The 57,671-nt window shown below is 49.8% G+C and carries 50 protein-coding genes (1 of these 50 running past the window's edge); 25 read left to right on the top strand and 25 right to left on the bottom strand.

The annotated features are described in order from the left end of the window. Positions 1–1,385, top strand: the 3' portion of a protein-coding gene (gene cpxA, locus PUN32_RS07955; protein ID WP_274722567.1) for an envelope stress sensor histidine kinase CpxA. It extends 13 nt beyond the left edge of the window; only the last 1,385 of its 1,398 coding nucleotides appear in the window; its start codon lies off the left edge, out of view; it ends in the stop codon at positions 1,383–1,385. A gap of 112 nt (positions 1,386–1,497) precedes the next feature. Continuing rightward, entirely contained in the window at positions 1,498–1,974 is a 477-nt protein-coding gene (gene trmL, locus PUN32_RS07950) for a tRNA (uridine(34)/cytosine(34)/5-carboxymethylaminomethyluridine(34)-2'-O)-methyltransferase TrmL (protein ID WP_274722566.1), read from the top strand. 21 nt (positions 1,975–1,995) lie between these two features. Here trmL and PUN32_RS07945 read toward each other — a convergent pair whose 3' ends face one another. Beyond that, complete coding sequence (locus PUN32_RS07945) at positions 1,996–2,475, bottom strand: FxsA family protein (RefSeq protein WP_274722565.1); 480 nt, start codon at positions 2,473–2,475, stop codon at positions 1,996–1,998. Between the two features lie 317 nt (positions 2,476–2,792). Between PUN32_RS07945 and aspA the strand changes: the two genes are divergently transcribed. The 3 genes from aspA (at position 2,793) to PUN32_RS07930 (ending at position 7,716) form a co-directional block, all read left to right on the top strand. Further along, positions 2,793–4,244, top strand: a complete 1,452-nt coding sequence (gene aspA, locus PUN32_RS07940; RefSeq protein WP_274722564.1) for an aspartate ammonia-lyase — start codon at positions 2,793–2,795, stop codon at positions 4,242–4,244. Between the two features lie 217 nt (positions 4,245–4,461). Beyond that, positions 4,462–5,769, top strand: a complete 1,308-nt coding sequence (locus PUN32_RS07935; protein WP_274722563.1) for an anaerobic C4-dicarboxylate transporter — start codon at positions 4,462–4,464, stop codon at positions 5,767–5,769. 132 nt (positions 5,770–5,901) lie between these two features. Beyond that, positions 5,902–7,716: a protein-disulfide reductase DsbD gene (locus tag PUN32_RS07930; RefSeq protein WP_274722562.1), complete on the top strand. Its 1,815-nt coding sequence runs from the start codon at positions 5,902–5,904 to the stop codon at positions 7,714–7,716. A 55-nt stretch (positions 7,717–7,771) separates the two neighbouring features. On the opposite strand, the gene PUN32_RS07925 is transcribed toward PUN32_RS07930, so the two are convergent. Together PUN32_RS07925 and PUN32_RS07920 are read right to left on the bottom strand one after the other, a co-directional pair. Continuing rightward, positions 7,772–9,520, bottom strand: coding sequence for a potassium/proton antiporter (locus tag PUN32_RS07925; RefSeq protein ID WP_274722561.1), 1,749 nt, complete (start codon positions 9,518–9,520; stop codon positions 7,772–7,774). A 323-nt stretch (positions 9,521–9,843) separates the two neighbouring features. Continuing rightward, positions 9,844–10,518, bottom strand: a complete 675-nt coding sequence (locus tag PUN32_RS07920) for a 7-cyano-7-deazaguanine/7-aminomethyl-7-deazaguanine transporter (RefSeq protein ID WP_166014129.1) — start codon at positions 10,516–10,518, stop codon at positions 9,844–9,846. 369 nt (positions 10,519–10,887) lie between these two features. Between PUN32_RS07920 and gmk the strand changes: the two genes are divergently transcribed. From gmk to PUN32_RS07895, 5 genes are all read left to right on the top strand, one after another. Further along, complete coding sequence (gene gmk / locus PUN32_RS07915) at positions 10,888–11,511, top strand: guanylate kinase (RefSeq protein WP_274722560.1); 624 nt, start codon at positions 10,888–10,890, stop codon at positions 11,509–11,511. Between the two features lie 107 nt (positions 11,512–11,618). After that, positions 11,619–11,891: a DNA-directed RNA polymerase subunit omega gene (rpoZ, locus tag PUN32_RS07910; protein WP_166014127.1), complete on the top strand. Its 273-nt coding sequence runs from the start codon at positions 11,619–11,621 to the stop codon at positions 11,889–11,891. Between the two features lie 31 nt (positions 11,892–11,922). Continuing rightward, entirely contained in the window at positions 11,923–14,040 is a 2,118-nt protein-coding gene (gene spoT, locus PUN32_RS07905; RefSeq protein ID WP_274722559.1) for a bifunctional GTP diphosphokinase/guanosine-3',5'-bis pyrophosphate 3'-pyrophosphohydrolase, read from the top strand. A gap of 151 nt (positions 14,041–14,191) precedes the next feature. Continuing rightward, the gene (gene recG, locus PUN32_RS07900; protein ID WP_274722558.1) at positions 14,192–16,270 is read left to right on the top strand and encodes an ATP-dependent DNA helicase RecG; all 2,079 of its coding nucleotides are present in this window, start codon (positions 14,192–14,194) and stop codon (positions 16,268–16,270) included. 274 nt (positions 16,271–16,544) lie between these two features. Beyond that, on the top strand, positions 16,545–17,939 hold the full coding sequence (locus tag PUN32_RS07895) for a uracil-xanthine permease family protein (protein WP_166014124.1): 1,395 nt from the start codon (positions 16,545–16,547) through the stop codon (positions 17,937–17,939). Between the two features lie 94 nt (positions 17,940–18,033). Here the strand turns inward: PUN32_RS07895 and envZ are convergent, their stop codons facing one another. Next, positions 18,034–19,338: a two-component system sensor histidine kinase EnvZ gene (gene envZ / locus PUN32_RS07890; RefSeq protein ID WP_274722557.1), complete on the bottom strand. Its 1,305-nt coding sequence runs from the start codon at positions 19,336–19,338 to the stop codon at positions 18,034–18,036. A 106-nt stretch (positions 19,339–19,444) separates the two neighbouring features. After that, positions 19,445–20,167, bottom strand: coding sequence for an osmolarity response regulator transcription factor OmpR (gene ompR, locus PUN32_RS07885; protein WP_274722556.1), 723 nt, complete (start codon positions 20,165–20,167; stop codon positions 19,445–19,447). Between the two features lie 338 nt (positions 20,168–20,505). On the opposite strand from ompR, the gene PUN32_RS07880 reads away from it, so the two are divergent. Further along, positions 20,506–21,321, top strand: coding sequence for a delta-class carbonic anhydrase (locus PUN32_RS07880; protein ID WP_274722555.1), 816 nt, complete (start codon positions 20,506–20,508; stop codon positions 21,319–21,321). A 16-nt stretch (positions 21,322–21,337) separates the two neighbouring features. On the opposite strand, the gene greB is transcribed toward PUN32_RS07880, so the two are convergent. Next, positions 21,338–21,820 carry a transcription elongation factor GreB gene (gene greB, locus PUN32_RS07875; protein ID WP_274722554.1) on the bottom strand — a complete coding sequence of 161 codons (483 nt, stop codon included), beginning with the start codon at positions 21,818–21,820 and terminating at the stop codon, positions 21,338–21,340. Between the two features lie 259 nt (positions 21,821–22,079). On the opposite strand from greB, the gene PUN32_RS07870 reads away from it, so the two are divergent. Then, positions 22,080–24,413 (top strand): Tex family protein, encoded by a 2,334-nt coding sequence (locus PUN32_RS07870; protein ID WP_274722553.1) that lies wholly within the window; start codon positions 22,080–22,082, stop codon positions 24,411–24,413. Between the two features lie 89 nt (positions 24,414–24,502). On the opposite strand, the gene PUN32_RS07865 is transcribed toward PUN32_RS07870, so the two are convergent. Beyond that, positions 24,503–24,973 (bottom strand): ATP-dependent Lon protease, encoded by a 471-nt coding sequence (locus PUN32_RS07865; RefSeq protein WP_274722552.1) that lies wholly within the window; start codon positions 24,971–24,973, stop codon positions 24,503–24,505. Positions 24,974–25,056: 83 nt separating this feature from the next. After that, the gene (bioH, locus tag PUN32_RS07860; RefSeq protein ID WP_274722754.1) at positions 25,057–25,827 is read right to left on the bottom strand and encodes a pimeloyl-ACP methyl ester esterase BioH; all 771 of its coding nucleotides are present in this window, start codon (positions 25,825–25,827) and stop codon (positions 25,057–25,059) included. On the opposite strand from bioH, the gene PUN32_RS07855 reads away from it, so the two are divergent. The 4 genes from PUN32_RS07855 to cysQ all read left to right on the top strand — a co-directional run bounded on the left by PUN32_RS07855 (position 25,763) and on the right by cysQ (position 28,959). Next, positions 25,763–26,623 (top strand): ComF family protein, encoded by an 861-nt coding sequence (locus PUN32_RS07855; RefSeq protein WP_274722753.1) that lies wholly within the window; start codon positions 25,763–25,765, stop codon positions 26,621–26,623. The two genes, bioH and PUN32_RS07855, sit on opposite strands and share 65 nt — an antisense overlap. A gap of 86 nt (positions 26,624–26,709) precedes the next feature. Continuing rightward, positions 26,710–27,297: a Fe-S biogenesis protein NfuA gene (gene nfuA, locus PUN32_RS07850; RefSeq protein ID WP_274722551.1), complete on the top strand. Its 588-nt coding sequence runs from the start codon at positions 26,710–26,712 to the stop codon at positions 27,295–27,297. Between the two features lie 125 nt (positions 27,298–27,422). After that, positions 27,423–27,986, top strand: coding sequence for an ADP compounds hydrolase NudE (nudE, locus tag PUN32_RS07845; protein ID WP_274722550.1), 564 nt, complete (start codon positions 27,423–27,425; stop codon positions 27,984–27,986). 133 nt (positions 27,987–28,119) lie between these two features. Beyond that, complete coding sequence (gene cysQ, locus PUN32_RS07840) at positions 28,120–28,959, top strand: 3'(2'),5'-bisphosphate nucleotidase CysQ (RefSeq protein ID WP_274722549.1); 840 nt, start codon at positions 28,120–28,122, stop codon at positions 28,957–28,959. A 74-nt stretch (positions 28,960–29,033) separates the two neighbouring features. Here cysQ and PUN32_RS07835 read toward each other — a convergent pair whose 3' ends face one another. Genes PUN32_RS07835 through gspC form a run of 12 tightly spaced genes read right to left on the bottom strand, consistent with a single transcriptional unit; the run spans position 29,034 to position 40,359 of the window. Then, the gene (locus PUN32_RS07835; protein WP_274722548.1) at positions 29,034–29,792 is read right to left on the bottom strand and encodes a type II secretion system protein N; all 759 of its coding nucleotides are present in this window, start codon (positions 29,790–29,792) and stop codon (positions 29,034–29,036) included. 1 nt (position 29,793) lies between these two features. Then, positions 29,794–30,303: a type II secretion system protein M gene (locus PUN32_RS07830; RefSeq protein WP_274722547.1), complete on the bottom strand. Its 510-nt coding sequence runs from the start codon at positions 30,301–30,303 to the stop codon at positions 29,794–29,796. 9 nt (positions 30,304–30,312) lie between these two features. Then, positions 30,313–31,524, bottom strand: coding sequence for a type II secretion system protein GspL (gene gspL, locus PUN32_RS07825; RefSeq protein ID WP_274722546.1), 1,212 nt, complete (start codon positions 31,522–31,524; stop codon positions 30,313–30,315). After that, positions 31,493–32,506, bottom strand: a complete 1,014-nt coding sequence (gene gspK, locus PUN32_RS07820) for a type II secretion system minor pseudopilin GspK (RefSeq protein WP_274722545.1) — start codon at positions 32,504–32,506, stop codon at positions 31,493–31,495. The genes gspL and gspK overlap by 32 nt, the downstream gene beginning before the upstream one ends. A gap of 5 nt (positions 32,507–32,511) precedes the next feature. Then, positions 32,512–33,204 carry a type II secretion system minor pseudopilin GspJ gene (gene gspJ, locus PUN32_RS07815; protein WP_274722544.1) on the bottom strand — a complete coding sequence of 231 codons (693 nt, stop codon included), beginning with the start codon at positions 33,202–33,204 and terminating at the stop codon, positions 32,512–32,514. Continuing rightward, the gene (gspI, locus tag PUN32_RS07810) at positions 33,191–33,544 is read right to left on the bottom strand and encodes a type II secretion system minor pseudopilin GspI (RefSeq protein ID WP_274722543.1); all 354 of its coding nucleotides are present in this window, start codon (positions 33,542–33,544) and stop codon (positions 33,191–33,193) included. The genes gspJ and gspI overlap by 14 nt, the downstream gene beginning before the upstream one ends. Then, on the bottom strand, positions 33,534–34,115 hold the full coding sequence (gspH, locus tag PUN32_RS07805; protein ID WP_274722542.1) for a type II secretion system minor pseudopilin GspH: 582 nt from the start codon (positions 34,113–34,115) through the stop codon (positions 33,534–33,536). Before gspH ends, gspI begins: the two co-directional genes overlap by 11 nt. Before the next feature lie 29 nt (positions 34,116–34,144). Beyond that, positions 34,145–34,600: a type II secretion system major pseudopilin GspG gene (gene gspG / locus PUN32_RS07800; protein WP_274722752.1), complete on the bottom strand. Its 456-nt coding sequence runs from the start codon at positions 34,598–34,600 to the stop codon at positions 34,145–34,147. A gap of 49 nt (positions 34,601–34,649) precedes the next feature. Continuing rightward, positions 34,650–35,870 carry a type II secretion system inner membrane protein GspF gene (gene gspF / locus PUN32_RS07795; protein WP_274722541.1) on the bottom strand — a complete coding sequence of 407 codons (1,221 nt, stop codon included), beginning with the start codon at positions 35,868–35,870 and terminating at the stop codon, positions 34,650–34,652. Then, on the bottom strand, positions 35,870–37,381 hold the full coding sequence (gene gspE, locus PUN32_RS07790) for a type II secretion system ATPase GspE (protein WP_274722540.1): 1,512 nt from the start codon (positions 37,379–37,381) through the stop codon (positions 35,870–35,872). The genes gspF and gspE overlap by 1 nt, the downstream gene beginning before the upstream one ends. Continuing rightward, positions 37,381–39,405 carry a type II secretion system secretin GspD gene (gspD, locus tag PUN32_RS07785; protein WP_274722539.1) on the bottom strand — a complete coding sequence of 675 codons (2,025 nt, stop codon included), beginning with the start codon at positions 39,403–39,405 and terminating at the stop codon, positions 37,381–37,383. The genes gspE and gspD overlap by 1 nt, the downstream gene beginning before the upstream one ends. Positions 39,406–39,447: 42 nt before the next feature. Next, positions 39,448–40,359 carry a type II secretion system protein GspC gene (gene gspC, locus PUN32_RS07780; protein WP_274722538.1) on the bottom strand — a complete coding sequence of 304 codons (912 nt, stop codon included), beginning with the start codon at positions 40,357–40,359 and terminating at the stop codon, positions 39,448–39,450. Between the two features lie 229 nt (positions 40,360–40,588). On the opposite strand from gspC, the gene hslR reads away from it, so the two are divergent. The 4 genes from hslR (at position 40,589) to PUN32_RS07760 (ending at position 46,216) form a co-directional block, all read left to right on the top strand. Next, complete coding sequence (gene hslR, locus PUN32_RS07775) at positions 40,589–40,966, top strand: ribosome-associated heat shock protein Hsp15 (protein ID WP_274722537.1); 378 nt, start codon at positions 40,589–40,591, stop codon at positions 40,964–40,966. A 37-nt stretch (positions 40,967–41,003) separates the two neighbouring features. Further along, positions 41,004–41,879 (top strand): Hsp33 family molecular chaperone HslO, encoded by an 876-nt coding sequence (gene hslO, locus PUN32_RS07770; protein WP_274722751.1) that lies wholly within the window; start codon positions 41,004–41,006, stop codon positions 41,877–41,879. Between the two features lie 358 nt (positions 41,880–42,237). Further along, on the top strand, positions 42,238–43,866 hold the full coding sequence (gene pckA / locus PUN32_RS07765; protein WP_274722536.1) for a phosphoenolpyruvate carboxykinase (ATP): 1,629 nt from the start codon (positions 42,238–42,240) through the stop codon (positions 43,864–43,866). Between the two features lie 463 nt (positions 43,867–44,329). Continuing rightward, positions 44,330–46,216 carry an AsmA family protein gene (locus PUN32_RS07760; protein ID WP_274722535.1) on the top strand — a complete coding sequence of 629 codons (1,887 nt, stop codon included), beginning with the start codon at positions 44,330–44,332 and terminating at the stop codon, positions 46,214–46,216. Positions 46,217–46,245: 29 nt separating this feature from the next. Here PUN32_RS07760 and PUN32_RS07755 read toward each other — a convergent pair whose 3' ends face one another. The 5 genes from PUN32_RS07755 to typA all read right to left on the bottom strand — a co-directional run bounded on the left by PUN32_RS07755 (position 46,246) and on the right by typA (position 51,049). Next, positions 46,246–47,172 (bottom strand): bifunctional GNAT family N-acetyltransferase/hotdog fold thioesterase, encoded by a 927-nt coding sequence (locus PUN32_RS07755; RefSeq protein WP_274722534.1) that lies wholly within the window; start codon positions 47,170–47,172, stop codon positions 46,246–46,248. A 49-nt stretch (positions 47,173–47,221) separates the two neighbouring features. Beyond that, positions 47,222–47,656 (bottom strand): D-aminoacyl-tRNA deacylase, encoded by a 435-nt coding sequence (gene dtd / locus PUN32_RS07750; protein ID WP_274722533.1) that lies wholly within the window; start codon positions 47,654–47,656, stop codon positions 47,222–47,224. Further along, positions 47,628–48,557: a virulence factor BrkB family protein gene (locus PUN32_RS07745; protein WP_274722532.1), complete on the bottom strand. Its 930-nt coding sequence runs from the start codon at positions 48,555–48,557 to the stop codon at positions 47,628–47,630. Before PUN32_RS07745 ends, dtd begins: the two co-directional genes overlap by 29 nt. Positions 48,558–48,581: 24 nt before the next feature. After that, a complete protein-coding gene (locus PUN32_RS07740; protein WP_274722531.1) occupies positions 48,582–49,127 on the bottom strand; it encodes an AAA family ATPase in 546 nt (181 codons plus the stop codon). Positions 49,128–49,219: 92 nt separating this feature from the next. Beyond that, on the bottom strand, positions 49,220–51,049 hold the full coding sequence (gene typA / locus PUN32_RS07735) for a translational GTPase TypA (RefSeq protein WP_274722749.1): 1,830 nt from the start codon (positions 51,047–51,049) through the stop codon (positions 49,220–49,222). 484 nt (positions 51,050–51,533) lie between these two features. Between typA and glnA the strand changes: the two genes are divergently transcribed. From glnA to add, 5 genes are all read left to right on the top strand, one after another. Further along, positions 51,534–52,943 (top strand): glutamate--ammonia ligase, encoded by a 1,410-nt coding sequence (gene glnA, locus PUN32_RS07730; RefSeq protein ID WP_166014096.1) that lies wholly within the window; start codon positions 51,534–51,536, stop codon positions 52,941–52,943. A 178-nt stretch (positions 52,944–53,121) separates the two neighbouring features. Then, positions 53,122–53,697 (top strand): DUF4124 domain-containing protein, encoded by a 576-nt coding sequence (locus PUN32_RS07725; RefSeq protein ID WP_274722530.1) that lies wholly within the window; start codon positions 53,122–53,124, stop codon positions 53,695–53,697. 129 nt (positions 53,698–53,826) lie between these two features. Further along, on the top strand, positions 53,827–54,873 hold the full coding sequence (gene glnL / locus PUN32_RS07720; protein WP_166015006.1) for a nitrogen regulation protein NR(II): 1,047 nt from the start codon (positions 53,827–53,829) through the stop codon (positions 54,871–54,873). A 35-nt stretch (positions 54,874–54,908) separates the two neighbouring features. Beyond that, positions 54,909–56,309 (top strand): nitrogen regulation protein NR(I), encoded by a 1,401-nt coding sequence (gene glnG, locus PUN32_RS07715; protein WP_274722529.1) that lies wholly within the window; start codon positions 54,909–54,911, stop codon positions 56,307–56,309. 114 nt (positions 56,310–56,423) lie between these two features. After that, on the top strand, positions 56,424–57,428 hold the full coding sequence (gene add, locus PUN32_RS07710; RefSeq protein ID WP_274722528.1) for an adenosine deaminase: 1,005 nt from the start codon (positions 56,424–56,426) through the stop codon (positions 57,426–57,428). Positions 57,429–57,671: the final 243 nt, after the last annotated feature.

The raw sequence follows: 57,671 nt of genomic DNA, 5'->3' as shown, positions 1-57,671 counted from the left end.
TACCACTGCCCAAGCTCAACAATTTGTATGGGCGGATCTTCGCCATTTTTTGGTTCACTATGTTGCTGGTGCTATTTGCGGTATTGACGTTGCCGCATCTTGATCCGCGTAAACCTCGCGATCTGTCGCCGGTGGTTTTACAACGCTTAATCGAAAGTAAAACCCGCTTTGAGTTGGAGTACCACAACAGTAGCGATCTCAGTAAGATTCTGTTTCAGCTCGAAGGGCGAGGCAGCTTGCAACGTGAGCACGATGGCCGGCCGCGTTTCTTCGTTACCGATTTAGAGGGCAATGTCCTCACCACCGCCAAACATGCCGATTTTCGGCTTAAAGCACTGCAAAATTTCTCGTACAGCATTGAATCGATCAACAAACCTCAGCAGCAACTGTACGGCCGCTATATGTTGGCCGGTCCAGTACCCATCCGGCTCGCCAAGCAAGATCTACTGCTTTACGCGGGAATGCGCTCAGATGAACCGCCACCATTCTTACTGCGCCTATTTGATAAACCGATCCAACTGCTGTTAGTGGTGATGTTAGTCAGCACACCGCTGCTCCTATGGCTCGCTTGGGCGCTGAGTAAACCGGCACAAAATTTGGCTCAAGCGGCACAACGGGTCGCACGTGGCGAATTTGTACATGATCCGAAACTCGAACGTGGTACCGCTGAATTTCAGCAGGCAGGACGCAGCTTTAACCAAATGGTTGATGCGGTCAATCAGATGGTGTCTGGCCAGCAGCGGCTATTGTCTGATATTTCCCATGAATTGCGCTCGCCACTCACCCGGCTGCGAATGGCCAATGCCCTCGCGATGCGTAAACTTGGCACCAGCAATGAGTTAGAGCGGATTGATACCGAGGCGCAACGTTTAGAGCAGATGATTGGCGACTTGCTCGCTTTGTCGCGCATGCAAACCAACGGTCATTTACTACGTGAAGTGCAGCCGCTGAGCAGTTTGTGGGAAGAGCTACTCAAAGATGCGCAATTTGAAGCGGAACAAATGCACAAAAACCTCACCTTTGATGCGATCCCGCAACGCACGATTAATGGCACGCCTAAGCTACTGATGAGTGCACTGGAAAATGTAGTACGCAATGCGATTCACTATGGCCAGCAACAAATCCACGTCGCATTTCACATCCAAGATAACCAACTGACGGTTTGCGTCGAGGATGATGGCGCAGGCGTTCCCGAACAAGAGTTGGTGGATATTTTCCGCCCCTTTTATCGAGTATCGACCGCGCGCGATCGACACAGCGGTGGCACTGGGCTAGGGCTCGCCATCACCGAAAGTGCCATTCGCCAACACAGCGGTACGATCTGCGCCACCCGCAGCCAGTTGGGAGGCTTACAAGTGTGCTTTAGTTTGCCACTCGCGATATAAGTCATGTAGCAGCTAGTAATACAACAGATAGCAATACAGCCGAGAGTAATCCGGCACATCGGCGGGGTTTACGTATATACTCGCCGCTTCTTTACATTCACGGGTCATTGTTATGTTTGATATTGCTCTGTATGAGCCAGAAATCGCGCCCAATACTGGGAACATCATTCGCTTATGTGCCAATTGTGGCGCTAACTTGCACCTTATCGAACCGCTTGGATTTGATTTAGAAGAGAAAAAAGTGCGCCGCGCCGGCCTTGATTATCATGATTTAGCTCGCGTCACGCGCCATCAAAATTACTCGGCCTTTATTGAATATTTACAGCGTGAACGTGCCAATTATCGGCTATTTGCTTGCACTACCAAGACCACTCAACCTCATGTGGATGCCACATTCCAACACGGCGATGTGCTGTTATTTGGACCTGAAACCCGCGGCCTACCGGCTGAAATCATCGCCAGTTTACCGGCTGAACAACGGATCCGTATTCCGATGATGCCGGAAGCGCGCAGCCTCAATCTTTCCAATGCAGTGGCGATTATTGCCTTTGAGGCGTGGCGACAAATGGGCTTTACTGGCGCAATCTAATCCGCCAATTGCCACAATGCCTTACTTCAAACGTGGTGGTGGTTGATCATCTTTGCGTTCAAATTCACCATCATAGGTTGTGCCGTGAGTCTGATCGGCAAATGGGTTAGTCTGCTGAAAACCGGGCTGACCGGTGTGCATCTGACCGATCACCATACGGCTCATCACTGACTGCGCCAACCAAGCGCGTGGCGCGGGCAGCAAAATCAGCAGGCCGATCATATCGGTGAAAAAGCCCGGCACCAGCAGTAACATACCAGCCAGTGCCAACATCATCCCTTCTAAAATCTGCTGCGCGGGCAGTTGCCCTTGCGCCAAACGCTGCTGCACGGTCAATAAAGTTTGCAAGCCTTGGCTGCGCACCAGTGATGCCCCCACCACGGCGCTCAACAACACTAAGCCGATAGTTGGCCATAGACCAAACCAATCACCGACTTGGATAAATAGCGCAATCTCAAGCACCGGAATCGCAATAAAGAATAACAGTAAGATCGGGAACACAATGCCTCCTTGGTTTGCTGCCAGTGTATGCCTTACCACCCTCACCACCAACGGAGAGGCTGTAAAAAAGTGTGTGCTTTACTATGCCAAAACGCAATATTGTCACCTACAATGTTTAGTACAAGCTTTGTATCACTTTGGCTGGATAAAAGCCAAAATAGTGATCTAGTTACTATTTTTTATATGTGGTTACAGTATTATGTGCCACATAAGTCAGGACGGATTTCCAGGCAAAAACTCTGACGAATGGATTCTTAAGTTACAGAAATAGCTATTAATTTTGCTTTTTCACTAGATAAATTATCTAAGGATCCTCTATGTCTACCCAATCTGAAGCGCTCAACAGCGCAACATCAGCCACCCGTATTGAAGAAGATCTGCTTGGTCAACGTCATGTTCCAGCGGAAGCTTATTACGGTATTCATACCCTGCGCGCGGTAGAAAACTTCAACATTTCTAATGTCACCATTTCAGATGTTCCTGAGTTTGTGCGCGGCATGGTAATGACCAAAAAAGCGGCCACTCTTGCTAACAAAGAGCTGGGCGTGATCCCAAAAGATGTCGCTAACTACATTCTGCAAGCGTGTGATGTGATCCTCGAAACCGGTAAATGCATGGATCAATTCCCATCAGACGTCTTCCAAGGTGGTGCGGGCACATCGGTCAACATGAACACCAATGAAGTGATCGCCAACGTGGCATTGGAATTAATGGGCAAGCAAAAGGGTCAATACGAATTTATTAACCCAAATGACCATGTTAACAAGAGCCAATCAACCAACTGTGCTTATCCAACCGGTTTCCGGATCGCGGTTTACAACAGCATCCTGAAAGTGATTGATGCGGTTGAATACCTGAAAAGCGCGTTTGATTTGAAAGCGATTGAGAACAAAAACATCCTGAAAATGGGTCGTACTCAGCTACAAGACGCCGTGCCGATGACCGTTGGCCAAGAGTTCCACGCATGGTCAGTCACGCTAAATGAAGAGATCCGCGCGCTACAATACACTTCTAAGCTACTGCTGGAAGTGAACTTGGGCGCAACCGCCATCGGTACGGGTCTCAACGCAGCACCTGGCTACCAAGAGCTCGCGGTAAAATATTTGGCGCAAGTGACAGGTCTTGAAACTGTACCGGCGGAAGATTTGATTGAAGCGACCTCAGACTGCGGCGCTTACGTAATGACCCACGGTGCACTGAAACGTTTAGCCATGAAACTGTCGAAGATCTGTAACGATCTGCGTCTGCTTTCTTCAGGCCCACGTGCTGGCCTCAATGAAATCAACTTGCCAGAAATGCAAGCAGGCTCTTCAATCATGCCCGCTAAAGTTAACCCAGTGATCCCAGAAGTGGTCAACCAAGTTTGCTTCAAAGTCTTTGGCAACGACATCACCATCACTTTTGCTGCAGAAGCGGGTCAACTACAGTTGAACGTCATGGAGCCAGTGATTGCGCAAGCGATGTTTGAATCTATCTCTCTACTGACCAACGCGTGTATCAATCTACGTGATAAGTGTGTCGATGGCATCACCATCAACCAAGAGATTTGTGAAAACTTCGTGTTTAACTCAATCGGCATCGTGACTTATCTCAACCCATACATTGGCCACCATGAAGGTGACATTGTGGGTAAAATCTGTGCCGAAACCGGTAAGAGCGTACGAGAAGTAGTTCTGGAGCGCGGTTTGCTTACCGCAGAACAATTGGATGATATTTTCTCTGTTGAGAACCTGATGCATCCTCAGTACAAAGCAAAACGTTACGAATAATCGCCGTGTTAAGCCCCCTTATTTGGGGGCTTTTTCACATGTCACTCAACCAATTCCAACGGCTAGGGTTGCAAGTCAGCGGCAAATGGGTGAGACCTATCGTATACGCTAACACCGCAGCAACTTCAGCAGATGGATAACATGATGAAAAGATTATTTGAACGCTCGTAGTGTGAGTGTTGAGCTAATTTTTTCATCTTTACATGAGGTAATCATTATGATTTGGGTCGAACTACTCGTTGTTCTTCTCTTCATTTTCCTGGGCGCACGGATTGGCGGTATCGGCATTGGTTTTGCCGGTGGTGCCGGTGTGATCGCCTTGTCATTAATCCTAGGTGTTCCAACTAAACAAGCCTTTATTCCTGTCGACGTGATCCTGATCATCATGTCAGTGATCACTGCGATCGCAGCCATGCAAGTAGCCGGTGGTATGGATTGGCTGGTTCAACTGGCAGAAAACTTCCTGCGCAAACATCCGGAAAGAATCACCTTTTACGCCCCGATTGTTACTTTTCTGATGACACTGATGGCGGGTACTGGACATACAGCATTTTCTACTTTGCCGGTGATTGCTGAAGTTGCTAAAGGTCAAGGTGTGCGTCCTTCACGCCCATTGTCGATTGCGGTCGTGGCTTCACAAATTGCCATTACTGCTTCACCGATCTCAGCCGCAGTGGTTGCGTTTGCGGCGATGTTAGTTCCATTTGGTGTCGATTATTTAACCCTGCTGGCAATCTGTATTCCAACTACTTTTGCCGCCTGTATGGTGGGTGCATTTGTGTCTAACTTTATGGGTAGCGAGCTGAAAGATGATCCGATTTACCAAGAGCGTCTGGAACAAGGGCTGATCAAACTAGCAGGTACCCAAAAACGCGAAATTCTACCAACTGCGAAAACGGCAACTTACGTCTTCATCACAGCCATCATCCTGGTGGTGTGTTATGCCGCGGCGATTTCAAGCTCAGTCGGTCTGATCGAAAACCCAGCACTGGGTCGAAACGAAGCGATCATGACCTTTATGCTCGCTGCCGCAGCGGGAATTGTGCTGCTAACCAAGATTGATGCCGCACAAATCCCAGCCGCTGCTACTTTCCGTTCGGGCATGACCGCGTGTGTCTGCGTACTCGGTGTGGCTTGGTTAGGTTCAACCTTTGTTAACGCACACGTTGATGGCATCAAGGAAGTGGCAGGCACTCTGCTGGCTGACTATCCATGGATGCTGGCAATGGTGCTGTTCTTTGCTTCAATGCTGTTGTACTCACAAGGTGCAACCACAGTGGCATTGATGCCAGCCGCTCTAGCGATCGGTGTCGCACCACTGACTGCAGTCGCTTCTTTTGCGGCGGTGAGTGCGCTGTTCGTACTGCCGACTTACCCAACCTTATTGGCAGCAGTAGAAATGGATGACACAGGCTCAACCCGCATTGGTAAATATGTGTTTAACCACCCATTCTTCATCCCTGGTGTGGTCACCATTGCCAGCGCCGTGGCGTTTGGCTTTGCCTTTGGCAGCCTATTTATCTAACCTCTACTGATAGGTTAAGTGCAAAATCATGGGAGCTACGGCTCCCTTTTTGGTGGCCGTGAAACTTATTGACACAACCTACGGTCTGATTAGGTTACTATCCGTTGCCAATGATGACTCACGATTTTGCCCATGCGCACACTGTTACTCTATTTTTCGCTGCTATTTGCCCTACTCACTCAGCCGGCTTGGGCACTGTTTAACAATAATGCCGCCAACAATACAGCCGGTTTTACGGCGAGCCCGAACCGTTTTGTCGCGGTCGATGAAGCCTTTCCGTTAAATACTTTCCAGCAAGGTTCGACCCTCTTTATTGATTGGCAGATCAAAGCGGGCTACTACCTTTATCAAGATCGGATCACTATTCATGGTGAAAACATTCAGCTTGGTGAGTACTCACTGACTGAGGGTGAGCCTTACCATGATGAATTTTTTGGTGATGTGCAGATCTACTCCACTCCTCTGTCTGTGCCACTTCGATTAGCGGATTTCCAAAGCGGTGGCAAAGTGATCATCCAGTACCAAGGCTGTGCTAAAGCAGGGTTCTGTTATCCACCAGAAACACGAGTGATCGAAATTGCGCCATTTAGCGCAGAGCCGAGCCACACTGCAGCGCTTAACGCTCCGTTGACAAGCCAACCAGTGTCACCCTCCAACGCGACTTCCTCCACCTCGATACAAGGTTCACTTGCCGATCAGCTCGCGCAAAATTGGTGGACACCACTACTGTTTTTAGCGTTCGGCATCGGCCTAGCCTTTACCCCTTGCGTGCTACCGATGTACCCGATTTTGACCAGCATTGTACTTGGCGGCACGCAACTCACTCAACGCCGCGCATTGTTATTGAGTGTGGTTTACGTGCAAGGGATGGCTCTCACTTACACCTTACTTGGGTTAGTGGTGGCTTCGGCGGGGCTGCAATTCCAAGCCGCACTGCAGCATCCTTATGTGCTGATCGGGCTCAGCTTACTGTTTGTCGCATTAGCGGCATCAATGTTTGGTTGGTACCACTTACAACTGCCCAGCGCGCTACAAACACGGCTCAATGCGCTGAGTAATGCTCAGCAAGGCGGCCGTCTGCTCGGCGTGTTCAGCATGGGGGCAATTTCTGGTTTAGTCTGCTCGCCCTGTACCACCGCGCCACTCTCTGGAGCTCTGTTATATGTGGCACAAAGTGGTGATTGGTTGACAGGAGCGGTAACCCTTTACGCTCTCGCGATTGGCATGGGTATTCCACTGATTTTGGTTGCGGTATTTGGCCAGCAACTGCTGCCTAAAGCGGGCGATTGGATGGTGCGCGTGAAAACCTTATTCGGTTTCGTGCTACTCGCGGCACCGCTCTTGCTGCTGGAGCGGATTTTACCGGAGTGGTGGGCTAGCCTACTCTGGTCTGCGCTTGGCGTTGCCGCATTTGGCTGGTTATATCATGTTAAAAACAGCCTAGCATTGGGCAGTTGGAAGCAGAGCCTAATCGGGATCGTGGCAATTTTAGGGCTAGTGCTGGCGGCGCAGCCGGTGTTACATCGCTGGTGGATGCCAGCCCAACCGACTCAAGCGGTGAACACCATTCAGTTTCAGCGGATTGCCAATCTACACCAGCTAGAAACCGCTTTAGCCAGTGCTAAAGCACAGGGTAAGCCAGTGATGCTCGATTTCTATGCCGATTGGTGCGTCGCCTGCAAAGAGTTTGAAAAATACACGTTCCACGCCGCCTCCGTTTCACATCAACTGGATGATTTTGTCTTACTGCAAGCGGATGTGACCCAAAATCAGCCGGCCGATATTGAACTGCTGAGCGCATTAAACGTGCTCGGATTGCCAACCATCGAGTTTTGGAATCAACAGGGAGAACCGATGCCAAACGCGCGCATTACCGGCTTTTTGGCAGCAGAGCCTTTTATCAACCATCTCACTCAGCACGGGTTAATCTCGCCAGTTAACCGATAACCGAGGCCTGCGACTGAGCGAAGCGATGATTCGCTCAGTCGTTGCACATATTTTGCTATTGCTCTGCGTTTTCAATCAACTGCTGCTCGGCCGGTAAACGTAGACCAACCTTGGTCACCTTCCAATCAATCACATCCGCGACCACCCATTGCAGACCATGCCACTCGAAGTGATCGCCCAATACTGGCGTTTCGCCTAAATGCTCCAGCACCAGATCGCTCAGTTGCGCCTCGGCGGTTAATTCACCTAAATCTAAGCCATACAGCAGTGCCACATCTTGCAACTTTGCTTCAATATCCAGGAAAAAGTCACCAAAAAAGCGCGCCAGCGAAGCTTTTTCCGGCGCCTCACTGAACAACTGGCTCAACGCTTCCAAATCACGCTCTTGCGCCATCACACACAGCGTATCGCCTTCACGCAACTCGGTACTACCAGAGGGGTGCAGCAGCTGATTATCGCGAAACACCGCGGCAATCCGCGTCCCTTGCGGCATAAACAGATTACGCAGTGGCTCACCAATACACCATTTATCCGCTTTCAATTGGTAGATAAACAGCTCCCATTCGCTGGTCGGATAAATTTCTACCCCGGTGCGTGAAATCGGCTCCGGCTTAGGAGGCAGCTCGACTTTGGCTAACGCCATCGCTTTGGTCAGCGTGCCACCTTGTACAACTAAAGAGACCATCACCACGAAGAAAGCGAGGTTAAAATAGAGCTGAGCATTAGGCAGCCCGGCCATCATCGGAAATACCGCTAAGATGATCGGCACCGCGCCACGTAACCCGACCCAAGACACAAACCATTTTTCACGCGCGGTAAAACTTTTAAACGGTGCCAAACCAATCCATACCGCAATCGGGCGCGCCAACACGATCATCCCAACCGCTAACGCTAAACCAGGCAGTGCAATCTCCAGCAGTTCCGATGGTGTAACCAGTAGCCCCAGCACCAAAAACATGCCAATTTGCGCCAGCCAAGTCATGCCATCAAGCACGTTGAGGATGGAGTTGCGACTACGGGTTGGCCGATTCCCTAGCAGCAACCCCGCAAGATAGATCGAGAGGATACCACTGCCGCCCAGCGCATTAGACAGGGCAAAGATCATCAAGCCACCACTCACCGCCAGAATCGAGTACAAACCTTCTGGCAACTGATTACGGTTGATCAGCCACCACAAAATCCAACCACCAGCCAAACCAAGTAGCGCGCCTACCCCAAATTGCTGTAGGAAATTAAGCAATAAAAAACCAGCACTTAAATTGGCTTCGCGGCTGCCAAGCACCACGATTAGAGTCACGGTCAAAAATACCGCCATCGGATCGTTGGTTCCGGACTCAATTTCCAAGGTTGCACCAACCCGCTGATTGAGGCAGCGGCCTTTAAGCAGTGAAAATACCGCGGCCGCATCGGTCGAGCCGACAATCGCGCCGACTAACACACCTTGCAATAAGCTCAGATCAAATAACCACATCGCAAGCAACCCAGTCAGCAAGGTGGTGATCGCCACACCTAAGGTTGCCAGTGAGACCGAAGGCCAAAACGCGACCCGAAAACTAGCCACCCGGGTACGCATGCCACCATCAAGTAAGATGATTGCCAAAGCGAGGTTACTGACCAGATAAGCGACCGGATAATTATCAAAACCGATTTGGCCGATGCCATCTTCGCCGGCCAGCATACCCACCGCCAAAAACACCAATAAAATCGGGATCCCCAATTTTGATGACACAGGGCTGAGTAGTACGCTGATACCGATTAGTAAGGCACCTATCATGAAAAAACTGTTAATCGTAACCGCGTCCACTCTTCCTCCTAGTCAACTATTAACCCATTACTGGGTTGTACTTATTATATTGCTCAACTCATGCAGCCCTGACCAAAATTAGCCGGCCGCAGGGCTGATTTCATCCAGTATCTTGTGCCCCCATTGTGCACTAATTGATGACAGGCTAAGAAAAGTTTATGCAAACAAATCACTTTCGCGCGAGCTTTTTATCCATAAGGTGAATAAACGGGTGCCGCTGAGATTCAACCAGCATAAAAAAACCCGAGAGATTGAATTCTCCCGGGTTTAATCTTTTCCTCGCTCTGCCGCTTATATTTGAGCTTTAGCTCTAACAGGCTGAATTATGCAGCTTTAACACTTGCCGCAGTGAAGTGCTGATTGATCATGGTCAGCTTTTTGATCAGGTAGTTGAGCAGCACGCCATAAATAGGCACAAATAAACCTAAACTAATGATCAATTTGAAGCTGTAATCAACCAAGGCAATCTCCATCCAATGCTCCGCCATAAACGGGTCACTGCTTTGGTAAAAAGCAATCGCGAAGAAAGCCAAGGTATCAAGCGCATTACCAAGCAGAGTGGAACAGGTCGGCGCAATCCACCACTGCGGCATTTGCCGTAGGCGGTTAAACACCTGCACATCCATAATCTGTCCAAGCAGGTAAGCCATAAAGCTGGCCATCGCGATACGCGCCACAAACAGATTGAACTCACTGAGTGGGGCAAAGCCTTGATATTGACCTTCAAAGAACACCACTGACAGTAAATAAGAGACGCTCAACGCAGGCAGCATCACCCAAAAAATGATCCTACGCGCTAATCCGGCACCAAAAATTCGCACCGTTAAATCGGTGGCTAAAAAGATAAATGGAAAAGTAAACGCGCCCCACGTAGTGTGGAAACCGAAAATGGTAAACGGGATTTGCACCAGATAATTGCTAGAAGCAATGATCACGATGTGAAATAGAACAAGATAGCCAAGGGCTTTGCGCAATTGCGCAGGGGTAAAGTGATTCATACTGTACCTTTTTAGTTTGGTTTGGGGGCGAGGGAACCCAAATTGGAAGCACGCTTCCGACTCAAATTTTACGTGATTGACCTGCGGCCAGCTCACAAGGGCGGCGATTATATCTCAAACGTTATTCGGTGCAAGGGTATTTTTTGCACAAAAATCCCACAACTTCTTCACGCCTCCTTGATTAGATAGCTTAACAAAGTTTAAGTCGCAAATGCGGCCAATACTTGAGAAGATCCCGCACATCGTGCTACTCTTCGCCTCCATTTTTCTGGCTGAAAAATCATCCAATTCGGATAACAGCTGGTGCTATCTTTAACTGGTTGCTGATTGAGGCAAACAGACAATCCAAACCTAAGTGGAACCGAATCGATGGGCAAAGGCACTCTTTATATCGTTTCTGCACCGAGTGGCGCAGGTAAATCGAGCTTAATTGCCGCGCTGTTGGAGCAAAATCCAACCTATGCAATGAAAGTCTCGGTATCCCATACCACTCGTGGTATGCGCCCTGGCGAACAAGATGGCGTGCATTACCATTTTGTTGAAAAAGAGCACTTTATTGAGCTGATCGATAAAGGTGAATTCCTCGAGTACGCTGAAGTGTTCGGTAATTATTACGGCACTTCACAGGTATGGATTGAAAACACACTCAACAAAGGGATTGATGTTTTTCTTGATATCGATTGGCAAGGCGCGCGCCAAATTCGTAGCCAAATGCCAAACGCGAAAAGCATCTTTATCCTACCGCCGAGCAAAGAAGAGCTTGAGCGCCGCTTAAATACGCGCGGTCAAGACAGTGAAGCGGTGATCGCAAAACGCATGAGTGAAGCTAAATCAGAGATTTCGCATTACAGCGAATATGATTATGTGATCATTAATGATGATTTTGATGTCGCATTAATGGATTTCAGAGCCATCATTCGTGCAGAAAGATTGAAGCAAGACAAGCAAGCTGCTAAATATAGCTCGATGCTTTCTGCGCTGTTGGCGGAATAAACCGCCAACTTATGTTGCCAGCCCTGTCGGTTGCTAGAATCTCAACCGGTTAGGCTGTATACTTTCTCGTCATTCACTATATCCGTTAACTAAATTTTGGAGTTCTCATGGCACGCGTAACAGTTCAAGACGCTGTTGAAAAAATTGGCAACCGTTTCGACTTAGTTCTGGTTGCGGCTCGCCGCGCTCGTCAAATGCAATCTGGCGGTAAAGATGCATTGGTGCCGGAAGAGAACGATAAGCCAACGGTTATCGCACTGCGCGAAATCGAAGAAGGGCTGATCACGAAAGAATTGCTCGATGCGCGTGAGCGTCAAGAGCAGCAAGAGCAAGAAGCGGCAGAGCTGGCTGCAGTTAGCAGCATCATGCATAACCGTTAATTATCGCGACTTAACCCGCCGGGCCTGAAATTTGTATCTATTCGATAGTCTAAAAGACGTTGCCCAAGAATACCTCACAGAGCCTCAAATCGAGGCTCTGCGCCGATCTTATGTGGTAGCGAGAGATGCCCATGAAGGGCAAACCCGCTCAAGCGGCGAACCTTACATTATCCATCCGGTGGCGGTTGCACGGATCTTGGCCGAGATGCGTCTCGACTTAGAAACGCTACAAGCAGCGCTACTGCATGATGTGATTGAAGATTGTGAGGTCACCAAGCAAGACCTCGATGCCCTGTTTGGCAACTCAGTCGCTGAATTGGTGGATGGCGTCTCAAAACTTGATAAACTTAAATTTCGCGATCGCAAAGAAGCACAAGCGGAAAACTTTCGCAAAATGGTGCTGGCCATGGTGCAGGATATTCGCGTTATCCTGATCAAATTGGCCGACCGCACTCACAATATGCGTACCCTTGGTGCGCTGCGCCCAGATAAAAAACGCCGCATTGCCCGCGAAACCTTAGAAATCTACGCACCGCTGGCCCATCGTTTGGGGATCCATAACATCAAAACCGAACTCGAAGAGCTGGGTTTTGAAGCACTCTACCCTAACCGTTATCGAGTGCTCAAAGAAGTGGTCAAAGCGGCGCGTGGTAATCGCAAAGAGATGATCCTGCGTATTCACAGTGAAATCGAAGGTCGCCTCAAAGAAGTCGGCTTGCCTGCCCGAGTGGTAGGGCGAGAGAAAAACCTGTTCTCAATCTATAACAAGATGAAAACCAAAGAGCAGCGTTTTCACACCATTATGGATATCTATGCGTTTCGGATCGTGGTGGATAGCGCAGATACCTGTTATCGGGTATTGGGCCAAGTCCACAGTTTATACAAGCCACGTCCGGCGCGTATGAAAGATTATATCGCCGTCCCGAAAGCCAATGGCTACCAATCGCTGCATACCTCGATGGTTGGCCCACACGGCGTGCCTGTCGAAGTGCAGATCCGTACCGAAGATATGGATCAAATGGCCGATAAAGGGGTGGCAGCCCATTGGTCATACAAAGCCAATAGCGAACGTGGTGGCACGACGGCACAAATCAAAGCACAGCGCTGGATGCAAAGCTTGCTAGAATTGCAGCAAAGTGCGGGTAACTCGTTTGAATTTATCGAAAACGTCAAATCAGATCTGTTCCCCGATGAGATTTACGTGTTCACGCCTAAAGGGCGTATCGTTGAATTACCGGTCGGCGCGACCGCGGTGGACTTTGCTTATGCGGTCCATACCGACATTGGTAATACCTGTGTCGGCGCACGCGTCGATCGCACACCTTATCCGCTCAGCCAATCGCTGAAAAGTGGCCAAACGGTGGAAATCATCAGTGCACCGGGCGCACGCCCAAATGCAGCATGGCTTAACTATGTAGTGACTTCACGCGCGCGCACTAAAATTCGCCAAGTGTTGAAAACCATGCGTCGCGAAGACTCAATTATCCTTGGCCGCCGCTTGCTCAATCACGCGCTGGGTGGCCAACCGATTAGCGAAATCGCGCCACAAAATATCAGCAAGGTATTGAGCGACCTAAAAATCGCCTCGATGGATGATCTGCTGGCGGCGATTGGCCTAGGTGAACTGATGAGCATTGTGATTGCCCGCCGTCTATTGGGCAATGCCGATGAGCTAAGCGAACCAAACCAGCCAGCAAACAATAAACACAAACTACCGATCCGCGGAGCCGAAGGAATTCTGCTCACCTTTGCCAATTGCTGTCACCCGATCCCAGATGATCACATCATCGCCCATGTTTCGCCGGGACGAGGTTTAGTGGTACACCGCGAAACGTGTCCGAATGTGCGTGGCTACCAAAAAGAGCCGGATAAGTACATGGCGGTTGAATGGACCAAAGATTACGATCAAGAGTTCATCACTGAGCTGAAAGTCGATATCCACAATCGTCAAGGTGCACTGGCAGAGCTCACCAACGTGATCTCTAATACCGGTTCCAATATTCACGGGATCTCCACCGAAGAGCGCGATGGTCGCTTGTATACAGTGACGCTACTCCTGACCACCAAAGATCGGGTCAACTTAGCCGACATTATGCGCAAGATCCGCAGCATGCCACATACGCTCAAAGTACGGCGGCGCAAAAACTGATCGTACGCTAATTCTTAAGCGACCAGCCCAAACCGATCAGTAACCGCAATAGGCATCCGTTAAGCTTGCCTGTTGCGGTTAATTTTTCCTGTACAAAAACACAGCTCAATGTTTGAATAGCCTTTCTGTCAAATAGTTAGAACCGATGCGCATGTCACAACTCCTGTCCAGCGTTGCCCTTACCGAGCTCTCCGGTGTCGGAGCCAAAGTTGCCGAAAAACTGGCGAAAATCGGTTTGCACAACGTGCAAGATCTGCTGTTTCATCTACCACTGCGTTATGAAAACCGCAGCAAGGTTTATCCGCTGGTGCAACTGCACCACGGCTTATGGGCCGCGGTGCAAGGTAAGGTGATGGCCGCTGATACGCTATTTGGCAAACGCAAAATGCTCAGCGTGAAAATCAGCGATGGTAACGGCAGCCTGACGCTGCGCTTTTTTAACTTTAGCGCAGCCATCAAAAACAGCTTTGCTGAAGGCAAATGGGTACATGCCTATGGTGAAGTCAAACGTAGCCCGCACGGTTTAGAGATCATTCATCCCGATTATCACTTTGTGGTCGCCCCCCAAACCACACAAGCCGAAGCCAATCTGACACCGGTGTATCCCACTACTGAAGGGCTACGCCAACTCACCTTACGTCATTTGACCGACCAAGCATTAGCGCTACTGGAAAAATCGGCAGTGCAAGAGCTACTACCCTCGGGGCTGTACGATCAGCAGATGACCTTGGCTCAAGCGCTGAATATCATTCATCGCCCTTCGGCGGATATCGATTTAGGCCAGTTTGAGCAAGGACGACATCCCGCACAAGTGCGACTGATCATGGAAGAGCTACTGGCGCAAAATCTTTCGATGCTGGCGATTCGCAGCCAAGGCCAGCAAGATACCGCCTTACCACTGGCTCCTGTCCACCAACTCAAGCAGCAACTGTTGGCACAACTGCCGTTTTCACCGACCCAGGCGCAACAACGGGTAGTGGCGGAAATTGAAGCAGATCTCAGCCAAGCGCAACCAATGATGCGTTTGGTGCAAGGTGATGTCGGCTCAGGCAAAACCTTAGTCGCGGCGCTCGCAGCGGTACGCGCGATTGAGCATGGCTATCAAGTGGCTTTAATGACTCCCACTGAGCTGCTCGCCGAGCAGCACGCACTCAATTTTGCCCAGTGGCTAGAACCGATGGGCATTCAAGTCGGCTGGCTGGCCGGTAAACTCAAAGGTAAAGCACGCGAAAACGAGCTAACCCGCATCGCAACCGGTGAGGCCAAAATGGTGGTCGGCACCCATGCACTGTTTCAACAGCAGGTCACATTTGACCACCTTGCCCTCGTAATCATCGATGAGCAGCATCGGTTTGGCGTCCATCAACGCTTAGAGTTACGCGAGAAAGGTGCAAAACAAGGCGCTTATCCGCATCAACTGATCATGACCGCTACGCCTATCCCGCGTACGTTAGCGATGACCGCTTACGCGGATTTAGAAACCTCAGTGATTGATGAGTTGCCCCCCGGGCGCACTCCAATTCAAACCGTGGCGATCCCCGATACCAAACGCGATGAGATTGTCGAACGCATTCGCCATGCCTGCCTTAACCAAGGCAAACAAGCGTATTGGGTGTGTACTTTAATTGATGAATCCGAACTGCTCGAAGCGCAAGCCGCGGCAGAGACAATGCAAGATCTGCAACGCAAGCTGCCGGATCTGCGCATCGGTTTAGTGCACGGGCGAATGAAAGCGGCCGAAAAGCAGGCAGTAATGCAAGCCTTTAAAGCCAACCAACTGCATCTGCTGGTGGCGACCACAGTGATTGAAGTGGGGGTGGATGTGCCGAATGCCAGTTTGATGATCATCGAAAACCCTGAGCGTTTAGGGCTAGCTCAACTGCATCAGCTACGCGGACGGGTCGGCCGAGGCACCATCGCCAGCCACTGTGTATTACTGTTTCACGCCCCACTCTCGAAAACAGCGCAAAAACGTTTAGCGGTACTGCGCGACAGCAATGATGGTTTTGTGATCGCCGAGCGCGATCTAGAAATCCGTGGCCCCGGCGAACTGTTGGGCACCAAACAGACTGGGCTGGCTGATTTCAAAATTGCCGATCTGGTGCGTGATCAAGCATTAGTGCCGCAAGTGCAGCGTATTGCCAGACACCTCCACCAGCGCTATCCGCAGCATGCACAAGCCATCATTCAGCGTTGGCTCGGCCAGCGCGATATTTACGCCAAAGCATAACGGCTCATCTGCCCCAGCCAGCGAAAACGCCCAAAGCAACCGTTTGCTTTTTTGATAAAAACCTCTATAATCGCCGCCATTTTACGGTTGACGCAAACGTTTACCTTGCTATACCCAAACCGGTTTAAGCTGCAGCTAACCACGCCGCTGCTGAGCATGGTAAGGGCTACTCTGAGCAGAGTCTGATTAACAGCAATCACAGAGGCGGCTTCTGCTCCACCTTAACCACCCATTCAGCGTGCGCAAGGTGTTATTTATCATCAGGAAAATCGCTATGACACAATCAACTTCGCGCCAAGCCGATCTGGTCTATCAACTCAATGATCGTCCACCTTTGCCACAAACGTTATTTGCCGCCCTGCAGCATTTACTAGCGATGTTTGTCGCGGTGATCACGCCATCGTTGATCATCTGTCAATCGCTTGGCGTACCGGCCGATCAAACCAATACCATCATCAGCATGTCGCTGTTTGCTTCTGGTGTCTCCTCGTTTATTCAGATACGCACCTTTGGTCCGATTGGATCTGGCTTACTATCGATTCAAGGCACCAGCTTTAACTTTTTAGGGCCAATTATTGGTGCTGGCCTTGCGCTCAAAGCGGGCGGAGCCAATATCGAAACCATGATGGCGGCTATTTTCGGCACCATTTTAGTCGCTTCATGCGCAGAGATTTTACTGTCACGCGTGCTGCAATTTGCCCAGCGCATCATCACTCCGCTAGTGTCTGGGATTGTGGTAACGTTGATCGGCCTTACCTTAGTTCAGGTCGGATTGGTTTCGATGGGCGGTGGCTATGCGGCAATGGCCGATGGCACTTTTGGTAGCCTAGACAAACTGGCCCTGGCCGGTACCGTATTAGCGATCATTGTGCTGCTTAACCGAGCGCACAATCCTTACGTGCGTATCGCGTCAATTGTGATTGCAATGCTGGTCGGCTATGTGATGGCCTACCTGATGGGAATGGTCAATACCGATAACTTAGCAGAAACCCAACTGATTGCGCTGCCAATCCCGATGCAATTCGGCTTAGGCTTTGATTGGTCACTGTTTATCCCGCTGGTACTGATTTTCCTGATCACGGCGCTAGAAGCGATTGGTGATATCACCGCTACCTCTGAAGTGTCTGGTGAACCGGTCAAAGGACCAGTGTATATGAAGCGCATCAAAGGTGGGGTACTGGCGGACGGTCTGAACTCGGCAATTGCGGCGCTGTTTAACAGCTTCCCGAACTCAACTTTCAGCCAAAACAATGGCGTGATCTTATTGACCGGTGTCGCCAGCCGTTATGTTGGCTATTTTATCGCGGGCATGTTGGTGCTGCTTGGCCTATTCCCAGGTGTCGCGAGCTTTGTACAGTTGATCCCTGAGCCAGTATTGGGCGGTGCAACCATTGTAATGTTTGGTACCATTGCCGCAGCCGGGGTGCGCATCATTTCACGGGTGGATTTGGATCGCCGAGCGATTCTGATCATGGCACTATCATTCTCAATGGGACTCGGCATCGCGCAAAAACCAGAAATTCTGCAGTTTATGCCCGATTTTATTAAGAATCTGTTCTCTTCTGGTGTAGCAGCCGGTGGGATCACCGCGATCGTGCTGAACTTGCTGCTGCCAGAGGTACGCCGCGATGAAAAAGCTGCTCCAGTAGTGAAAACTGAAGCAGCGTAATAATCAAACTAGGCAAGCAGACTAGGTAAGACAATCAACCTGACGGTTGAGACAGGGCTAATTTCGGTTAGCCCTGTTTTTTACTGTTGCAGTCTTATTTGGTGGGAAAACTGATTTGGGCGCGTAAGCCACCTTGGCTTCGGTTACTCACCGCCACCGCACCGTGATGTTGGCTGACGATCCGTTTCACAATCGCCAATCCCAAACCGGTACCTTCACTACCACGAGCCGTATCGCCACGGGTAAAAGGTTCAAACACCTTATTCACTTGGCTAGGTTCAATGCCGGGGCCATTGTCTTCGACACACAGCCAAACCAACTGCTTATCCGCCGTCATACCACTACTCACCTTAACCCAGCCATTGCCATAGCGCAGGGCGTTAACCACCAAATTACTCAGCGCACGCTTAATCGCAATCGGATTACCAAAGGCAGGAACTACCTCAGCTTGCAGATCGGTTTCAATCTGCACTTCATAGCCGCCTTCCGAACTGGCCACATCATTGGCAATCTCGTTAATATCCACCGCCTCAAAAGCTTGCCGATTGACCGGTTTTAGGTAATCCATAAACTGGCTGATAATTTGATTACACTCTTCGGTATCACTGATCATACTCTCTGCCAGATAACTATCTTGCGGCGACATCATCTCCGTTGCTAAGCGGATGCGCGTGAGTGGAGTTCGTAAATCATGGCTGATCCCAGCCATCAGCAAGGCGCGATCATCTTCTAGCGCTTGAATGCCTTTCGACATGCGATTAAATGCCCGCGTCACGGCCCGAATTTCCAACGTACCTTGCTCTGGTAAATGAGGGGGAATTTCACCACGCCCAACCATGTGCGCGGCTTTTTCTAGCGCCATCAACGGCCGATTTTGCAAACGAATGAACAGCCAGCCCCCCAGTACAATCAGCAGCGCCATAATGATGCTGTTACGAAACAGTGGCGCGAAATCTTCTTCTTGTAACTCAGAGAGAGGGATGCGTAATAATTGGCCGGGCAGCGAGTCAATCTTCATCCACAAGATATAGCTCTCCTCGCCAAGAGCCATGCGCACCTCGGTCGGCGAGCCAAGTTCGCCACTCATCTCTTCGCTCATTAAATCGATACTCAGCGCATGCTGGAAATCAGCCGCAGCAGAACTGTCATCACTATGAATAGTCACTCCCAATTGCTCAAGCACCCGCCGTTTGAGTAGCGCGTCCATCTCTGAACTCATCGCCGATTGACTGGTGTCATCCAGCATCAGGCTAATTTCATGGGCAAGAATTTTATTGAACTGCTGCAAACTTGGTAGCAAGGCGTAGTTAAACACCGCGTAGTAAGAGTAAATTTGACTGGCAATCAGCAGAGAAAAAAACAGCAGGATCGATTGAGTAAATGAGCTGCGAATTCGCATAAGTCACCTAAATATGTACCCAAACCGCTTGAGGTTTCAGGGCGGAAGGCGCTAGCAAGGGCACACTCAGAGCGAAGACGCCCTTGCTCGGCGTGCCTAGAAAAGGTTAGCTGGCCGCTTTACCATCAGGAACAAACACGTAGCCAAGTCCCCACACCGTTTGAATATAGCGCGGTTTGCTCGGATCGACTTCTAACATGCGACGCAGACGAGAAATTTGCACATCAATCGAGCGCTCCATCGCTGAATATTCACGGCCACGCGCCATGTTCATCAGCTTATCGCGCGACAGCGGTTCACGAGCATTGGTGACTAACGCTTTCAACACCGCAAATTCACCCGAAGTAAGTGGCATCGCCTCTTCGCCGCGGAACATCTCACGCGTACCAAGATTGAGGCGAAATTCACCAAATTCGATGATGGTCTCTTCCGCGCTCGGCGCTCCCGGCGCTTCAATCACTTGACGACGCAGGACGGCTTTGATGCGAGCTAGCAGTTCACGCGGGTTAAATGGCTTGGGCAGATAATCATCCGCGCCCACTTCTAGACCGACGATTCGATCAATCTCATCGCCCTTGGCCGTCAGCATCAAGATCGGGATCATATTGTTGGTATTACGCAGACGACGGCAGATCGACAGTCCATCTTCTCCCGGCAACATTAAATCCAGCACCATCAGATGAAAGTTTTCACGCGTCAGTAGACGATCCATCTGCTCACCGTTGGCTACGCTACGCACTTGAAAACCCTGCTCCGACAGGTAACGCTCAAGCAGCGCACGCAAACGCGCATCATCATCTACCACTAAAACTTTATGATTTTCCACCATGATCCCACCTGATTATTCTTCGCATCTCGACCGATTCAATTCCCACTACTGTGGAAAGATAAAATGTAACATCGTCACCGCTCACCGAGCACAAAGAATTGTTACTTTTTATGTCCTTGTAACGGATATGCTTTTGATATTCAATGCTAGTTTACATTTACGAAAAAATAAACTTACAAAAAACAGATATTCTGTCACGATTCTTTATGCTTAAAATCATAATGTCATAAAAATAATATTTTTGTGACCGAACATACTCTATTTATCAATCGATAAAAGCATGAGTAATATTTCATTTAACACACTAAAAAATAATTATATTTTTAATAAGGTTCAAAATGAAGTCAAATTTCTTGGTTACTTTCACAGCTCTTATAACAACATCAGCTATGGCTAATGTTGATGACAATATTATTCATTCACAAAGAATAGCTTTAGGAAAAAATACTATTGGTCTTGGATTTGGACCACAATCCCCAAGAGATATAGATAATCTCACAGGGAAAAATAGCCGTAATTTTTCAATTGCACCTGAATATCATAAAATGAATTTATGTAATATTCACTTCCATAAAAATGCTGAGCATAAAGGTGGAGAATTTACAAAATATGCGGGCAATGGAAATGGGAAAGGATACGGCACTGGTTATAAATACAATGGAAACTTAACTGCAACAGAATTAAAGCCATTCAAGAATAATTTTGGTATACAATCAGGCGATACAATAGAAGTTCATTATGTTCACTCAACGGCTCAAGTAGAACCAGGTGCAACTTTAAACTCCTGCTTATCTCCTTCTATAGCGAATCCACAACTTCGTGTTGAAGCCCAAGTTTATGTACTAGTCAATGATAAAAAGGCATCAAACTTTGTGCAGTTAAATGAGGTTGGAATTAAAAATGGTTATTATCAAGCATTAAATATTCCTGATACAACAGGGACTCCGATTATTTATGCAGGCTCAACAACTGGCCCTAGCTATAATGAACAGGGTTCACCATTACAGGTGACATGGAGTGTCAGACCTAATGTAATAAAAGTTAATATTGAATCGGTAGAAAAATGGCTTAAAAATAATCCATTTGATGAAGATCATGCTCATGGAGTAAGAAATCTTGTAACCAATCCAGAACTACTTTCATCTGCTCACTAACAGTGAAAAAGGGGAGTCATTCCCCTTTTTTATACTCAATCGAATTGATAAACCACTCTTTAACACCGGCAGGGGTGCGTACTTGCAACTCTTCATCGACTTGCTTTTTAAGCAGTGCTCGAGCCATCGGCGAATCAATTGAAATGTAATCTTTGGCATCGCCATAGATTTCATCTGGGCCAACGATACGAAACTTCTTCACTTCTCCAGCTTCATTTTCAATTTCTACCCATGCCCCGAAAAATACTTTGCCTTCTTGCTGCGGCGCGTAATCAACAATCTTCAACTCGGGCAGCAGCTTACTTAGGTAGCGCACCCGGCGATCGATCTGACGCAGTAAACGCTTGTTGTAAGTATAATCCGCATTTTCTGAGCGATCGCCAAGACTCGCCGCCCATGACACTTTTTGCGTGATCTCTGGGCGCTGCTCTTTCCATAGATAATCCAGCTCTTGTTTGAGCTTATTGTAGCCAGCTCTGGTGATCAGTTTGGTTTTCACTCGGGGTCCTCAACAAAATCAGCTTGCGCGCAAAGTACCGATTTTTGCTGCACTTGACCAGTCACAACAAAAGATTTGACTAAAAGCTCTCAAAAGCGCGCCGCAGACGTGGTATTAATAGCCGCCGATGAGTGATCGTCCTCTAAAGTGGGCAGAGCGTGATCCTGCGCTCAAACTGCGCTTTGCTACCAGCCTTACGCTATAGTCCAACGCAATTGCCCCCATATAACATACAAATATCAACAAGAGACCACCACGGATGAGCCAAGCTATCTGTCACCAGATTGCTCAAGAACTGCATGTTCGCGCTGAGCAAGTTATCGCTGCCGTCACCCTAATCGACGATGGCAATACCGTTCCTTTTATCGCCCGTTACCGTAAAGAAGTGACGGGAGGATTAGACGATACCCAACTGCGCCACTTAGATAGCCGTCTTGCCTATCTGCGTGAGATGGATGATCGCCGCCAAACCATCCTCAAATCGATTCAAGAACAAGGCAAACTGACCCCAGAGCTGGAGCAGGCAATTTTAAGCGCCGACAGCAAAAACCGCCTTGAAGATCTCTATCTGCCTTACAAACCAAAACGGCGCACCAAAGGTCAAATCGCGATTGAAGCGGGGCTGGAGCCGCTGGCGGATACCTTATGGACCCATCCGAATACCGACCCGGAAAGCGCGGCGGCAAACTACATTAATCCTGAAAAAGGGATTACAGACAGCAAAGCGGCACTCGATGGCGCGCGTGCGATCGTGATGGAGCGCATCGCAGAAGATGCCAATCTGCTGGAGAAAATCCGCCAGCACCTTAATCGCAACGCACAGATTGTCGCGCGGGTGGTAGAAGGTAAACAGCAAGCTGGCGAGAAGTTTAAAGATTACTTTGAGTACTGCGAGCCGATCAGCAAAGCGCCTTCCCATCGCGCTTTGGCAATGCTGCGTGGCCGTAACGAAGGCTTCTTAACTCTGACGCTGAATGCCGATCCTGAATTAGCCGAAAGTGCGCGCCAATCTTACTGCGAAAGCTTGATTGCTGAGCATTACGGTATTCATCTCAGTCAAGCGATGGCTGATGGTTGGCGCAAGCAGGTGATCAGTTGGGCTTGGAAGATCAAAATCTCACTGCACATGGAAACCGAATTGATGAGCGCAATGAAAGAGCGCGCTGAAATCGAAGCGATTGAAGTGTTTGCCAGCAATTTAAAAGATCTGCTGATGGCCGCCCCTGCCGGCCCTCGCGCCACGCTCGGCCTCGATCCTGGCCTGCGTACCGGCTGTAAAGTCGCGGTAGTCGACGCCACCGGTAAAGTACTGGCCACCGACACCATTTACCCTCATGCGCCACAGCATCAATACGATCGCGCTATGCAGTCCATCGCGCTGCTGGTGAAAAAATTCAATGTCGATCTGATTGCGATTGGTAATGGCACCGCCTCGCGCGAAACCGATGCCTTTGCCGCCGATCTGATCAAGCGCGGCAGTCTCAAAGTGCAAAAAATCATGGTCAGCGAAGCCGGAGCTTCGGTTTATTCCGCTTCTGAACTGGCGGCCAAAGAGTTCCCCAATCTGGATGTGTCACTGCGCGGCGCGGTTTCTATCGCACGTCGTCTGCAAGATCCGCTCGCTGAACTAGTGAAAATCGATCCGAAATCAATCGGGGTTGGCCAATATCAACATGACGTCAGTCAGAGTCTACTCGCCAAACGTCTGGATGCGATTGTGGAAGATTGTGTGAATGCGGTCGGTGTCGATGTGAATACCGCTTCGGCTGCCTTGTTAACTCGCGTGGCCGGACTGTCCGCCACCCTCGCGCAAAACATCGTCGCTTATCGCGATGACAATGGCCGATTTGAGTCACGCAGCGCCCTGAAAAAAGTGCCACGCTTGGGGCCTAAGGCATTTGAACAGTGTGCCGGCTTCCTGCGCATTATGGATGGTAAAAATCCGCTTGATGCCTCCGCAGTCCACCCAGAAGCGTATCCGGTGGTGAAAACCATCGCCGAGAAGAACAACAAAGATCTCAAAGCGCTGATTGGTAATACTGATTTCCTGCGCACCCTGCACGCGGTCGATTACACTGATGAGCACTTTGGCGTGCCAACAATCAGTGACATCATCAAAGAGCTGGATAAACCGGGGCGCGATCCGCGTCCAGAGTTCAAAACAGCCACGTTTGCCGATGGCATTCATCAAGTGTCGGATCTGGAAGTGGGGATGGTTTTGGAAGGCGTGGTCTCCAATGTGGCCAACTTTGGTGCATTTGTCGATATCGGCGTGCATCAAGATGGCTTAGTGCACATTTCGGCGCTGACCGATCGCTTTATCGCCGATCCGCGTGATGTGGTGAAAGCGGGAGACATCGTCAAAGTCAAAGTGATGGAAGTAGATGTCGCGCGTAAGCGGATTGCGCTCTCGATGCGTTTAAACGATGAGCCCGGCCAAGATCATCGCAGCCAACGCAGTGCCGCACCACGCGCAGCACAAGAGCGTCGTGTGCCACGCCGGGCTGAGTCAACCGGCAATGCGCAAAGTGGGGCAATCGGTGGTGCGATGGGCGGTGCATTTGCTGCCGCGTTCGCCAAAGCCAAGAAATAGTCATCAGCCATAGCTTGAATGGCTATCCTCAAGTGAGATAAAAAAGTCCCCATGACCATGGGGACTTTTGTTTTGCGCGGACGACCCACCTACAAAACGGCAATCACGTCTGATGGTGTGTTGGGTGCCACTGCGTGACCATAATGATATTTGATCACGACACGCCGGCGCGCCATTTTGCCTTGTATTATCGCAGCATCAAGAATGTGCTTTGGTAAGCGAAAGCGCATCACATAACCTTTGCCTTGCTGTTCGCTGTACGAAGCGAGCGCCAACAGTTCAAACAATCGCTCTAGCTCGCTTTTCGATTCATGGTGATGAAAACTAGGCTCTTGTGCTTCACCATCCACATCGTAGCTGGGATGCTCAGCAGGATCCCATGCGGGCTGTTTGCGGCGTTTATCATCATCTTTAATCTTACGTTCAGCATTCGAGCCGGCCAAAGCTACGGTAGGCGTAACGGGCGCACGCACGCGGTTATCACGTGCGACCTGCTCGGTTGGCACATTCACTGATGGGGCGATAAGCGGCACACTGACATTGGTCGGTGACACTAGCATAGCCGAAACCTCCTCAGCTTCGCCCTCCCCCAGCTTACGCTGTGGGTTAGACTATTTATCGACCAACATCGCTAATTATTGAGTCAATTTTTGGTCAGCGCAGCAAAAGTGAGCAGCTGTTGCTCAAATAGCTCTGCCTCAGTGATAAACGGTGCATGAGCCGATTGATTGAAAATCACTGCCGCGCTCTGTGGCAGCAGTAAGTCGACATCATGAGCGATATTGACTGGCACTAAACCATCTAACCGACCATACAAACGCAGCACTGGCTGGGTCAGGTACGGTAATTCAGCGCGCAAATCCAGCTCAGCCAGCATGATGAGTCCTGCCATCAAGGCTAAGGGATTTGGCATCGGCCGCGATAACACCGCTTGTTTAAGCTGTTTGACATCCTGCCGAGCCGTGGGGCTCCCCATCGCTTGCAGCGCCATAAAACGCTCAATCGTCGATGGAAAATCGCTGATCAATTGCTGGCTAAACGCTTGTAATACCGCTGGTTGAATACCACGCCAATCCTGATGTGCCGCAAATTTGGGCGAGGAAGCCACAGTGACCAACTGGCGCACATACGCTGGGTGATGCAACGCGATATGCGTCGCGACTAACCCGCCCAATGACCAACCAACCCAAATCGCATCACGCGGAGCCTCTAGCAATAACGCGGCGGCGATTTGCTCGATATTCTCGGCATGCAGTGCGGCACTGTGACCATAACCAGGCAGATCGACCACCTGCACTCGAAAGTGGCGACTTAATGCTTGTGCGGTTGATTGCCACACCGCGCCATTCATCCCCCAGCCATGCACCAGCACCAGATCTTGCCCTTGTCCACTCACTTGCCAATACAACGCCATGGTCACATTTTCTCCGTCTATTTCCATCGTTATCACTTTTGCCTGTCTGCAAGATAAGTGCAATTACCCCAATTATGGAATGATGATGTTAATCGATTGGCTTAGAAAAACCACTGCGCTACAACAGATGGCACGATGCCCACTGTGCCGCTTGGCGCTGGATACTCCTAATCCAGCGGGTATTTGCACCGCTTGCCAAGCATGGTTGGCACATGGTGCACGCTGTCAGCGCTGCGGCTTACCCAGTTTAATCGCGGTCGAACAGTGTGGACAATGCCTACGCCAGCCGCCAGCGTGGCACACACTGATCTGCGTGGGCGATTATCGTTTTCCGCTGAGTGATGCGGTACAGCAACTCAAATATCAGCGCCAATTTTGGCAAGCGCCGCGCCTAGCTCAGTTGCTGGCCGCCCAAATAGAACAACCAGCACCGTTATTGTGCTGCGTACCACTGCATTGGCGACGACGCTGGCAGCGCGGCTTTAATCAGAGTGATCTACTGGCGCGAGCCTTAGCCCGCACTTTAGCCACCGACTATGACCACCAACTGTTTAGCCGCCGCCGAGCTACACCGCAACAGCAAGGGCTTAGCAAAACTGAGCGCCTCAACAATCTGCAAGATGCATTTCAGCTTAATCATCTACCACGCGCAGCTCATGTGGCAATTGTCGATGATGTGGTGACCACGGGCAGTACCCTTCGCCATTTATGTGCGTTACTGCTTGCTGCTGGGGTGCAAAGGATTGATATTTACTGCCTATGCCGCACTCCCGAGCCAAAAGAGCGCCAACCTTAACGTTTTTTATGCAAAAAGGCTGGATCATCGCTAACTCAGGAGTAAAATGGTGAGTAATAACCTATTCTTTTACTCGGGTATTCGTCGTGTCAAATCCAATTACTATTACTGAATCTGCTCAATCTCACTTCGCGAAATTGCTCGCTCAGCAGCCTGAAGGGACTAATATTCGCGTGTTTGTGGTTAACCCTGGAACACAAAATGCCGAATGTGGTGTTTCTTACTGCCCACCGGAAGCGGTAGAAGCTACCGATACCGAGCTGACCTTCAGCAACTTCTCCGCTTATGTTGATGAGCTAAGCCTACCGTTTTTGGAAGACGCGGTGATTGACTTTGTGACCGACAAAATCGGCTCACAACTGACCCTAAAAGCACCGAATGCGAAAATGCGCAAAGTGGCTGATGATGCTTCACTGATCGAGCGGGTTGAATATGCACTACAAACTCAGGTTAACCCACAATTGGCGGGGCACGGTGGCCACGTCAGCCTGATCAGCATCTCTGATGATGGCGTTGCACTGGTACAATTTGGAGGTGGCTGTAATGGCTGCTCAATGGTCGATGTCACACTCAAAGACGGGATTGAAAAAGAGCTGCTGGCTCAATTTGCAGGGGAGCTGACCGCAGTACGCGACTCCACCGAACATGATCGCGGTGAGCACTCTTACTACTAGCCCCTCTAGTGAGCTCAGCACCAAGCACCTCAAGCTGATGGTTCGCCATCGGCTTTTCGGCCAATGATTGGCAACCATCGTCACCACACCGATCGTGACTAAACCTTTTACAGCGGAGCCTTGGTATGCCATCCAAATCTTTACCTGCGATACTGGAACGCACCACCATCGCCCAGTCGCGACTGTTTACTATTGAAGCGGTGGATCTGCGTTTTGCCAATGGCGCACAGCGTACCTATGAGCGGATGAAACCCAGTGGGCGAGACGCAGTCATGATGGTGCCGATCACGGCTCAAGGTGATCTGTTGTTGGTGCGCGAATACGCTGCCGGAACCGAGCGTTATGAATTGGGTTTTCCAAAAGGGTTAATCGATGCCGGCGAAAGTGCCGAACAAGCGGCCAATCGCGAATTAAAAGAAGAGATTGGCTTTGGCGCGCAGCAATTAATTCCACTCAAAAGCGTTGTGCTTGCCCCATCCTACTTCTCAAGCCATATGCAGTTATTTATCGCGCAAGATCTCTATCCTGAATCATTAACCGGTGATGAACCGGAACCTTTAGAGATCATTCGCTGGCCATTAGCTCAAGCCGAAGAGCTGCTGACCCATCTCGATTTTTGTGAAGCGCGCAGTATCACCGCATTACTGCTCGCTCTACGCTTGATACAAGCCGATACCCAAACCGCTTGAAGATATGCCGGTAGACGACCAAGGAACAAAACCTCTGAGCATAGATAACGATGTGATGAAGTTTATGAGTACCAATCAATACCGCGGCAATTTCAAGTAGAACGGAGATAAATCACCAACCTTGGGAGTGATTATGACAACCACCCACGATTTCTCATCCTTACTGCCGAAAGTAATTGGTATCGCCCAAGCGGCAGGGCAATTGATTTTAGATATTTACCAACACCAATCCTATCAAGCGTTCACCAAAAGTGATGCCACGCCAGTGACCAGTGCCGACTTAGCGGCACATCAATTGCTGTGCCAACAGTTACAGCAGTTAACTCCAGACATTCCAATCCTCTCCGAAGAGGATGCCGAGATCTCACTGGCTACCCGTGCAGCTTGGCCGCGTTACTGGCTGGTTGATCCATTGGATGGCACTCAAGAGTTCATCGAACGCAGCGGCGAGTTTGCGACCATTATTGCGCTAGTGGAGCATAATCAGCCGGTGATGGGCGTGGTGTATGCCCCGGTATCCGGCGTGACTTACTACGCCTATGCCGGTAAAGGAGCATGGAAAATTGCCGATCAGGCGCAGAGTGTGCCAATCCAAACTTACCAACGCGAATCCGTTGATCATTCATTGAGCATCGCGATCAGTCGTCGCCAAGACATCAATCAGATCACCCACCGCCTCAACAGCACATGGCATTACGATCTGCTACCACTGGGCTCTGCAGCATTGAAAGCCTGTTTAGTGGCAGAAGGCGCGGTCGATTGCTACCTCCGCTTTGGTCCCACCGGTGAATGGGATACCGCCGCCACCCAATGCATTGTCGAACAAGCCGGTGGCCGCATTGTTAGCACCCAGTTAGCGCCGCTCTCCTACAATCAGCGCGAAAGTTTACAAAACCCAGATTTCATTGTGCTCGGCGATGCCAATTTACCTTGGTCTGCAATCCTGAATTTGCCGAGCGATAAAATCATCTAACCGAGCGAGGCCGTAATCTTACTCAAAACTATGACTTAACGTCATTGCTAAAAGTGATTGATCAAGGTTATTGCTTAAAGTTGCCCTTGCGGATTAAACCGATAACGGCCTTGTGCATCAGGAGCGGGTAACCAGTTCAACGACGGCTTTAAGCCATCAGGAAAGGCATCTTGCGGTTGAAACCATGCTTGCACTTGGTAACGATGATCTGGCTGTAGCGTCAGGTTAAACTGACTGCTGACCTGCTCAGTTTGCTGGCCACCTTGCGCGGTGATGACACTGTCTTGGCAACTGAAATCTGCCAGTACATTCCCGAGATCCAACGTCGCTAGTGGCGAGACAACTTGTGCCGTAGACCAAACCAAACTGCCTTGCGCTTGCTGGCAATAAGGTTGAGCGAAGCGATAGTGTTGCAACGTTAATTCCAACTGCCCCTGTACCGTTAAGGGGAACGGCAAACTAAGCCACGGCAACGCTTGCTCGGCGGGTAACGACAGCAGTAGGTGATCAGCATAAGGACCCGTTAAGCCAACCCCAACCACGCCTTTACCGCGCAGTTGATTGATACTGCCTCGCCCAAAACGCACATCGGCTTGCAGCCGTGCCAGCAGTAAACGGCTCAGATGCAGATCCCAGTTCAGATCGCCAAGATTGGTTTGTTGCCACTGTACTTGGGCGATTTTGCCCTGCCACAATGTGCCCTCAATCCCATTGAGCTGTAAACCCTCTGGCAACGGTAGCGGTTTAAATGCGACCTGCGCTGGCAGATGTGCTAGCACACTGACCAACACCACCGCCGAAAATAATCCACTATAAGCTATCGCACGCCGCATCTTAAGCGCCTCGCTTTAACTGTAAGCGCTTGACTTCAACCAACCCGCTCTCTTTACCGCGGTCGATATCGATCACATCCACACTCACCCCTTGTCGCTGTTGCAAATCGGCAATCCAAGCCACCAACTGGGTAAACGGCAGTGGCTGGATCCACACTTGCATCATTTCTCCGCGCGGCTGTACTCGAATCAACTCAATCTTGAACTGACGAGTCGATTGAGTGATCACCTGATTGAGTGACTGATTAGTCGCCGCTTGCCCACCACTACCTTGCCCAGCTTGACCACGCAAAGTCACAATCCGGTTGGCATTATCACTCACCCAGCTCAGCAGCTGTTTTTCACTCTGCAAACGCGCTTGTGCTTGAGTGGTACGCTGTTCTAGCGGTTGCCACACGCCCCAGTAACTGATCGCGATGAGCGCTAACCCGCCACTCACCAACAGCATTTTTTGCTCGCGCGGCGTAACACTGCGCCACCAAGCCTGTATCGAAGCTAATAACGGTTTCATCCTTTCGCCTTACTTTGGCTTAACCAGCAACACACCAAACACTTGCTCACCATTTTTATTCACTTGGCCTTGTTCGACCACAAAATGCTGCTCAAGCTGGGTACGTGCTTGCTCAAAACTTTGGAAATCACGACTGGTCGCCTCTAGGCGGACTTCATTGCGATTACCATCAAATTTAATGCTTTGCAGTTGCAGATTAATTCCACTCAATGCGCTCGGTAACGGCGTCAGCCAGTGTAATAGGCTGCCTGCACTGGAAGTGCCAGATAAGCGCGCTAACTCATCACTGATCTGCCGTCTTAAATAGGTCACGGTTGGAATACGCTGCCGATCAGTAAAAATAGTCCGGAAAATTTGCTCACTTTGCGCACGGTAAGCATCGGCTTGTAACTGATACTGATGGGCTTGCAACACACTATGGCCGATCGTCACCGCGACCAATAACCCAGCGGCGATGCCAACTTTGCGCCAAATTCGCCAATGAGGCAGCCAAGACGATTGTGGCTTAAACCGGCCACTGAGCAGGTTAAATTTGCTACTCAATGCTTCTTGGGTCAGCAGTTGCATGACTAAACCACTTGGCTGATCGTGCCACTCTTGCTGCTCAGCCAAGGCTAACGAGGGTAATGGCGTGAAAGCGTGCAGTGGCAGATACTGATCATCTTGCTTTACCCAAGCATCGCTGGCGAGCAAACTTAACCACTGAGCATCGAGTGCCATGCCTTGGGTGTCGCTTTTACGGACTAACCACTCATCACCCAATTGCAATGCGCTTAAACCGGCGTCAACACGAGGAACCGCCAGCACATCGGGCAGCACGCGTTGCACTGACAAGCCACATTCGCTCAGCTGCTCTAAACAAGCAGCGAACCAGCGGCGATCCACACCGACCACATCGGCACTGTCACGCCCTTTACTGAGCACACAAAAATGCAACTCTTCAACATCTTGTGCGATCTCATCTTCCAGCAAATAGGGCAACATGCTCTCCAACTGCCGCGCCGCACCGGGCGGGATCGCCACTCGGCTTAAGATCAGATCACTGGCCGCCAGCAGCACTAATACGCTACGCTCGGCCGCATAGCTTTCCAGCTCATGTAAAGCTTGCCAGCCAGCCACTTCACCGCTAGCAATCACTTGCTGCAGTTCGCTAGACCATACTAACCAAGGGATTTCGGCCTCGGTTTGACTACTCAGTCGAACGGTCAGAAACTCGCTCACTGATCCCTCCAAAGCGACGACTAACCACCGTCGCAGTTTTTTTATCGTTACTGTAAAACAGGCTGCGGATCCGCACACGCGAAGCATCGACCAACACCTGAGCATCTAATTCAAAATAATGGCTATCGACACTGAGGTATTTTTGCGCCTCGGTGCGTGTTGCTTGCTCGACGCCATTGAGCGCCGACTCGGCCAGAAAATCTTCCACACTTGCCCAACCATCAAACGGGCGCCCTTCCAACAAGGTTTTAGCGCTCGAACGGCTCAAAGCAGGGCTAAACATCGCCGCCAACAGCGCCGCTTGTTCAGCAGGCAAGGTATTCACATTCAAACGCCACTGCTCGGTCGGTAGCGCACACAGATAAGGCAGCGCTTGCTGCATTAACTCACCACTCACTTGCTGCACCGCACGCCATTCGCTGGCATCGGCTAACCAAGCATCCGCCGCCAGATAAGCTGGGTGCATCGATTGATAGTAACTGTCTTCAACCCCATAGGCGGTGCGTACTGAGTCATCAGCATCAATAAATTCCAGTGTCGAATCGGCGATGGTTTCCGCCAAATAATACCCCTCGACTTGCCACTCTTCGCTCAGCGCTTGTAACACCCGCAATAAATATGGCTTTTGCACGCTATCGGCACTGATCTTGACCTGCGCCAACGCGTTAAGGTTAAAGCAAGCTTGCATATCGCGAATTTTACCGCTCACTTGACCATAATCGAGTGGGTAGGTTTGCTGCTGGGTCGCCCACGGCTGACTTAAATTGATCGTCTGGCTATCTTGATAGCTCTGCTCAATGCCTTTTTTGACCAAGGCTTCGACCCCGATACTATACCAATAGGCTTGCTGGTAATTGAGTTGATGGGTGGCGCGCTGAAACTGGCTAAACAAGCGCTCAGCCATCGTAGCCGCAATCGACACCATCACCGCCAGCAGCAGTAACACTACAATCAGCGCTACGCCGCGCTGCTTAACGACCATTATGCTTAACTACCATTATTGCTACTCTCAGCCTGATTGAGGGTCGCTCCGCCAGTCAAATAAATCCGCTCCAACTGACCATAATCTTGCAACTGCAGCATCACTTTAACTGCCTCAGGCAATGCATGCTTGGTTGACCATTCCGTGCGCCACTCGCCTTGTTGATAAAACTGCACCTGCCAATCCTCAACACCGGTTAATAACGGTGTCACCAAGCCAGACTGACCCACAGGAGTATCCGGATAGTGCCACCAGATACGCTCTAAACGCTGCTCATAAATTCGGTAGCCGACTTTCGCCACCTCGCCGCGTGGAAACTGCTGCTGTGGGTTATGCCAGCCCAGACGGGTAAACAGCAAGCCATGCTGATCCGAATCGAGCAAAGACGCTTGCCATTGCAGCAACAATTCACTCGGCGCTTGTCCATCGGTACGAAATTGGCGCAGTGCCATCTGGCGAAAATCGGCGTCCATGATCACCAGCGCGCGTTGTAACTCGGTCAAGCGCGCGCTGCGTTCGGCCGAAATTTGATTGCTGCGCTGCACTTGGTTAAGCACCTGATAAGCACCAATGCTCAAACTGGCGAAGATCGCTATCGCCACCAACACTTCAATTAAGGTGAATCCGCCGCTCTGCTGGCCCGCTAACTTAGCGTGCGCAGACCGCGATAGCGTGCGCCGAGACTTAATTGGCAACATAGCTACGCACCGTCACGACCGGGGTCGCCCCTTTTTCGGTTGCCACACTCACATCAAAGGCTTTGAGCAGATTGTCGGCCGTGGGTACTGGACTGAGTTTCCAATACCAGGTTCGGCCGGCCATCTGCTCACTGCCCTCACGCGCCGCTAGCGCACGCGGATTAAGCATCACTTGCGCCATCTGGTTATCCACCACCATCGCCGCAAACAGTTTCTCTTCCAAATAATTGACCGTATTGATGTGCTGACTGACCGAGCGGATGACACTGATTGCCGCCGTCGCAAAAATCGCCAGCGCCACCAACACCTCCAGCAAAGTGAAACCGCGTTTATGGTTCATCACTTTCTCCCGGCGCCAGCAGGTGCAAGGTACCATTTTCTTGCGCGCTGACTCGCCACTGCTCATCGCGTGGTTGCCCTTTGGGAAAAATGCGCAGCGTAAATGGCGTCACTTCGCCACTCGATAGCACAAACAGCTGCGGCGGGCGCTCCTGCTTAGTCGCTTGCTGCTCAGTAAACATCTCTTCATCAAACAACGTACCGGGATTAAACAGTCGCTCATCATTTTGCCAACGGCTGCCGCCCAGTTGTAGCTCAAGCTGTAAGTTGCCATCGAGCGTGGTTTGATTGGTCATTTTATTGCTTTGCCACTTCTGCCAGCCTTGATCCGCACTCAATTGTAAAAAGGTCAGCCGCCGCGCCTCAACATCGACTCGCACCCCAAAATCTTGCCCACTCAGAATCGCTTCTTCGTTAAGCAAAAGTAAGCGCTGATAGAGACTCTGGGCACTGATTTTGGCTTCATCGTTGACCGACACCGGCAAGGTGGCGATCACCGCCACCGCACTGACCGCCACCAACACCAGCACCAGCAACACTTCCAGTAACGTAAAACCGCGCGTCGCTGTCATGGATTGGATTGATACCTTATTGTGCAAGTTTATTGAAAATCTTGAATGTTCCAGTTACCAACATCGGCATTCGGACCTTCACCACCCTCTTGGCCATCCGCGCCTAAGGTGAAAATATCCAATGCGCCTTTATCACCAGGACTCAAATATTGATACTCATTGCCCCATGGATCTCTTGGCAGACGGCGAATATAACCCCCATCACGATAGTTGCGTGGCTCAGGGTTACTTGGCTTACTCACCAGCGCTTCTAAGCCTTGATCTGTGGTTGGGTAGACGCTGTTATCCAGCTTGTACATATCGAGGGCATTTTCCAGCGCCACAATATCGGTCACCGCTTTTTGTTGGTCGGCTTTCTCTTTATTACCCAACAAGTTTGGCACCACAAAGCTGGCTAAAATGCCCAGGATCACCACCACCACCATCACTTCGAGCAGGGTAAAACCCGCTTGCTGAGCGATCGGTTTCCGAATTGCTTTACGCATTGTTTTCATAGCTACTCCACACTATTTCGTCTCCATCGCACGCGGCGACTTAACGACTCATTAAATTATTCATTTCCAAAATCGGCATCAGGGTTGCCATGACAATAAACAGCACCATGCCTGCCATTAATGCAATCAAGGCGGGGGTAAAAATCCCCAACGCGATATTGACCGTTGATTCAAAACTCTGATCTTGGTTATCCGCCGCGCGGGTCAGCATGCCTTCCAATTCTCCACTTTGCTCACCACTGGCGATCATGTGCAGCATCATCGGCGGGAACAATTTGGTTTGCTCAAGCGCCTTGCGCAAGCTGGAGCCTTCGCGGACATTTTCCGCCGCGGCTAACACCTGCTGTTTGACAAATTGATTGGTCATTACATCCACCGCAACCCGCATGCCATCCAAAATCGGGATCGCACTGGAGCTACAAATCGACAGCGTGCGTGCAAAACGTGCGGTGTTAAGACCGCGCGCGATTTTGCCAATCATCGGCAGGCGGATCACGCGCCGATCCCAAGCCAAACGCAGATCCGGCTTAGTCAGCGCATAGCGCAGTAGGTAGATCAGCACGAGCAAGCCAATCACTAGCCACACGCCCCAATGCTGTAAAAAGTCACTGGCATCGAGCAAAAACTGGGTCGAAGCCGGTAAGGCTTGCCCCATTTGTACAAATTGCCCGACAATTTTAGGTACCACCGCCGCCAACAAAAAAGCCACGATACCGACTGCAAACACCACCAGCACCACCGGATAGATCATCGCTTGTTGCAGCTTGGAGCGCATTTTCTGCCGATTTTCCGCATAGTCGGCCAAACGCTCTAATACCGAATCGAGATGTCCGGATTTTTCGCCAGCCGCAACCATCGAGCGAAACAGCTCATCAAACACTTGCGGGTAATCGGCTAAGCTATCGGACAAGGTATAACCTTCGGTCACTTTGGCGCGCACCGCCACCAACATGCTGCGAATACGTGGCTTTTCCGACTGCTCGGCCACCGCACGCAAACACTCTTCCAGTGGCATTCCCGATTGGACTAAGGTGGATAGCTGACGAGTGATCAGCGCCAGATCTGGAGTGCTAATCCCACGCTTAAAGCCCAAACCTTGGCGGCGATTGCGCGCCGCTTTCGCTTGGGTTTCCAACACTTCAATCGGCACTAAGCCTTGCTCTTTGAGGCGCTGCCGCACTTGACGCGCATTATCACCCTCAATGATGCCTTTTTTATGACGCCCTTTGCTATCTAACGCTTTGTATTCAAACGCCGCCATCAGGACTCCTTGGTCACCCGCATCACTTCTTCCAGCGAAGTGATGCCTTGGCGAACTTTGTCTAGACCATCATCACGAATGCTTGGCGTAGTCGCGCGGATCTGTTTTTCCATCGCCTGTTCACCCGCTTCGCTATGGATCAGCTCTTGCAACGCATCATCCACCAACAGCAGTTCATGGATGCCAGTTCGGCCGCGATAACCTTTGTGATTACACTTGGCACAACCGGTCGCTCGGTAGAGGATCAGCGGCTCTTTTTTCTTGCTATCAAACAGTTTGCGCTGCTCTTTATCTGCTTCATAAGGCTGTTTGCAATCGGCGCACAGCGTGCGTACCAAGCGCTGCGCCAGCACGCCAAGCAGCGATGAAGAGATCAAAAACGGCTCAATCCCCATATCGCGCAAACGGGTCACCGCGCCCACCGCAGTATTGGTGTGCAAAGTCGACATCACTAAGTGACCAGTCAGCGAGGCTTGCACAGCAATTTGCGCGGTTTCCAAATCACGAATTTCCCCAACCATCACCACATCGGGATCTTGGCGCAAAATGGCGCGTAAACCGCGGGCAAAGGTCATATCCACCCGTGGATTAACTTGGGTTTGGCCGATGCCGTCAATATCAAATTCAATCGGATCTTCGACGGTGAGGATATTCCGCTCGCTGCTGTTGAGCTCTTGCAAACCAGCGTACAAGGTGGTCGATTTACCTGAGCCGGTCGGTCCGGTGACCAAAATGATCCCATGGGGACGCGCGATCAAGCGGCGGAAATTGTCATGGTTTTGCGCGGTCATGCCCAAGCTGTGCAGATCAAGCCGCGTGGCATTTTTATCGAGCAAGCGCATCACCACTCGCTCGCCGTGGGACGAAGGCATGGTCGACACCCGCACATCCACGGCTCGGCCACCAATGCGCAGTGAAATACGCCCATCTTGCGGCACCCGTTTTTCAGCGATATCCAACTTGGCCATCACTTTCACCCGCGACACCAGTAGTGATGAGAGTTTGCGACTCGGCGCTAATACTTCACGCAGCACCCCATCGACCCGAAAGCGGATCGACAAGGTTTTTTCAAAGGTTTCGATATGAATATCCGATGCCCCTTCTTTGATCGCTTCGCTCAGCATCGCATTGATCAGTTTAATGATCGGCGCATCATCTTCACTTTCCAGCAAATCTTCGTTTTGTGGCAACTCTTCAGCCAGCGAGAAGAAATCATCATTGTCGGCCCCAATATCTTCCATCAACTGCCGCGCCTCCGATGAGTCGCGTTGATAGACTTGGGTCAGCTTGAGTTCAAACTCGTTCTGGGCCAAGGCTTGCAGTTGAAACGCGTGTTTAACCACGCGTTTGGTTTCGACCAGCGCCTCAATCGACAATGGCGCTAAATAGTAGATGGTGGCCTGAGAAAAATCTTCATTCCAATCGAGCAGTAACTTAAACCGATTGGCGAAGCTAAACGGCAGGCGACGGATCAACGGTTGCTGTGCTGGAGAGATCACCATTTCAGTCATTATTTAAGGTCCATCTGTTCAATAAAGGCTTGAATTTCTGGTGGATGAAGCTGATCCGCGCCAAATTTTGGCAGCACAGGCACACTGGCATCATCCAGCAAGCGCAAGCCTTTTTCCGCGCGGAACAGTTGCTCAGCCCGAATATAATTGTATTTACGCTGGGTGATGCCATCCGCGGTCATACCATCACGAATAATGGTTGGCTTGATAAACACCATCAGATTTTTCTTTTCCAACTGTGAACTGGTCGAGCGGAACAGTTGACCAAGCAGCGGAATATCGCCGAGCAGTGGCACTTTGGATTCACTCTCTAGCGCTCTTTCATCAATCAAACCACCGAGCACCAGCATCTGACCATCTTGTACCATTACCGAGGTGTTGAGCTGACGTTTAGCAAAACGCACATCAACCGCGCCATTGGCCCCCAACACATTGGACACCTCTTGCTCAATGTTGAGCTGCACTGAGTCACCTTCGTTGATTTGCGGCACCACTTTGAGCTTAATCCCGACCTCTTTACGCTCTACGGTTTGGAATGGGTTGGTATTGCTTGAGCTTGCGGTTGAGCCGGTGATCACCGGCACTTCTTCACCGACAATAAATGAGGCTTCACCATTATCCATTACCGTGATGCTGGGCGAGGAGAGGATGTTTGAGGTGGAATCATTCGATACCGCACTGATTAACGCCGTCCAGTCACCAAGCGCAATACTGACCGCCGCACCTTGCAAGCCAGACAGTGCTGAAGCTAAGCTAGAGTAGTCCCCTTTAGTGGTGGTGGTTTCATTTCTCAAGAAATTATTATCAGAATCATAAACTGCGGTAGTTTCTGTAGTGTCTTTGGCTTCTTCAAGACCAATCATCACGCTGCCAATCGAAGCACCCGTGTTGCCATATTGGATCACCGAGCCGCTTTCCAGCGACCCCCACTGCACGCCCAAATTAATCCCATCGCCTTCGGACATTTCGACGATCAACGCTTCAATCAACACTTGCGCGCGGCGAATGTCCAATTGACCAATCACCTCCAACATCGCATTCATAATATCTTGCGGGGCCGTCAGCACTAGCGAATTGGTATCCACATGCGCGGCAATCATCACTTCGTTACGCTTGGAATTGTTTGCCTGACCAGTGCCTTTCTCGGCTTGCAAATTGTCGGATACGCCCTTTAGCACTTCGACCATATCGTTGGCTTTGGCGTATTTAAGGTACACCACCCGGTTATTACCTTTGGTCGCCATTTCGACATCCAGCTGTTTAATCAAACGCTTGAGTCGATCACGCACTTTCGGATCACCGGAAATCAAAATCGAGTTAGTCCGCTCGTCGGCCACAAACTTGGGTTTTAAAAATTCTGGGGTATTTTGCGCATCGGTGGTTTTGCTGAGCGCCTCGACAATACGTACCATTTCCGCTGCCGACGCGTTATTGAGTTCAACCACTTCAATCTCTTTATCGCCCGCCTGATCGACGCGGCGAATGATTTCCGCTAAGCGATTGACGACTGCGGCTCGGCCAGTGATCAAAATAATATTGGCCGGATCGTAATGCACAACGTTGCCAGCCCCTGCGTTATCAATCAGTTGGCGCAGCAGCGGCGACAATTCACGCACCGATACATTTTTTACCGCCACCACTTGAGTGATCACCGTATCGCCATTGGCACGCTCATCACCACTGAGAACTGGAATGGCTGAGGTTTTGGCATCTTTCGATTTGATCACCTTGAGCACGCCGTTATCCATTTCGACCACGGCAAAACCATACACTTCCAGCACACTCAAAAAGAAACTGTAGTATTGCGCTTCATTTAAGGTATCAAAACTGCGCACATCGACTTTGCCGCGCACGGAAGGGTCAACAATGATGGTCTTTTCCAGATTACGTCCAACAATATTGATAAACTCTTGAATATCCGTGCCTTTAAAGCTGGCACTGTACTGGTTTGCCACCGCGACTAACGGCATCGACAGCAAACTGCCGGCCAATAACCATGAACTTTTTTTCAGCCACACTTTCACTGGGAACTCCCTTGCCTCACTAAGCTCGCACTGAGCTGAGTGTTAAAATTGAATATAAACATCATATTGTTGACCATCGCGCTCAACCGTTAGACTGATTTCGGTCAGCTCGTTGATTGACTGAAATACACTATTCATAATATTCGGATCACTGAGATCCATACCATTGAGCGCCACGGCCACATCGCCCGCTTGCAAGCCGACCGACTCAAACAGCGCGGCATCTTTGCCGGGACTGACACGATAACCAATCACCCTCTCATCACGCTTAACCTGAGAAAGGCGCACATATTGAAACAGTTCCTGCGGATTGCGCGCGATCGCTTCACGAATCGTATCGAGAGTCTCTTGCGAAGTTGGCTCCGCCTTGGGTTGCGTAGCGGGCGCGGAATTATTCGGCGCAGCCGCAGCCGTTGAGGCGGTATAATCCAGCCCTTCCAGCATTAGAGTTTCATCACGTCCGGCATTACTGATGATCACGCGATCGGCCAACACCGCTTGCAGTTTAACTTGCGTGCCTTCAATCACTTCATTGAGACCATAAGTGGCTTGCACGCCTCGATTGGCAATCACCGCCAAACTTTTTTGTGGATCATTACTGGCAACCACTCCGGAAAGCACCAAGGTTAGGCGAGTTTTAGGCGCATCAACTACCACGGGAGCCACCACCACGGGTGGTTTGGTCGGCTCAAAGGTGCCAAACAGTGCGCCGCTTTGTAAGCCACTGATATCGATTGATTGCCGCTCACTTTTTAGTGCGAGTGGGGTTGGCTGCCAACGCGGTACTGGCACTGGTTCTGCCAAGACTAACCACACCATTTTGCCCACCATCCACGCAGCGACCACCAACAAGAAGAGGGTCAATCCTTGACTGATCGGTTTTTGCCAACGCAGCGCTCGCTCGCTCACTAAACGCGGCCAACTCGCGAGCGGCGGCAGTTGTTTAAATTCCATAAATGTCCACGTCATTTGTTGCTGTAGTTATAACACCCAATGTTACCCAAATCGGGCGCTACAGCAGTTTTTCAATACGTTATGTCAACACAGCAATATATCACAAGCTAAATAACACCAAGTGTCTCAAACGTTAAATTGTCGACTTGCTTGAAAAACTGGGCAGCAAACACCATTGTTAAGCGGTCAATAGTTTAAAGCATAACCAGCTTAGAGAGGAAATATGCCAATGAGTTCCAATCCCGATGGTATAAGGCTGGATAAATGGCTGTGGGCAGCCCGATTTTACAAAACCCGAGCCATCGCGCGAAATATGGTCGAGGGTGGCAAAGTTCACTATAATGGCCAACGCACGAAACCCAGTAAGTCAGTCGAGCTGGGCGCACAACTCACCCTACGCCAAGGTCATGACCAAAAAACGGTGATCATCGAAAAAATCACTGATCAACGGCGTGGCGCACCAGAAGCGCAATTGCTGTATCGCGAAACCGCAGACAGCATCGAGCAACGAGAGCGCCAAGCGATGATGCGCCAACTCAACCCGAGTTCCGATCAACGTCCTGATAAAAAACAGCGTCGAGATCTACTCAAATTTATCCATCAGTAAGTAAATAGCCGGACAATTCCTTATGACGACACATTCAATGGCGAGCAATATGCTGCATCGCTATCTTTTTGAAGACCTCTCGGTGCGTGGCGAGTTGGTTCAACTGGACGACACTTACCAGCAGATGATTGCCAGTCAACCATACCCAACCGCAGTACAACACTTGATTGGTGAATTGCTGGTCGCCACCTCACTGCTGACGGCCACCTTAAAATTTGAAGGTTCGATCACCTTGCAGCTACAAGGTGATGGCCCTGTCTCTTTAGTGGTGATTAACGGTGATAATAATCAGCAAGTCCGTGGCGTGGCACGCTGGCAAGGTGATATTGCCGAAGATGCTGGTTTGCACGATATGCTGGGCAAAGGTCACTTAGTGATCACTATTGAACCAAAGCAAGGCGAGCGTTACCAAGGCGTAGTTGGCTTAGAAGGGGCAACACTAGCGGAAGTGCTGGAAGGCTATTTCCTACGCTCTGAACAACTGAAAACCCATTTGTGGATCCGCGTTGGCCAACAAGCGGGTAAAGCTTGTGCGGCGGGCATGCTGCTACAAATCGTACCGGATGGTAAAGGTTCCAGCGACGATATTGAGCACTTAGCCCAGTTGACTAACACGATTAAAAATGAAGAGTTGTTCACCTTGCCTGCCGAAGAGCTACTCTATCGCTTGTATAACCAAGAGAAAGTGCAGTTGTTCACCCCACAAGCGGTTAACTTCCGTTGTGGCTGCTCGCGTGAACGCAGTGGCGCGGCGATTGTTACAGTCGCACGGGACGAGATTAATGACATTTTGGCGCAAGAGGGCGTGGTGTCGCTGCACTGTGATTACTGCGGTACCACCTATTCTTTCGATGCGGCACAGGTGAGCGAGTTGTATCAACCCTCGTCCAGTAATGGGCAAACCTTGCATTAATCTGCCGTGTAAAGCGACCAATACCCAGCAATATCACTCACTAAAAGCCAGTCTTTACTGGCTTTTATTTTTGGTTTTTTATTTAAAAGAATAAATAAAAATCAAACAAAATCAATAAGTAAAACAAAACACGCAACTTAAACCAATCACGTCTCCTGATGTTCAGTCACCAAGAAGCGATTTAACGGCTGCATAAAATATGCAATACCAATATCTGTGACGAGCTACCTGAAACCACCGAAACTGGGTGGATAATATTTGAACTGCCTCCCTGTTTTGTCGCCTATCCGTTGTTAGCATGTTCCACAGACAACCAAAATTATTACAAAATCCCTACAAAATCCTACAAGGAGCACCTATGACCGTTATGGAACATACTAAGGCTGCACAAATCGACCTAGCCCAATATGGTATCAATGGCGTTAAAGAAATTGTTCGTAACCCGAGCTATGAGCTGTTATTTGCTGAGGAAACGCGTTCAGACCTCGAAGGTTATGAGCGCGGTGTCGTCACTGAATTAGGCGCCGTCGCAGTTGATACTGGTATTTTTACTGGCCGCTCACCGAAAGATAAATTTATCGTTAAAGATGACACCACTCGTGACAACATGTGGTGGACCTCAGATAAAGCCAAAAATGATAACAAACCGATTAACCAAGCGGTGTGGAGTGATCTGAAAACACTGGTGACTAAGCAGTTATCAGGCAAACGCTTATTTGTACTCGATGGCTACTGCGGCGCGAACGCCGATACACGCCTGAGTGTTCGCTTTATCACCGAAGTGGCGTGGCAAGCGCACTTTGTGAAAAATATGTTCATTCGTCCTACCGAAGAGGAATTAGCCCGTTTCAAACCAGATTTCGTGGTGATGAATGGTGCCAAATGCACCAATGCGAAATGGCAAGAGCATGGTCTGAATTCAGAAAACTTCACTGTATTTAACCTGACTGAGCGCATGCAACTGATCGGCGGTACTTGGTACGGCGGTGAAATGAAAAAAGGCATGTTCGCGATGATGAACTACTTCTTGCCGCTGCAAGGCATCGCATCAATGCACTGCTCTGCCAACATGGGTAAAGAGGGCGATGTGGCCATTTTCTTTGGCCTCTCTGGTACCGGTAAAACCACACTCTCAACCGATCCAAAACGCGCGTTAATCGGCGATGATGAGCACGGCTGGGATGATGATGGCGTGTTCAACTTTGAAGGTGGCTGCTACGCCAAAACCATCAAACTCTCCAAAGAAGCTGAGCCAGATATTTATAATGCCATCCGTCGTGATGCGCTGTTAGAAAACGTCACCGTACGCAATGATGGCTCGATTGATTTCGATGACGGTTCAAAAACGGAAAACACTCGTGTTTCCTACCCGATCTATCATATCGACAACATTGTTAAACCGGTATCGAAAGGTGGTCATGCCAATAAAGTGATTTTCTTGTCGGCGGATGCGTTTGGCGTACTGCCTCCGGTGTCCAAACTAACTCCAGAGCAAACTAAGTACCATTTCTTATCCGGTTTTACCGCTAAACTGGCCGGTACTGAGCGTGGTATCACGGAGCCAACCCCAACCTTCTCGGCCTGTTTTGGTGCGGCGTTCCTCACTCTACACCCAACCAAATATGCTGAAGTGCTGGTCAAACGCATGGAAGAGTCTGGTGCCGAAGCTTATCTGGTCAATACCGGTTGGAATGGCAGTGGCAAACGTATCTCGATTAAAGATACTCGCGGCATTATTGATGCGATTTTGGATGGTTCGATTGAACAAGCAGAAACCAAGCACATCCCAATCTTTAATCTTGAAGTGCCAACCTCACTGCCAGGGGTTGACCGAATGATCCTCGATCCTCGTGATACTTATGTCGACCCACTGCAGTGGGAAAGCAAAGCCAAAGATTTAGCCGCGCGCTTTATCAATAACTTTGACAAGTACACCGACAATGCGGAAGGTCAATCACTGGTTGCGGCCGGACCACAACTCGACTAAGCCGCAATCCAATCACTTTCGCTCATCCCAGCATGAGCGAAAGTCAATACCCAAAGAACTTGGAGTTGCGGGTAGGCGGCAAGTGAGTGAGTCCCCAATAACATAGACAGACTATGTGATTGGGGTGAGCGAACGTCGCCAACACCGCTGCAGCTTCAAGTAGGAAGGGTAAAAATGATAACTCACTAGCAAGCCCCTATTTCAAGGGGCTTTTTTTGTTGCGGTTGCGCGCACTTTACTCCAAGCTTGCTAAGCAACCCCCCAGCAACATGCCAACTCGCAGTGCACAGCGTTGTCACTCGCTGATACCCAAACAACTTGGAGTTGCAGGTAGGCGGCAAGTGAGTGAGCCCCCATAAGCATAGACAAACTGTGTGATTGAGGTAAACGAACGTAGCCAACACCGCTGTAACTTCAAGTAGGAAGGGGATAGTTAAGATTAATGACGGTAATTGCAGAGACCATGAGAAAATTTCTAGCCATAAGTGTCGCCGGCATCGCCCTACTGCTGATCATGGTGTTAGCAGGGTTTGGTATCATGCACACTCGCTACTTCACGCCATCGGCACAATGGATCGTGCAGCAGCTATGGCCAGCAACCCTGCGTTTTGAAAACATCGAATATCTCTATCCATTTAAGCTGCGCTTGCAAGGAGTACAACTGGCAACCACACCGAGCGTTGAAGTGCAGCAGATCGATTTATGGCTCAACCCACATGGTCTGCTCAAGCAACAGCTCTATATTGATAGCGCATTACTGGATGGCATCAATCTCAGTCAAGGTTTGCCAACGTTTGCTTGGCCTGCCGCAATCCAACTGCATCATTTAGCGATCCATAATCTCAACTGGACAGATCAAGAGATGAGCGCGCGCGGGGTCAGCCTGCAAATCCAGCAACCACGCTGGCAAGCGCCACAACAGTGGTTACCCTATGGCAAGCTGCAGTTGGCTGCCGAACAAATTACCCTTGAGGGTGAAACGTTTAATCAAGTGCTGATCAATGCGGAGCATCAGACCGAAAATAGTATCATCCACGGTTTTTCTTTCGATTGGCGCGATAGCCCCATCTCTGGGCAAGCCGAGCAATACCCAGAAGGCTGGTCACTGATCAATGTCACCCTCAACCGACTTAACCTCGATTTCGACCAAGTCCGCGCCAATCCACTGTGGCAAAAAATCACCACTTACGTAAATCATATTAACAGCTTAGATCTGCTCAACAGCCAGCTTACCAGCCATGGGGTGACTTGGGAGAACCTCAATCTATCACTGGAAGATTACCGCTTATCCACCACGGTCTGGCAACAGCCACAAGGCTATCTGTCACTCAATGCCGACTCTGCCCAATGGCGAGAAACTTTATGGGTCGAGCCGAGTGCCGAGCTGACTTTTAACCCAAACGGAATTGAGATTGAAGGGCATACCCAAGTCTGGCAAGGGGATGTGCAGTTGCAAGGCAAATTGAGCCAACACCGCATCGAGCTGGATCAACTGACCATCAGCGGCGTGAAATGGATTGCCGAACAGCCGCAAGATCTCCAGCTACTGACTCAAGCCCTACCTGCTTGGCAACATTTGCAGATTGAGCATTTGGATATCAATAATCTGCAATTGATTCAAACCGCACAGCGGCCATTTTGGCAACTCTCCGGCCTCAATGCCGATGGCGAGCGCCTGCAATGGATCAAACAGGGCGCTTGGGGATTTTGGCAAGGTCAGTTGGCGCTCACCGCCAACAGTGCCAGCTATGCCGGTATTCTTAGCACTCAAGCGATATTAAACATGCACAGTGAACAAGACGTGTGGCAGTTAACCCGAGCCTTTTTACCGCTCGAACAGGGCTATATTGAAGCCTACGCCACTTGGGATCGATCAACACCCAGTGCGCCTTGGCAATTAGCACTCGATGTCGACTCGCTACCACTTGCACCGCTGCAACCGTGGCTAAAAACGCCGTTTGGCCTGCAAGGTTTGGCGGATATGAGCTTAACCGCGCAAGGTATGGCCGGCGATCACAATATGCTGGCCCACTCACTGAGCGGACAATTGCAGTTGAGTGTGCGTCAAGGCTTGCTGTCGCTGCACAATGCCAACACGGTGATCACCCAACCTTTTGAATTAGAACATCTGCCGGTCAACGCCGATCGAGGACGGATCACCATTACCCCAACCCCCCTGCATGGACCGAACCTGCACGGCCAGCTAAGTGGCAGTGGCGATTTATTGCAAGCGCAGCAACATCAGTGGCGACTAGCGATTGAGCAGCGCTGGGCTGATCAATGCATTAACCTCAGTTGGGATTTCATTCAGACCGAATTAGTCAGCCAAGCTTGTGCCAGCAAACCCTAATCCATAGCCCATCGCTGCCAATCTCACCATTAAGCGGATGACTTGCTGATCAGTGCCTTATAGTTGGGGATCAGCATGTAAGTCCCGACAAACTCGATGGCTGGCACATCGGCGCTAAAAATCATCACCCGCACTACAATTCGTGCTTTACGCCCTGCAGCAAGGCGATCCAAATCGCCTGAGATCCCATCCAGCGAAGTCGAGGCGAGTGGGTTTTGCAGAACAGGCTGGCGATAACGAATATGGCTGTCCACCAACACAATATCCCCTTGCAGATCGCGCTCGCGCATCAACAGCCACGCCATTCCCCAGCCAGTTAAGGTCGCCAAAGTAAAGGCCGAGCCAGCAAACAGCGTATTATGTGGATTAAGATTGGGGTTGAGCTGGGCGGTACACAGAAATTGGTAACCGGTATATTGCTCAATTTTGATGCCAATTTTATCGCTGATCGGAATGTATTTAGCCCAGCGCTGCTGCAGTTCACTGCACCACTCCGGTTTACGCAGCACATTCAGCATCGGATCCAACGGCTTCACCATCTGCTGATGACGCACCGGGCCACGCTCATCACTCAATTCGCCTCGCCGCTCAAAGCCATGTTTGGCATAAAAGCGGATCGCATCTTCCCGCGCATTACACACCAAACGCTTAGCCCCTTCTTGGCGTGCTAACGCTTCAAGCGCGACTAAGATCAACGAGCCCATCCCTTTCGAACGACGATTCGCCTTCACCGCCATAAAGCGGATCTGGCCTTCACAATCTGGGGTAATATATAGCCGACCAATCGCGATAGGGTAGCCACGACTATCAACAATCATCCGATGATGACTCAGCGCATCATATTCATCACGCTCTGAGCCGAGCGGCATCCGCCATGGCTCTCGCAACATTTGCCAGCGGAAATGGAAATACTTATTGAGCTGATGATCGCTATTCGGTGTAATAAGTTTGAACATGACCAATCCTTGAATCACACATGAATGCTCGCTAAGCGGGCAAGCTTAATTATGCCTGCAACCAAAAGGTCACGGGGCCATCATTGATCAGTGCGACTTGCATATCGGCCGCAAAACGACCACGTTCCGTTGGCAAAATTTGCGCGCAAAGATCAGCAAAATAATCATACAACCGCTCGGCTTCTTGTGGTGCTGCGCCACGTGAAAATCCGGCTCGAGTCCCTCTTTTGGTATCCGCCGGCAGAGTAAATTGTGACACCACCAACACGCTGCCGCCGACATCTTGCACACTCAAATTCATTTTGCCAGCGCCATCTTCGAATACTCGATAGCGAGTGACCCGCTCAACCAAACGCTGCGCTTTGGCTTGATCATCATCCCGCTCGACCCCTAGCAGCACTAACAGTCCCTGCTCGATTGCGCCCACAACTTCACCGTCAACTCGAACGGCCGCTTCACTTACGCGCTGGATCAGTGCTATCACTCTGTTGTTCCTCTGTTTTATTCAATTGTGCTGCCGCACAGTTTAGCATGCCTGATCGACTACTCCACTGCTCACGCTCACCCAATGCCGCAGTCACTTCGGCTCCCACCAGCACAATAAACCAGCCTAAATACACCCAAACAAATAGGATTGGAATCGCCGCAATCGCCCCATAAATCAGCTGATAGGAAGGAAACTGAGTAATGTAAATCGCAAAACCTTTTTTACTCAGTTCAAATAACACTGCGGCCAGTAAAGCCCCAGTAAAGGCATGATGAAAATAAACTTTTTTGTTAGGCACCAGCAGGTATAAACCACCAAAAGCACACAATGACAACCCAAAGGGCAACCAACGCAAAAATAGTTTATACGCGCCAGACAGCGCCTGATGATCGAGAATGGTTAATGAGGTGATGTATGAACTGACCGCGATGCTCGCGCCAACTAAAATTGGGCCGAGAGTCAAAATCATCCAATACATCGAGAATGAAAAGACCGCGCGGCGTTTTTGCTGCACTCGCCAGATATAATTGAGGTTGTTATCAATATTGGAAATCAGCATGATTGCGGCGACCAGTAGAAATACGCCACCCACCGCGGTCATCTTGCCGGTATTGGCAATAAACTCGTTGAGCGCACTTTTCACCACTTCACCGGCCGCGGGCACAAAATTGGCGATCACAAAATCTTGTATCACCTCTCCGGCACTGGCAAAAATCGCAAATGAAGACAAGATCGAGAGTAATACCGCTAACATCGGCACGATCGATAACAAGGTGATGTAGGCAAGATAACCGGCGTTGACATTCACCCGATCATGATTCATCCGTGTCAGCAGATAGCGCCCAAAGCAGAGCGATAATCGAGCCTGCTGTTCAAGCGCAGAGTAAGTCAATTTCATAACTCATCCTTGTCGTTAGTGGGTCTATCCTGTCACGGCTAAGCTTGCCAATGCAAAAGCCACCCGCTGCTCAATCGAAGCCATCGGCACAGTAATACAGTGATAGCCGAGTTCAGTGTAAGTATTCACCAACTGGTGATGAATGTGTAATGCTTGTTCAAAACTATAAGGGCGCACCTCATCGGCTTGGTAAGTGATGCGATTTGGTTCGCACATCAATACCTGTCGATGATAGCCCAAACTGGCTTGCCGATACTCAGCCGGCACTGGCAATTCAGCCTGCCATAGATAAGCACAGATATCACCAATTGCGCGATCGACAAATACTGGCTGTGAGGTAAGCAATGCTTGTTGTTGTGCCAACTGTTGTTGCTCGCGCATTGCCTGATAGCAAAGTGCAGCAAACCCCGCTAAATTATGCCAAGGCAAAATTCCATCGGCCATGACACTTTGTTGTTCAATCAACTGACGCGGCACTTCCGGATAAGTGTGGTAGCCATGCTGCGCTAATCCTTGCAACAAGGTGGTTTTACCGGCTCCGGGTCCACCAGAAATAATCATAACGGGCATACAGTTTCCCTTTTACTCATAAAAATAAAGCCCTTAACTGCAACAGCTAAGGGCTTACATTACTTATCTAGTCACAATGCTAGAATCAGTAATTATTTCGCATCACGAGAAGCGCGCTTACGATCGTTTTCGGTCAGGAAGCGTTTACGGATACGAATGCTGACTGGGGTAACTTCTACCAACTCATCGTCATCGATAAACTCAAGCGCTTGCTCAAGAGTCATGATGATTGGTGGTGACAGCACCTGTGCATCATCAGTACCTGATGCACGCACGTTGGTTAGCTGTTTACCTTTCAGTGGGTTTACCGTCAGGTCGTTATCACGGCTATGAATACCGATCACCATACCTTCGTAAACTTCTACACCGTGACCAATAAACAGGCGACCACGATCTTGCAAGTTAAATAGCGCGTTGGTCAGTGCTTTACCCATGCCATTTGAGATCAATACCCCATTGATACGTTGACCAATGTCACCGCCTTTGTGTGGGCCGTAATGATCAAAAGTATGGTACAGCAGGCCAGAACCTGAAGTCAGGGTCATAAACTCAGTTTGGAAGCCGATCAAACCACGTGAAGGCATCACGAAGTCCATACGTACACGACCTTTGCCATCTGGAGACATATCTTTCAGCTCGCCTTTACGCATGCCGATTTTCTCCATGATGCCGCCTTGGTGCTCTTCTTGCACATCGATAGTTACCGTTTCAAACGGTTCCATCAACTGACCATTCTCATGCTTAAGAATAACTTCTGGACGCGATACCGCCAGCTCAAAACCTTCACGACGCATATTTTCGATCAGGATTGATAGGTGAAGTTCACCACGGCCTGATACGCGGAATTTATCCGGGTCTTCGGTCGCTTCAACACGCAGTGCTACGTTGTGTACCAGCTCTTTTTCCAGACGCTCAAGGATGTTACGTGAAGTTACGAACTTACCTTCTTTACCGGCAAACGGTGAGGTGTTGACTTGGAAAGTCATGGTTACGGTTGGCTCATCAACGCTTAGCGGTGGCAAGGCTTCAATGGTGTTCACATCACAAATTGTGTCTGAGATTTTCAGCTCGCCAAGGCCTGTTACTGCCACGATGTCACCCGCGGTCGCTTGATCCGTTTCAGAACGTTGCAGACCAAGGTAACCCAGCACAGTACCGACTTTACCGTTACGCTTCTTACCATCCGCACCGATCACGGTTACTTGTTGGTTTGGTTTTACTTTACCGCGTTTGATACGGCCAACCCCGATAACACCCACGTAAGAGCTGTAATCCAGTTGAGAAATTTGCATTTGCAGCGGACCATCAAGGTCAACTTGTGGCGCAGCTACGTTATCAACGATGGCTTGGAACAGCGGCTCCATGTTTTCGCCAGTTTCGCCTTCAACTAAAGTTGCCCAGCCATTCAATGCTGAAGCGTAAACCACTTGGAAGTCGAGCTGTTCATCGGTCGCACCTAGGTTATCGAACAGGTCAAACACCTGATCCATTACCCAATCAGGACGTGCGCCCGGACGGTCAATTTTGTTAATGACAACGATTGGCTTCAAGCCGTGTGCGAACGCTTTTTGAGTTACGAAACGCGTTTGTGGCATCGGGCCATCAACGGCATCAACGATCAGTAGTACTGAATCTACCATCGACATGATACGTTCTACTTCACCACCAAAGTCGGCGTGTCCCGGGGTATCTACGATGTTGATCCGGTAGTCATTCCAGTTAATGGCGGTGTTTTTCGCCAAAATGGTGATACCACGCTCTTTTTCAATGTCATTCGAGTCCATGACTCGCTCTTCAACATCACCGCGAGACTCTAGCGTGCCGGATTGCTGGAGCAGTTTGTCAACCAAGGTAGTTTTACCGTGGTCAACGTGCGCGATAATCGCGATGTTTCTTAATTTTTCAATTTGCGGAGTGGTCATTGGGATTACTTCACTTTTCATTGAGGCTGGCTGCCAAAACAGTCGCCGAACATGGTTCAAAAACGGCGAATAATGTACCAGATTCTAGCAAAAAACCTAGAAATATGTGATCTGTCACGCTGAAATCGGCGACTTTTTCTTCATTTTGCTGATTCACTAACGCTATATGGCCGCTTTTCGGTAGCCAAATGATTGACAAGCTCAGTGATTGAGCGCGAAATAGCAAACGTTTTGCTAGAACATGGTGCAGCACAATTCATTGCTGCACAATTATGGTGCAAGGCGGGATCTTTTTGGTGCGACATAGCATTAAAAAACCAACCGATTTCTAACAACATTATGATTTATATTGGATTTACAAAAATGGCACGGTTTTCGCTTAATTAAATACAGCAGCGCTTATGCTTAATTAAATGTCGTAAGCTTGACCGATTTATTTAAGACTCGAACCCATACCGCTTATTAACACCGGAGGTTATTCAAGATGTCAGTAGAAAATGTTCTATCGCTGATCCAAGAAAACGAAGTTAAGTTTGTTGACCTACGCTTTACCGATACCAAAGGTAAAGAGCAACATATCTCAATCCCTGCTCACCAAATTGATGCTGACTTCTTCGAAGACGGTAAGATGTTCGACGGCTCATCACTCGGTGGCTGGAAAGGTATCAACGAATCTGACATGGTGATGATGCCTGATCCAGCCAGTGCCGTGCTCGATCCTTTTACTGAAGATGCAACACTGAACATTCGTTGTGACATCTTAGAACCAACCACTATGCAAGGTTACGACCGTGACCCACGCTCGATTGCTAAACGTGCTGAAGAATACCTGCGCGCCACGGGCATCGCAGACACTGTTTTGGTTGGTCCAGAGCCAGAATTCTTCCTGTTTGATGATGTGAGATTCTCAACCAATATGTCTGGTTCATTCTTCAAGATTGATGATGTTGAAGCTGCATGGAACTCAGGTACTGAATACGAAGATGGCAACAAAGGCCACCGTCCAGGCGTAAAAGGCGGTTACTTCCCAGTCGCTCCTGTTGACTCATCACAAGACATCCGCTCTGCGATGTGTTTGATCATGGAAGAGATGGGCCTGGTCGTTGAAGCGCATCACCATGAAGTGGCGACCGCAGGTCAAAATGAAATCGCGACCCGTTTTAACACGCTGACTCTCAAAGCGGATGAGATCCAAACTTACAAATATGTGGTACACAACGTTGCACACGCCTTTGGTAAGACCGCAACCTTTATGCCTAAGCCACTCGTGGGCGATAACGGCTCAGGTATGCACGTGCACCAATCACTGGCTAAAGATGGCGTTAACCTATTTGCTGGTGACAAGTACGGCGGCCTATCTGAAATGGCGATTTACTACATTGGTGGTATCATCAAGCATGCTCGTGCATTAAATGCGATCACTAACCCATCAACCAACTCATACAAGCGTCTAGTGCCACACTACGAAGCACCAGTTATGCTGGCTTACTCAGCACGTAACCGTTCTGCATCAATCCGTATTCCTGTGGTACCAAGCCCGAAAGCGCGCCGTATTGAAGTTCGCTTCCCAGATCCAGCCGCTAACCCATATCTAGCGTTTGCTGCAATGCTGATGGCGGGTCTTGATGGGATCAAGAATAAGATCCATCCAGGCGAAGCGATGGATAAGGACTTGTACGACCTACCAGCAGAAGAAGCAGCAGAAATTCCAAAAGTGGCTGAGTCGCTGAAACAAGCACTCGAGTACCTAGACAATGACCGTGAATTCCTAACCGCTGGCGGCGTATTCTCTGACGATTTCATCGATTCTTATATCGAACTGAAAACCAAAGATGTACAACGCATCAACACCGCAGTACACCCACTGGAATTTGAACTGTACTACTCAGTTTAATCCTCCAAGGCTGTAAACCGTGATTTAGGTTACATCAATAATTAGGCTCGCCTCGCAGGCGGGCCTTTTGCTTATTTAGTCCTCTCACCATTCCTTTCACATCTAGCTTACCATTACCAATATGAGCATCCGCTCATCAATCATTCTGTACCAACTTACCGCTCATTGAGGAGTGCTTATGCTAGCGTCTCGTCTCTGGTGGCTACTCATCTGTTTATTGTGGGTACCGCAAATCACTGCTCAGCAGATCTACACTTGGGTTGATAACCAAGGCGTGCTGCACTTTAGTGATAACCCACAAAACGATCAGGCCACATCGATTCATTTACCGGATTATGCGGCGCAAGCGCCCGCGCCCAGCTTTGATGCCAGCCAACCGATCGCAGAGAATCAAACCGAGACTAAATTAGTCCCCCCTCACGCGGCCAGTAAAGCTCAAGCGACAGAAACAGAGCTCGAACCGTTAGCCATCAGCTTAATTTCTCCGAAACATGATGAGACACTGCGCAGTAATAGTGGCTCGATTCTGATCCGCAGCGAGCTCAACCGCAAGCTGGCGATTGGAGAACAGTTGCAACTGATAATGGATGGTCGGCCTTATGGTGCCCCGACCCATCAAGCACAATGGCCATTGAAAAATATCGATCGCGGCACTCACACCTTCACCATTCAAGCCATTGAGAACGGCAAGATTATTGCATCGTCCTCAATTATTACGGTGCATCTACATCGCGCGATGGTAAAACAGGAGTAACCTGTGACCCTGCGCTCAATCGTGCAGGGAGTTTGACTATTTGTTTGCACTCCCTTGCGGCATACTTAGCACTGTAATGCACCAATATTGTGCACCGAGGTACTAAGTAGGTAGTGAGTGAAAATGAGCGTGAGCGAAGAATTAAGTCAAACCATCATCAATCATCAAGTCACCGCGGTGTTCATCCTCGATGAAACCCTGCTGATCCGCTACGCCAATCCAGCCGCAGAGCAACTGTTTTCACAAAGTGTCAAACGCTTGATGAACTACAACCTGCATCAACTGGTTCAACACTCGTCACTTGATTTACAACTACTCACCCAGCCTTTGCAAAGTGGACAGAGCATTACCGACAGCGATGTTACTTTGGTGGTGGATAATAAACCGTTGCTACTCGAAGTCACGGTCAGCCCAATCTCATGGCAAAAGGAGCTGCTGTTACTGGCCGAAATGCGCACCATTGGCCAGCAGCGCAGGCTTACTCAAGAACTCAATCAACATGCTCAGCAGCAAGCTGCCAAATTATTGGTTCGCGGCTTAGCTCATGAAATAAAAAATCCACTTGGTGGCTTAAGAGGTGCGGCGCAACTGCTCGCGCGCATGCTGCCAGATCCGCATCTCACCGAATATACCCAAATTATTATCGAGCAAGCGGATCGCTTACGCGGCTTAGTCGATCGCCTGCTTGGGCCACAGCGACCCGGTGAAAAAACTTGGGAAAACCTGCACCTTATTTTGGAAAAGGTACGTCAACTGGTCGTGTTAGAAGCAGGGGCCAATCTGGTCTTTGAGCGCGATTATGATCCAAGCTTGCCCAATATCTTAATGGACACCGATCAGATCGAACAAGCTTTGCTGAATATCGTTCGTAATGCCGCACAAATTTTGGCCGACCAGCCTCAAGCAACGATTACCCTGCGCACCAGAACTGTGCATCAGGCCAACATTCACGGTCAACGGCATAAACTGGTGGCCAGTATTGAGATTATTGATAATGGCCCCGGCATCCCGCCAGAGCTACAAGATACCCTATTTTACCCGATGGTCAGTGGCCGCGAAGGGGGAAGCGGATTAGGCCTATCCATCTCGCAAAACTTAATCGATCAACATCAGGGAAAAATCGAGGTGCAAAGCTGGCCAGGGCGCACCATGTTTACCATTTATTTGCCAATTTAATTTGCTGTTCATTCACTTGCTGTTAAGGATTATCTATGAGTAGAGGATACGTGTGGGTTGTCGATGATGATAGCTCGATCCGTTGGGTCATGGAGAAAACGCTCTCCTCCGCCAATATTAAATGCGAAACCTTCGCAGATGCAGAAAGTGTATTGATGGCACTACGGCGTGAAACACCGGACGTATTGGTCTCTGATATTCGGATGCCGGGCATGGATGGTATTGCTCTGCTAAATCAAGTTCACCAGCAGATCCCTGAACTGCCAGTGATAATTATGACCGCTCACTCCGATTTGGATGCTGCGGTGAATGCCTACCAACAGGGTGCCTTTGAGTACCTGCCCAAACCTTTTGATGTAGATGAGACGCTCACCTTGGTCGAACGGGCGATTGCACATGGACAAGAGCAGCGTAAAACCTCACCGCGCCCCAGTGAAAACTATTCAGCACCGGAGATCATCGGTGAAGCTCCAGCGATGCAAGAGGTGTTTCGAGCGATTGGCCGTTTATCGCGCTCTTCGATCTCAGTATTAATCAATGGCGAATCGGGAACCGGCAAAGAGCTGGTCGCGCATGCACTACATCGACATAGCCCACGAGCGCAAAAACCGTTTATTGCGCTGAATATGGCGGCGATCCCTAAAGATTTGATCGAGTCAGAATTGTTTGGTCATGAAAAGGGCGCTTTTACCGGAGCCAATACCGTGCGCCAAGGACGCTTCGAACAAGCTAATGGCGGCACTTTATTTTTAGATGAAATTGGCGATATGCCTTTAGATATTCAAACTCGCCTACTACGCGTGTTGGCCGATGGACAGTTTTACCGCGTTGGCGGCCATAGCGCGATTAAAGTTGATGTGCGGATTGTCGCCGCCACCCATCAAAATCTGGAGAAATTAGTCCATCAAGGCAAATTTCGCGAAGACTTGTTCCATCGCCTAAACGTGATTCGGATCCATATTCCCTCGCTACGTGAGCGGCGGCAAGATATTGAAAAACTGACTAAGCATTTTCTGACCCTTGCGGCGAAAGAACTCGCTGTAGAGATGAAAACGCTCAATCCGCGCACAGTCGAGATCCTCACTAAGCTTGATTGGCCGGGTAACGTTCGCCAGTTAGAAAACATATGCCGCTGGCTAACCGTAATGGCCAGTGGCAGTGAAGTACTGCCGAGCGATCTCCCTTCCGAACTACTAAGCGAGAAAAAGGCAAACCAGTTTGAAAATGAAATCAGTTGGCAGAAACTGCTAGAAAGCTGGGCTAAATCCGCCTTAACCTCAGGTGAAACCGAATTGCTCGCCCATGCGCTGCCCGAATTTGAACGCATCCTTTTAGAGGCCGCACTTCAGCATACCAATGGACATAAGCAAGATGCAGCGAAAGTACTCGGCTGGGGTAGAAATACCCTAACCCGTAAACTCAAAGAGCTGTATTAAGCTACCAATAACTCATCTTAAAAATAAAATTAATCCTTTTCCTGTCCAGCACTAGCTGACAGGTAATGGATTGGTTTTTATACTTAGCGGCAAAGACTAATCAGGATAACCATAATGATAACTTCATCTCTGCCTTTAACCGATTTGCATCGCCATCTTGATGGCAACATTCGTACTCAAACGATTCTTGAGCTCGGGCAACAGTTTGGTATTCAACTGCCCGGTAATAGTGTTGAAACACTGACCCCGTTCGTGCAAATTGTCGAAGCTGAGCCATCACTGGTCGCTTTTTTATCCAAACTTGACTGGGGTGTTGCAGTGCTAGGCGATCTGGATGCTTGCCGCCGAGTCGCCTACGAAAATGTGCAAGATGCATTAAATGCCCAGATTGACTACGCCGAGCTGCGCTTTTCTCCCTACTATATGGCGATGAAACATCATTTACCGGTAGCTGGTGTGGTAGAAGCGGTGGTCGATGGGGTGCGTGCGGGTGTGCGTGATTTTGGCATTCAAGCCAACCTTATCGGTATTATGAGCCGTACCTTTGGTAGCGATGCTTGCCAACAAGAACTCGATGCTATCCTAAGCCAGAAAAATCACATTGTGGCAGTCGATCTAGCTGGCGATGAATTGGGCCAACCTGGTGATCGTTTCATTCAACATTTTAAACAAGTGAGAGATGCAGGTTTACAGGTCACAGTGCATGCCGGAGAAGCGGCTGGCCCAGCAAGTATGTGGCAAGCGATTAAAGAGCTTGGCGCAACACGAATTGGTCACGGTGTGAAAGCTATCGATGATCCACAACTGATGGATTACCTAGCACAGCATCGGATTGGTATCGAATCTTGCTTAACCTCCAACCTGCAAACCAGTACGGTCAGCAGCTTAGCCAGCCACCCGCTGAAACGCTTTTTAGAACACGGTATTTTAGCTTGTATTAATACCGATGATCCTGCTGTAGAAGGGATTGAACTACCGCATGAATATACCGTTGCCGCACCACAAGCAGGCTTAACACAGCAACAGATCCGCCAAGCACAAATCAATGGCTTGGAATTGGCTTTCTTGTCTGATGCAGAGAAAAAAGCACTCCTAACGAAAGCAGCACTGCGCGTTTAAAACCGCTTGCAGCCTTGCCATGTTTAATCAACCGATGCCTTGAGCATCGGTTTTTTATTCACCGGATGAAGAGGCACGCATGATGGTCACTGACGGAGGGTAACTCAAGAGATAAAATGAGGAGATAAAACAGGATAAACCAATATATCGCAGGCCAAAGAGTAAATAACCTGAACTCGGGATAAAAATAGGCGGGAACTAAAAGCTGGCTCTGCGATCAGATCTTTCGACCAAGAAGGAAAT

It is taken from the genome of Vibrio chanodichtyis (assembly GCF_028863985.1).
GTDB classification, from domain to species: Bacteria; Pseudomonadota; Gammaproteobacteria; order Enterobacterales; family Vibrionaceae; genus Vibrio; species Vibrio chanodichtyis.
Note: the sequence above shows the minus strand (reverse complement) of the source record. Positions and strands in the feature narration are given on the sequence as shown.

Bases quoted from the DNA above. Each gene is read 5' to 3' on its own strand.
- trmL (WP_274722566.1), top strand. From the start codon at position 1,498: ATGTTTGATATTGCTCTGTATGAGCCAGAAATCGCGCCCAATACTGGG.
- aspA (WP_274722564.1), top strand. From the start codon at position 2,793: ATGTCTACCCAATCTGAAGCGCTCAACAGCGCAACATCAGCCACCCGT.
- PUN32_RS07935 (WP_274722563.1), top strand. From the start codon at position 4,462: ATGATTTGGGTCGAACTACTCGTTGTTCTTCTCTTCATTTTCCTGGGC.
- PUN32_RS07930 (WP_274722562.1), top strand. From the start codon at position 5,902: ATGCGCACACTGTTACTCTATTTTTCGCTGCTATTTGCCCTACTCACT.
- PUN32_RS07920 (WP_166014129.1), bottom strand. From the start codon at position 10,518: ATGAATCACTTTACCCCTGCGCAATTGCGCAAAGCCCTTGGCTATCTT.
- gmk (WP_274722560.1), top strand. From the start codon at position 10,888: ATGGGCAAAGGCACTCTTTATATCGTTTCTGCACCGAGTGGCGCAGGT.
- rpoZ (WP_166014127.1), top strand. From the start codon at position 11,619: ATGGCACGCGTAACAGTTCAAGACGCTGTTGAAAAAATTGGCAACCGT.
- recG (WP_274722558.1), top strand. From the start codon at position 14,192: ATGTCACAACTCCTGTCCAGCGTTGCCCTTACCGAGCTCTCCGGTGTC.
- PUN32_RS07895 (WP_166014124.1), top strand. From the start codon at position 16,545: ATGACACAATCAACTTCGCGCCAAGCCGATCTGGTCTATCAACTCAAT.
- envZ (WP_274722557.1), bottom strand. From the start codon at position 19,338: ATGCGAATTCGCAGCTCATTTACTCAATCGATCCTGCTGTTTTTTTCT.
- ompR (WP_274722556.1), bottom strand. From the start codon at position 20,167: ATGGTGGAAAATCATAAAGTTTTAGTGGTAGATGATGATGCGCGTTTG.
- PUN32_RS07880 (WP_274722555.1), top strand. From the start codon at position 20,506: ATGAAGTCAAATTTCTTGGTTACTTTCACAGCTCTTATAACAACATCA.
- PUN32_RS07870 (WP_274722553.1), top strand. From the start codon at position 22,080: ATGAGCCAAGCTATCTGTCACCAGATTGCTCAAGAACTGCATGTTCGC.
- PUN32_RS07865 (WP_274722552.1), bottom strand. From the start codon at position 24,973: ATGCTAGTGTCACCGACCAATGTCAGTGTGCCGCTTATCGCCCCATCA.
- bioH (WP_274722754.1), bottom strand. From the start codon at position 25,827: ATGGCGTTGTATTGGCAAGTGAGTGGACAAGGGCAAGATCTGGTGCTG.
- nudE (WP_274722550.1), top strand. From the start codon at position 27,423: ATGCCATCCAAATCTTTACCTGCGATACTGGAACGCACCACCATCGCC.
- cysQ (WP_274722549.1), top strand. From the start codon at position 28,120: ATGACAACCACCCACGATTTCTCATCCTTACTGCCGAAAGTAATTGGT.
- PUN32_RS07835 (WP_274722548.1), bottom strand. From the start codon at position 29,792: ATGCGGCGTGCGATAGCTTATAGTGGATTATTTTCGGCGGTGGTGTTG.
- PUN32_RS07830 (WP_274722547.1), bottom strand. From the start codon at position 30,303: ATGAAACCGTTATTAGCTTCGATACAGGCTTGGTGGCGCAGTGTTACG.
- gspK (WP_274722545.1), bottom strand. From the start codon at position 32,506: ATGGTCGTTAAGCAGCGCGGCGTAGCGCTGATTGTAGTGTTACTGCTG.
- gspJ (WP_274722544.1), bottom strand. From the start codon at position 33,204: ATGTTGCCAATTAAGTCTCGGCGCACGCTATCGCGGTCTGCGCACGCT.
- gspI (WP_274722543.1), bottom strand. From the start codon at position 33,544: ATGAACCATAAACGCGGTTTCACTTTGCTGGAGGTGTTGGTGGCGCTG.
- gspH (WP_274722542.1), bottom strand. From the start codon at position 34,115: ATGACAGCGACGCGCGGTTTTACGTTACTGGAAGTGTTGCTGGTGCTG.
- gspG (WP_274722752.1), bottom strand. From the start codon at position 34,600: ATGCGTAAAGCAATTCGGAAACCGATCGCTCAGCAAGCGGGTTTTACC.
- gspF (WP_274722541.1), bottom strand. From the start codon at position 35,870: ATGGCGGCGTTTGAATACAAAGCGTTAGATAGCAAAGGGCGTCATAAA.
- gspE (WP_274722540.1), bottom strand. From the start codon at position 37,381: ATGACTGAAATGGTGATCTCTCCAGCACAGCAACCGTTGATCCGTCGC.
- gspC (WP_274722538.1), bottom strand. From the start codon at position 40,359: ATGGAATTTAAACAACTGCCGCCGCTCGCGAGTTGGCCGCGTTTAGTG.
- hslR (WP_274722537.1), top strand. From the start codon at position 40,589: ATGAGTTCCAATCCCGATGGTATAAGGCTGGATAAATGGCTGTGGGCA.
- hslO (WP_274722751.1), top strand. From the start codon at position 41,004: ATGGCGAGCAATATGCTGCATCGCTATCTTTTTGAAGACCTCTCGGTG.
- pckA (WP_274722536.1), top strand. From the start codon at position 42,238: ATGACCGTTATGGAACATACTAAGGCTGCACAAATCGACCTAGCCCAA.
- PUN32_RS07760 (WP_274722535.1), top strand. From the start codon at position 44,330: ATGAGAAAATTTCTAGCCATAAGTGTCGCCGGCATCGCCCTACTGCTG.
- PUN32_RS07755 (WP_274722534.1), bottom strand. From the start codon at position 47,172: ATGTTCAAACTTATTACACCGAATAGCGATCATCAGCTCAATAAGTAT.
- PUN32_RS07745 (WP_274722532.1), bottom strand. From the start codon at position 48,557: ATGAAATTGACTTACTCTGCGCTTGAACAGCAGGCTCGATTATCGCTC.
- PUN32_RS07740 (WP_274722531.1), bottom strand. From the start codon at position 49,127: ATGCCCGTTATGATTATTTCTGGTGGACCCGGAGCCGGTAAAACCACC.
- typA (WP_274722749.1), bottom strand. From the start codon at position 51,049: ATGACCACTCCGCAAATTGAAAAATTAAGAAACATCGCGATTATCGCG.
- glnA (WP_166014096.1), top strand. From the start codon at position 51,534: ATGTCAGTAGAAAATGTTCTATCGCTGATCCAAGAAAACGAAGTTAAG.
- PUN32_RS07725 (WP_274722530.1), top strand. From the start codon at position 53,122: ATGCTAGCGTCTCGTCTCTGGTGGCTACTCATCTGTTTATTGTGGGTA.
- glnG (WP_274722529.1), top strand. From the start codon at position 54,909: ATGAGTAGAGGATACGTGTGGGTTGTCGATGATGATAGCTCGATCCGT.
- add (WP_274722528.1), top strand. From the start codon at position 56,424: ATGATAACTTCATCTCTGCCTTTAACCGATTTGCATCGCCATCTTGAT.